This is a genomic window from Oceanicola granulosus HTCC2516, assembly GCF_000153305.1.
In the GTDB taxonomy this organism is placed as follows: Bacteria; Pseudomonadota; Alphaproteobacteria; order Rhodobacterales; family Rhodobacteraceae; genus Oceanicola; species Oceanicola granulosus.
This window is the reverse complement of record NZ_CH724108.1, coordinates 372,352-430,022: the sequence shown is the minus strand read 5'-3', so window position 1 is coordinate 430,022 and position 57,671 is coordinate 372,352. Positions and strand designations below refer to the sequence as shown.

Below are 57,671 nucleotides of genomic sequence, written 5' to 3'. Positions count from 1 at the left end.
GTTGGGAGAGCGCGTCGTTCGCAATGACGAGGTCAGGGGTTCGATTCCCCTCGGCTCCACCAAATCCCAAAGCACGCGCGCCGGCGCCTACCCGTCACTCCCGCTGGCCGGCGAAGGCCATCGAGCTTTCGAGCTGCTTGTCGAGCCGCACCTGTTCGCGACGTGTGATGGCGTGTTCGCGCTCCGCGCGGGACTGGGCGGTGCGGCGCATGAGAGTGTCGAGCAGCGGCATCCGGGCGGCGCGGGCGAGCCGCAGCAGGCGGGGCGTGTAGCGGGTGAAGAGTTCGTCTTCGCGGCTGACGATCGCTTCGGTGGTGCCGGGATCGCCCTGCCGGCCGGCGCGGCCGTAGAGCTGGCGGTCGATGCGGCTGCTCTCGTGGTACTCGGTGAGGATCACGTGCAGCCCGCCAAGCTCGCGCACCCCCTCGCCGAGGGCGATGTCGGTGCCGCGCCCGGCGACGTTGGTCGCCACCGTGACCGCGCCGCGCTGTCCGGCGGCGGCGACGATATCGGCCTCCGCCTCGTCGGAGCGCGCGTTGAGCACGCGGTGCGCCAGCCCGGCCTCGTCCAGCACCCGCGAGAGATGTTCCGACGCCTCGACCGAGCGGGTGCCGATCAGCACCGGCCGCCCCTGCGCCGCGAGCTGGCCCACCCGCGCGGCGACGGCGCGCCAGCGGCCCGCCGCGGTCTGGAAGAAGCGGCTGCCGACGTGCCGGCGGCGCAGCGGGCGGTGGCGCGGGATGCGGACGGTGACGAGACCGTAGGTCTCGCGGAACTCGCCGGCGAGCTCCATGCCGGTGCCGGTCATGCCGGCGAGGCGGACGTAGCGGCGGAAAAAGCGCTGGTAGGTGATCGAGGCCAGCGTCACCTTGCGGCCGGTCACCTCGACGCCCTCCTTGGCCTCGATCATCTGGTGCAGACCGCCCTGCCAGGTGCGGTCGGGCATGACCCGGCCGGAATATTCGTCGACGATCTGCACCCCGCCGTCGTCGACGATGTAGTCACGGCCGAGCTCGAACAGGTGCAGCGCCGAGAGCGCCTGCACCACCAGTTCCTCGCGCGCGAGCCGCACCCGCCATTGCCCGTCGAGCCCCGCCGCCTCGGCGGCGAGCCGCTCCTTGCCCGCCTCGGTGAGAGTGACGGAGCGGCGCATCTCGTCGAGCTCGAAGTCCGCCCCGGCGCGGAGCGCGCGGGCGAGGCGCAGGCCAGTGTTGTAGAGCCGCGCGGCGTCGGCCTCGTCGCCCGAGGACGACAGGATCAGCGGCGTGCGCGCCTCGTCGATGAAGACGCTGTCGGCCTCGTCGACGATGGCGAATCCGAGCCCGCGCAAGGTCAGCCCCGCCCCCGCGCGCCCGCCGATCAGCGACGCGAGCCGGGCGCGGGCCGGGCCGCGCGCCTGCCCCAGCGCGACGCGGTCGCGCAGGTAGTCGAAGGTCACGTTGGCGTTGCTGACATAGGTCAGGTCGCAGGCGTAGGCGGCGGCGCGGGCGGCGGGGTCCATCTCCGTCTCGACGATGCCGACGCTGAGGCCGAGGCGCTCGGCGAGCGGCGCGATCTCGGCGCCGTCGCGCCCGGCGAGGTAGTCGTTGACCGTCACCACGTGGACCGGCTCGCCGCGCAGCGCGGCGGCGAGGGCGGCGGGCATGCCGGTGATCGTCTTGCCCTCCCCCGTCGCCATCTCGACGAGCCGCCCCTCGAGCAGCGCCATCGCACCCATCAGCTGGACCGGGTAGGGCCGCTTGCCGAGGGTGCGGAACAGCAGCTCCGCCAGCACCGCGAGCAGGTGGGCGAGCGGATCGCGGCCCGGCGTGTGGCGCAGGGTCTGGCGGGCGAGCGTGTGGGCGAGCGCGACGAGCTGGTGGCTGCGCAGGGCGGCGTAGCGGGGCTCGAGCGCGGCGATGCGGGCGGCGCGGCGTGCGAGGCGACGGCGGTGCAGCGGCCAGCGCGCCTCGGCCCAGCCGAGCCAGCGCTCGGCGATCCGGTCGACGGCGTTGTCGATCGGATCGGCCCGCTCGGCGTAGGGCGAGACGGCGCGCCGGGGCGCGCCGAAGCCGAGGCGGCCGCCGTCAGGCATTGAACCGCTCGAGGAACAGCTGGCGCACCCGCCGCCATGCCTGAAACGCCGCCGGCTCGAGGCCGTGGTCGAAGCGCACCAGCACCCGCATCCCGTAGGGCTGGACCGGCGCGTCGGGCGGCATGGCGAGGTCGTAGACGAAGACCGGGTCGAGGCTCGCCGTGCCCTCCTCGTCGCCGGGCGCGGTAAGGAACCGGCCGCCGCCCCGGCTGCCGAGCACCGGGCTCGGCAGGCTCGCCTGCGCCTGCGGCACGGCGCGGATCAGAAGGACGCGGTGGCGCTGCTCGAGCGCGCCGGCGAAGCGGACCTCGACGCCCTCCAGCCGCTCGCGCACCAGCGCCGCGTCGGCCTGGGCCACGGCGATGCGCAGCACCTCCGGGCGCGGCGGCAGGACATAGCCGACGAGATCGCCCTCGTTGAAGAAGCGCCCCGTCAGGTCGTCGGGCGGCACGACCGGCTCGAAGCGGCCCGCGAGCGGGGCGGTCAGGAGCATGTCGCCCTGCCGTGCCATCTCGCGCGCCAGTTCGCCCGTCGCCTCGGCGAGCTCCAGCCGGGCCGCCTCGGCGCGGGGGCGGTCGCTGACGCTGAGCACGGCGAGGCGGCGGCGGTATTCCTCCTCGCGCCAGCGCAGCCCCTCGATGCGCGCCGCGAGCGTCGGCGCGGCGAGTTCGACGAGCGCCTCGCCCTCGGCCACCGCCGCGCCGCGCCCGGCGGCGACGCGGGCGACGAAGCCGGGCGCGCCGGCGCGCAGGTGCGCCGCCTCGGGCAGCCAGACGACGCCCTCGGTGTCGGTGCGCAGCGGCAGCGGGATCAGCAGCAGCGCCGCCGCGAGGGTGGCGATGCTGCCGAAGGTCCAGCGCTTGGCGCGGCCGCGCACTTTGCGCAGGCCCGGCGAGATCAGCACGTGGCGGATGTGCTTGAACAGCGGCTTGATCACCGCGTTGAACACGCTCCAGAGCGCCAGCACGACGCCGGCGAAATAGTACTTCCCGGCGACGAACAGCGCGATGCCGACCATCACCGACAGCCGGTAGACGAGCGCCGCCGGTGCGTAGACGAGAAACCAGCGCCGCTCTCCGGGCGTGGCGACGGGCTCCTTCAGCTGTTTCGCGCCGAACAGGCGGCGCTGGATCAGCCAGCCCCAGTAGAGGTTGGCGCGGGTGCCGAAATTGGGGCTCTCGATCAGGTCGGCCAGGACATAGTAGCCGTCGAACTTCAACAACGGGTTACCGTTCACGAACAGCGTCGACAGCCCGCCGATCATCACGATGTTGAACGCCACCGCCCGCAGGAAGCCCGCCTCCGCCTCGGCCCACAGGATCAGCGCGAGCGCGGCGGCGAAGGTCTCGACGAAGATGCCCCCCGCGCTCACCGCCGCGCGGTGCCACTTGTTGCGCAGGGCGGCCGCGGCGGAGGCGTCGACGTAGGGCACGGGGAAGAAGACGAGGAACATGATCCCCATCTCCCGCACTTCCTGCCCGCGCATCTTCGTCAGATACCCATGCGCCAGCTCGTGGAGCGCCTTGAGCAGCGGGTAGCTGATCAGCGTGATCGCGATGTTCCGCGCGCCGAGCAGCCGGTCGGTCAGGTTCTCCGTCAGCGCGCCGTAATTCTGCGCCGCGACCAGCCCGCCCCAGCAGACCACCACCAGCCACAGCGCCAGCCCCCACCAGCCGAGCAGCGGGCGCACGACGGGCAGCGTGCGCGACAGGAAGCGGTCGGGATCCCAGAGCGGCACGCGGATCGAGACCGGGTTCATTAGGTTCTGCTTGACGAGCTCCGTCGACTTCTTGCGGTAGCGCTCGAGCAGGTCGGCGACATCGGGGGTACCGGCGTAGCGGATCAGGTCGTTCTGGTGCAGCGTGGCGAGGAGCTGGATGACGTCGTCCTGGCTCGGCGCGTCGGCGTCGTAGGTCTCGGCGAGGCTCGTCCAGATCTCGCCGATGCTGGTGCGTCCGTCGAAGCGGCCGATGACCATGTAGGCCGCCGGGGTGAAGCGGTGGACGCGCCCGCCGGCATGGTCGTGGAGCACGTACCAGGGCTCGCCGCGGTAGCGGTGGCGGTGGACGGTGACGTGCACCTTGAGCCGCGGCGTCAGCCCCTCGACGCGGTACCAGAGCTGGGAGAGGAAGCGCTCCGCCATCGGCCCCTCACGGCTGCCAGGTCCAGAGGGTCGCGCGGGCCCAGTCGCGCAGCCGCCGGGTCCACGACCAGACGTAGAGCGCGCGGCCCGCCTCGATCTTGGCACTGCCCTCCATCCCCGGCCGCAGGTCGGGGCCGGGCGCGGCGAGGCGGGCCTCGGCGACGAACACGTTGCCCTCGTCGCGCGCCTCCGACACCGGGGTGATGCGGCCGATCTCGAAGCCGAGCCCGTCGGTGGGGCGGCTCTTGAGGATCAGCGTGCCGCCCATCCCCGCCTCCACCCAGCGCAGGTCGCGCTCGTCGACGAACAGCTCCACGCGGTAGCTGTCGAGCGGCGCGACCTCGAACAGCACCTCGCCCTGCTGCACCGGCGCACCGAGCTGCTGGCTGAGGTCGCCCGAGACGACGACCCCGGCGATCGGCGCGCGGATCTCGGTCTTGGCGAGCTGCGCCTCGGTGAGCGCGAGCTGGGCGCGGGCCTGGGCGATCTGGGCCTCGAGGTAGCTCACCTCGTCGCGCGACCGTTCGGCCAGCGCGGTGCGCTGCTGGGCGAGAAAGCGGTCGATCTCCGACTGCCAGCGCAGCTGTTCGAGCCGCAGGTCGCGGTCGTCGAGCCGGGCCAGCAGCGCGCCCGCCTCGACCACGTCGCCCGCCCGCAACGGCGCCTCGGCGACGAAGCCCTGGAACGGCGCGACCGCGGCGCGCTGCACCTCGCCGCGCAGCACCGCGTCGGCGGCGACGCGGAACGGGCCGCGCACCGTCGCCGCCGCGAGGGCGAGCGCGATCAGCGCCAGCGCCAGCAGCTTCCAGCTCAGCCGGCGCGGCCCGAGCAGGATGCCGAGCACGTGGCCCGCCTTGTCGACGAGCCGGCCGCCGATCCAGCGCCGGTTGCGCCGCTTCAGCTCGAGCACCGGCCCCATCAGCGCCGCGACGCTCTCGGCGATTCGCACCTCCCGCAGGTCGAACGCCCGGTCGTCGCGCCGCTCGACGGTCAGCACGCCGACGGTGCGGCCGTCGTCCTGCAACGGCAGCGACAGGATGTGGGCGGTGCGGGTGGCGCGGACGTGGTCGGCGTGGGCTATGGCGACGGAGCGCGGCAGCCCCTCGACCGGCGGGTGGGCGACGGCGACGCCCTGGTCGTAGACCTCGTCCATCGCGTTCTCGAGGCTCTCGGTGAGGGCGGAGCGGCGCTTGAACCACGCCGCGTAGGACATCGTCAGCAGCCGGACGCGCGGCGAGCGGCGGCCGCGCACGAGGCCGATGGCGGCCTGGTCGGCCTCGAGCACCCCCTGCACCTCGTTGACCAGCGCCATCGCCGCCGCCTCGGGACGGGGATGCTCGTGGACCAGCGCCAGCAGGTCGAGCGCGATGGCCGCCCGCTCGACCTTGCCCGCCTCCTCGCCCGCCGCGCCCTGCCAGTAGCGCGCGGTGAGCCAACCGGCGGCCCAGTGGATCTCGCGCACGGCCCGCTGGAGCGCCGCCGGGGCGGTGGCGCGCAGCTCCATCACCACGAGCCCCGCCATCGGCCCGTCGCGGGTGCGGGCGGGGACGGCGACGTAGCCGAGCTCGCCCTCCACCAGCGTCGCGGCGCGCCCGGAGGTGGCGCATTGCTCGGCAGCGGGGCGCAGCGCGGCGAGATCGCGGGTCGGGTCGGGGCCGGCGGCGACGGGCGTGAGCGCGCCGCTGTCGCGATCGGGCTCGAGCACCACGACGAAGGCCGCGTCGTCCACCCGCTGCATCAGCAGCGTCACCCAGGCCTGCAGCAGCGCCCGCTCGCCGCGCGCCCCCACGAACGCCGCCCAGGCCGCGCCCGACAGGGCCGCCGTCGCGGCGGGCGCCTCCGCCGATGCGCCGGGGATGCTGCGCGACAGGGTCATGGGCGGGGCCGCCCTAGCCCTCGAGCTTGCCGTAGCGGGTCTCGTGCTCGTCGATCAGCCGGTTGATCATGTCGCGCAGCCGCTTGGCGGCGAAGGGCGACATGACGATCCGGTGGTGCAGGTCGACCTCGAGCTTCTTGCCGCCCATGTCCCAGTTCTCGTTGACGCCGAAGTTGATCACCACTTCCTCGCGGGTGGAGGAGCCGTTGCAGACGTTGCAGTAGGTGCTCTTGAGCTGGTCGGTGTTGAACTTGACCTGTCCGGGCGAGACCGTCCCCTGCGGTGTGCGCGGCGCGCGGGGTTCCTCGGTCTGGTCGGTCTTGCTGTCGGTCATGGGGCAATGTCCTGTCTGTCATCGATGCGTGGCCGGCAGCGAAATGGTCAGGGCGCCGGCGTCCCGTATCTCAAGGTCGGCCAACTGCACCGGGTCTGTCGAGGGCCAATCCTCGTCGCCCCCGCCCAGCGCGAGTTCGACCCCGTCGACCGTCACCCCGAGCACCGAGAGCGCGCCGGTGCGCCGCTGGGTGCCCTGCCGCAGGAAGCCGATCGCGGCGAGCGCGAGCAGGCCTTCCACCGCGTCGGGCAGCGGGCCGATCTCGACGAGGCTCTCGCCGCCGCCGAGATCGGTCAGCGCCGCCTCGCTGCCGGCGGCGAGCGCCTGCACCCCGGCGGGGCCGAAGCCCGGCGTGTGGCTGAGCAGGTGCAGCACCACCCGCCCCGCCCCGGCGAGCCCGTCGGCGCGGATCACCAGCCGCTCGTCGGGAAGCGCGGCGGGGTCGACATGGGGCGGCAGCAGCGCCTCGGCGGTGAGGCCGTCGACGCGCAAATCGATGCTGGTCCGGGCGCTCTGGCCGCCGGTATCCTCGAGGCAGAGCGCCCCGAGCCGCGCCGGATCGACGCCCGACGTCAGCGGCTCGTCGCCCGCGTCCGGGGCCTCGCCGTTGATCGACACGGTGCGCATCTCGAAGCCGGAGAAGTCGGTGACGGCCGCCTGCCCGAAGCTGCGCGCGAGCACGCGGACCAGTTCGAGGTCGCCCTCGGGAATGTCGCCGCTCAGCACGATGCGCAGGGTGCGGACCCCGTCGATGATCCGCATCCCCGTCCTGATGCGCACCCCCTCGGGCAGGTCTGCGCCCGCCTCTGCGGAATAGATCGACACCGTTTCGCTCGGCAGCGAGACCTCGAAGACGATCTCGCTGATCCCGCCGAGCGAGGAGAAGCGGACCGGCAGGCTGTAGCGGCAGAAGCGGAAGTCGTCGTCCTCGAACGGCGTGATGACGACGCCCGGCACGCCGCGCCCGGCCTCGAGCAGGATCGCGCCGCCGCCCCCGCCGGTCAGGCTCGCCAGCCGCGGCGCCTGCGCCCCGCCGCTCGAGGTGCGCAGGCCGGCCGCCGTCGCGCCCCCGCCGCGGCTCGAGCCGCCGCCGGTGCCGAGCTCGACCGGCGCCCCCGGGCCACCCGCGCCGCTGTCGCCGTCGTTGGCGGTCACGCTGTCGCCGTCCTCCGCCGCCTCGCCGAAGTCGCTCTGGGAGGCGACGCTGAACAGCATCGTGTACTCGTCGGTCAGGCCGTCGGAATCGGTCACCATGTAGCTGACGAGGTGGTCGCCCGGGTGGCCGGTGCTGTCGCCCACGAGCTGCGGCGTGCCGTCGTCGAGGAAGGTCATGCTGATCCAGTCGGGCGCGTCGAGGATCGACCAGCTCAGTTCATCGGCCGGCGTGTCGGCGTCGGCCGCCGCGAGGGTCAGCGCGACGGGCGCGCCGTCCTCCAACTCCATCGGCGCCACCTCCTGCAGCACGGGCGCGGCGAGCACCTGCACCGAGAAGCCCTGCCGGCTGGAATGCCCCGCCTCGTCGGTGGCCGAGACGACGACGGCGAAGGTGCCGATGTTCCCGGCGCTGTCGCCGCTGATCGCCCCGGTGCGGCTGTCGATCCCGATCCAGCCGGGCGCGCTCTCGAGGCGGTAGGTGAGGGTCGGGCTGTCGGCGTCGCGCGCTGAAGCCTGCGCGCCGAGCGCGACGCCCGAGACGATGCGCACGTCGGAGATCGGCGCGAGCACCGGCGCGGCCTGCACGATGACGGAGACGGTCCGGGTGGTGCGGTGACCCTCGGGATCGGACGCGAGCAGCGTGACGCTGTGGCGGCCGACGTCGCCGTTGCTGTCGCCGGTGAGGCGGCGACCGGCGGCGTCGAGCGTGATCCAGCGCGGCGCCGAGACGATGCGCAGATCGAGCGCATCGGCCGGCGTGTCGGCGTCGGCGAGGCTGAGCGGCACGTCGAGCACCGCGCCCTCCAGCAGTACCTGCGGCGCCACCGCCCCGATCACCGGCGCGGCCTGCACCGTCACGGCGAGGCTGGCCTCGTCGCTGAGCCCGTCGCCGTCGCTCACCCGCACCCGGACCACGTGGCTGCCTACCCGCCCGGCGCTGTCGCCGCTCACGCGCCCGTCGGGCGCGACCCGGATCCAGCCGGGGCCGGAGACCTTCGCGAAGGTGAGGCCGGTGGCCGGCGTATCGTCGTCCGTGGCGGTGAAGGTGGCGGCGAGGGCGGCGCCCTCGAGCAGCGTCACCGGCGCGGGGGCGGTGATGACCGGCGCGGCGCGCACGGTGATGGTGACCCGCGTGGTGTCCTTGTTGCCGTCGAGGTCCACGACCTCCAGGTCGACGGGATGGACGCCCACCTGCCCCGCGCTGTCGCCCTCGAGGCGGCCGGTGGCCGGGTCGTAGCTGATCCAGCCGGGGCCGGAGACGATGGTGATGGTCAGGTCGTCCGTCGCCGTGTCCTCGTCCGACACCGGCACCGCGAGATCGAGCGGCGCGCCCTCGGCGAGGGCGGTATCGGCGATGGCGCCGAAGGCCGGCTCGGCGCGCACGGTGACGGTGAAGCTGGCGCGGTCGGTGTGGCCGTCGGCGTCGGTGACCTCGGCCTCGACGGTGAAGCTGCCGACCTGCCCGCTGCTGTCGCCGCTCACGGTGCCGTCGGCGGCGACGCTCACCCAGGCGGGGCCGGAGACCTTGGCGAAGGTCAGGCTGGTCGCGGGGCCGTCGGCGTCGGTGGCGGTGAAGGCGGCGGCGAGGGTGGCGCCCTCGACGAGCTCCACGGCGGCGGGGGCGGTGATCACGGGCACGGCCTGGACCTCGACCGTCACCTGCCGCTCGTGGCTGTTGCCCTCGGGATCGCTGACCCGCAGCGTCACGTCGTGGCTGCCGACCTGACCGGTGCTGTCGCCGGTGAGGCGGCCGCTGGCCGCGTCGTAGCTGATCCACGAGGGGCCGGAGACGATCTCGACCGTGAGGTCGGCGCCATCGGTGTCGGCGTCGCTGACGGGGACGCCGGTGGCGAGCGGGGTGCCCTCGCGCAGGATCACCGGGTCGATGGCGGCGATGACCGGGGCGGCGAGGACGGTGAGGCGGAAGGTGGTCGTGTCGGTGTTGCCGTCCGGGTCCCTGACGCGGACGACGGTGTCGAAGATGCCGAGCCGGCCGGTGGTGTCGGCGGTGAGGGTGCCGTCGGGGGCGACGGTGATCCAGTTCTCGCCGCTGACCTTGGAGAAGGTGAGGTCGGCGAGCTCGTGGTCCGCGTCGGCGGCGGTGAGCTGCAGGCTGACCGGCGCGCCGGTCAGCACCGTCTCGGGCGCGGGCGCGGCGAAGACCGGGGCGGCGATAACGGTGATCTCCACCGTCGTCAGCCCCACGTTGCCGTCCGTGTCCTCGGCGCGCAGCTCGATCACGTGCCGTCCCGGCTGCGCGGTCCCGGCGAGGCGGCCGGTGGCGTCGTCGTAGAAGACCCACGACGAGCTGGTGACCTGCGTCACGGTGACGTCCGCCGGGTCTGTGTCTGCGTCGGAGACGACGACCGGCACGTCGAGCGCCTCGCCGGCGCTCATGTTGATCGGCGCGATGGCGTCGAAGACCGGCACCGCGAGGATGGTGATCGAGATCGTCGCGCGGTCGGAGAGGCCGGTGGGATCGGTGACGGCGACGGTGAGGCTGTGGGTCCCGACATGGCCGTTGGTGCTGGCGGTGACGCGGCCGGTGGCGGGATCGACGTCGATCCAGTCCGGGCCGTCGAACCGGGAGAAGGCGAGGTCGGCGGCGGGGGTGTCGGCGTCGGTGACGGTGGGCTGCAGGGCCAGCGGCGTGCGCTCGACGAGGATGACGTCGGTCAGCCCCGCCAGCACCGGCGCGGCGGCGACGGTGAGGGTGAAGCGGCCGGTGTCGGAGCCGCCGGGGCCGGTGGCGCTGTAGAAGATCGTGTGCGTGCCGCCCTGCCCGGTGCTGTCGCCGGTGATCTCGCCGGTGGCGGGGTCGATCGACACCCATCCGGGGGTGCCGGGGCGCAGGCTGAAGGTCGCCTGCGCCGGCCCGTCGTCGAGCGTGGCCGAGAGCGTCACCGAGAGCGCGTCGCCCTCGCTGATGGCCTGCGGCCCCGGGTCGGCGATGCGGAAGGCGCCGTTGACGTCGACGAGAAAGCTGACGCGCGCGGTGCCGCCGGACTGGTCGTCGACCTCGATCGTCACCGGCGCCTCGCCGGAGAAGCCGGTGGTGTCCCAGCTCAGGGCGCCGGTGGTCTGGTGGACCGTCAGCCCCGTCGGCCCCTCGACGACCGAGAAGCGCAGGTCGCTCGCGGCGGTGTCCTCGTCGGTGGCGCGCAGGTTGAGCGTGAGCACCTGCCCGGAGGTGACGACCTGGTCGGCGACGTCGTCGAGCACTGGCGGGTCGTTCACCGCCGCGATGTCGAGCGTCACCGCGGCCTCGCCGCTGACCGCCTGGCCGTCGGAGATCGTGTAGACGAAGCTCACCGACCCCGACACGCCCGGCGCGGGGGTGTAGCGCCAGGTGCCGTCGGCCAGCGCTTCGAGGGTGCCGCTGGCGGGGTCGGAGATGGTGGCGACGAACAGGCCGTCGCCGTCTGAGTCGGTGTCGTTGCCGAGCAGGTCGAGGATCAGCGGCGTGTCCTCGAACAGGTTGAAGTGGTCGTCGACGGCCACCGGCGGGGCGTTGTCGGCAAGGCCGAGCAGGCGGACGTTATCGACGGTGACGGAGCTGTCGACGTCGCCCATGCCGATCAGGTCGTAGGACAGGTAGAGCGCGTCGGGCCGCGTGCTCAGGGCGGTGAAGTCGATGGTCACGAGCAGCGTGCCGTCGGCCTGCACCTCGACGGTGACGCCCTCGGCGGCGAAGCGGCTGCCGTCGGCCTGCAGGTTGAGCACCGCGTCCGAGCCCGGCAGCCCGACCGGCCCGCCGAGCACCTGCGCGCCGGTGCGCGCGTCGAACAGCGCCACCTCGAAGGCGTCGGGCACCTGCCCCTCGAGCGCCTTCAGATCGATGGCGGAGAGGGTGAATTGCAGCCCCGTCGCCTCGGCGGGCAGGCCGAAGATCTGGCTCAGGCCGCTCATCGTGCTGGTCGTCTCGGCGATGACCGCCGCGCCGAGGCCGTTGTCGACCGCGCCGGTCGTCTCCCAGCGCCCGCCGGCGTCGCCGAAGGGGATGTCGAAGCGGCCGTTGCCGAAGTCGGGCGCGTCGCCGGTGAGCAGCGCGAAGGGCGCGGAGGGGCCGCTCGAGAAGGCGGTGAAGCCCGGCTCGGTGCCGCTCCTCGCGCCCAGCCCGAAGGGCGCGGGCGCATCCTCGGGCGCGGCGCTCCAGTCGCCGACGTCGGGGCGCGACGGCAGGCGGCGTTCGCCGGGCTCGAGCAGCGTCGTCATCAGGTAGTCGCCCGAGGTCGAGACCGGGTGATCGACCAGCCCCACCGCGTTGCCCATCTCGTGCAGCAGCACCGTCAGCAGGTCGTACCGCCCCGCCGCCGCGCCGCCCGTCGCGGCGAACAGGTGCGGCTCGCCGGTGGCGGTGAACTCCGCCTGGTCGCGGGGCGTGGCGTCGACGAACCAGCCGAGCCCGGCGGCGTCGGCATCGACCGTGATGACGCCGTTCTCGTGCGTCGCGAGGACACCCTCGCCGAGATCGCCCACCTGGATGGTGATGCGCTCGAACTCCGGATCGGCCAGCAGCCCGCTGTCGGCCCAGATCCCCGCCGCCGTCTCGCCCATCGCCCGCGCCTCGGCGAGGCTGATCGCCTCCGCGCCCGCGCCGGTCTCGGCGGCGGTCTGGTTGGAGGGACCAACGAGCTTGATGTTGTCGAGGAACATGAACGAGCTGAGCGCGCCGAAGATGTCGTCGCCGAGCTCGGCGAGCACGTAGCCGGTCCGCTCGAGCAGGCCGATGGCGGGATCGTTGGCGAGATCGGAGAAGGGCTCCGGGTCGACCTGCTCGATGGTGAGGCTGACAACCTGTCCCTTGAAGGTCGGCGGCACGGTGAACCGCAGCTTCTGCTTCGAGAAGGCCTGCCGGCCGATCATCACGAGCTCGCTCTTGGCTGCGCCGCCGTCGAGCGGGGTGAAGGTGACCTGGAGGGCGTTGCTGTCGGCGAACGACAGCGGGATGATCGCCTCGACCTCCAGGTGGCTCATGTTCGGCGGGATGAAGAGGCGGTTGTGGGTCAGCCTGTCGAGCTGGGCGAACTCGTCGAACGCATCCTGGAACAGGTCCTCGAGCGAGCGGGGCGAGCCGTCCTCGTCCTGTCCGAAGTAGGAGCTCTCGAAGTCGGGGAACATCAGGCCGATCAGGTTCTTGATAAACGTGCCGCCGCCCATGAACATCGCGTAGTCTTTGCCGCCGATGGCATCGTTGACCGGCGTGCCGGTGACGGCCTTGTCGATGAGGTGCGCGAGCCCCTTGGTCAGCGTGTCGAACATCCAGTCCGCCACATCGTTGAGCGCCTTGTTCCGCTCGGGACTGCCTTTCTTGGTCTCCTCGCCGATCTTCTTGAGGTTGGGCGGCTCCTTCACCGGGTCGAGGAACTTCGCCTCGACGATCGTCTTGACCATGAAATCCCAGAGCGTGTTGTAGATCGACAGAGAGTTCAGGCTCTTGATGATGTAGTTGGCGACCGTGTCGAGCTCCGCCACCTCCATCTTCTTGTTGCCATCCTTGTCGACGACGACCTTCTTGCCGTCGATCGTCTTCTCGCTCAGGCCGTTGAGATCCATGAAGGCCTGGCGCTCCTCGGCGACGAATTCCGGGTTCTCCTGCTGGGCCAGCCGGACGCGGCGCTCCTTGACGAAGGCCTCGATGGCCTTGTCGGCGAGGTTCTTCAGCATCGGCCGAAGGACGAGCTTCAGGACGTCGACGATCTCCTTGACGATGTTCTTGTTGAAGACGAACCAGCCGGTGATGTCGATCGGGCCCTCGAAGATCGGCAGGATGTTGTCGAACAGGCGCAGCGTGTAGGAGGTGCCCTCGTCGTCACCGGGCACGCCCGCGGCGCTGCCGGTGCCGCCGTGCATGGACCAGCCGGGCAGGTCGTAGTGCAGCGGGAAGCGGCCGAGCTCGGGCGACAGGTTGGGGATGGAGAGGTTCTTGAGCAGCGCCTTGATGCCGTATTCCGGCTTGCCGTCCTTGCCCTCGTACTGGCCGTCCTGGACCATCTTCCCGGTGTCGGCGACGTTGTAGAGGACGCTGAGCAGCCACTTGAGGTATTCGAGGCCCGACATCTTGGTGCCGTGCTCGAAGTCGCCGTTGAAGACCGTCGGATAGGGCGCGGTAACCTTCGGCGTCTCGTTCTTCTCGGGCTTGCGGTAGCCGACGGCGGTGTTGTCGAAGCTGACGGGCGTGCGCGCCGGGCTGAGCGGCTTGGGGCGGATATCGGCACCGCCGCCGGTGGCGGAGAAGTAGTAGCCCGACCCGACCGCCTCGGTGATCGTGTAGCCGTCGCTGCCGCGCCACTTGATGCGATCCTCGTTGGGGCGCTTGAAGTAGCCCTTGAAGTAGTCCGCCCGCACCGCGCCGGCGCTGAGGATGTCGGAGCTGGTGCCGTACCAGGGCTGCTCGGTATACAATTCGGCGAAGATGCGGGTGATGTAGTGGTAGGACTTCACCCCGCTCGAGGCGCCGACGACGGTGCGGGCGTCGCCCTCGCTGCGCCAGACGATCTCGCCGTTGAGGTCGAGGCTGTTGAGGTCGGCGGTGCCGAGGTACCAGGTCACGACCCGGTCGTGCGGCGAGGCCAGGAGGTCGGAATCCACGAAGCCGGGGATCTTGGCGCCGGTGAAGTCGAGCTCGATGTTGGGCTGGCCGATCACCTTCGGGACCGGCTCGGCGCTGTCCTTCATGTCGATCAGCGAGCGGCCGTTTTGGGTGAACTCCTGGCTGTACTTGGCGATGATCTTGCTGACGCGGTTGGAAATCGCATCACCGGCGGCATCCAGCAGCCCCGTGGACTTCTTGATGTCCTTGGCGTCGGCGACGCTGTTCTGGAAGTAGTTGTCGGCGAAGTCGACGTTGTCCCAGACGAACACGTTGGGGTCCTTGAAGTCGCCCCAAGCGATCGGCGTCAGGTTCAGCCCGAGGAACTTCACCAGGTCGCCCATCTTGCCGATCGCCTTCTCGGCCTTGTCGAGCGGCTGCACCACCGCGAGCGCGGGCGGGTAGAAGAGGCCCGTCACCGTCGCCGTGTTCTTGGCGAGCTGGATGTAGGCGGTAATGATGTCCACGACCGGGAAATCGAGCGAGCTCTGCCCGAAATCGTGCGGGTCGAGGGTGGTCATCTGGATGTCCATGTCGGCCGTGAAGTTCAGGCCGAGGCGCTGGATGATCTCCGAGTTGACGACCGCGCCGCGGCCGTGGCCGATGAAGTGCAGCGGGCTCTTGAACAGGTCGTTGCCGCTGCTGCGGTTGAGGTGGACGAGTGCGGCGAAGAGCGTATCCGCCGCCGCCTCGGCGAAACCGGTATCGGTGATGTCGCTCTCGCGGGCCCAGTCGCTGACGATGGTGACGGCGCTGCCGGGGTCGAGCGACGTGATGTCGAACGCGCTCGTGCTGATCCGCTTGCCGCGCGACAACTGCGGATCGTAGTCGTGGAACAGGCCGGTCTGGCGGTTGTAGACGAGGATGACGCCCTTGTCCTTCGCTGCCGCGATGGTCTCGGCGTAGGCGAGCCAGTCCGACAGCGCCTCCTCGTCGAGCGCGGTGTTTCCGTAGTCGGGCATCGGGTTGATGAGCATCCCGTGCGTCAGCACCGTCACCGAGCTGAACGGCGTCGTCGTCGGCGCGGCTAGGGTCTGGAACGAGGTCGAGCCCTTCGCGCTGAAGCCCGACATCGCGGTGGTCTCGACACCCCAGAAGAACGTCTGCCCGCCGGTGAGCAGGCCGGCGATCTTGGGATCGATGCGCAGCCGCAGAAGGTCTTGCGGCTTGTCCTCGGGGTCTTCGGGCGTGATCGCCGCGCCCCGCTTGATCGTGCCGTCCGACTGGAGCAGGTACTCGTAGCCCGAGATCAGCTTCACCTTCTCCGAAGCCTTGCGGGTATCGACGATCCGGTGCGGGTTGGCGTCGGGCGCCTGGTATTCCTCGCCCTTGATGGCCGCGCCTGCCTTCTCCACCAGCGTCGCCAGCGAGCCGATCAGGTCGGCGCGGGGGCGCTTGGGATCGGTCGGGAACAGCCCCTGCCCCGGCAGCAGTCCGGAAACGTAGAAGTCGCCGCGCCACCGCTTCAGGCCCGACTTCTCGGTGTCGAGCCATGCCTCGAGCACCAGCTCCTCGGGTTCGTCGCCGTGCACCTGGATTGGGCCGGTCGGGCTGCGCAGCTCCAGCCCCGTGACAACCTGCACCGCGAGGCCGAGCGAGTGGCGGCGCACGTCGATCGGGTCGCCGTAGAGCTCGAGGCTGTTGTCGATCTCACGGGACTTGAGGCGGTCGATCGGCGTGGTGCGGTTGTCGGGGCGGTTGAACGACTTCACCGCCCAGTTGTTGACGTCGAAGTTGACGATGACGCCGGCGCCCCGGTAGCCGGCATAGAGCCTGTCGCCGGACGGAGACATCTCGAGCTCGCGGATGAACTGCATCGGCACCGGGCTCGAGACGCTCTCGAGCCGCGCCCGCTCGAAATGGTTGCCCGAGATCTCGGACTCGCGCCAGGTCTCGAGGCTGAACTCGAACGGATTGCGGATCAGGCCGACCTTGGAGCCGAGCGCATGGCGCAGCTCGATCTCGTAGGCGAGCTCGGCGGGCATCGTGAGGTAGCGCGACAGGTGGTAGTCGGCGACGAAGGCGTAGCCGCCGTCGGGCGTCACCGCCACAGCGCTGGGGTGGTTGATGTCGAGGTCGTAGTACTGCGACGAGATCTTCTCGTAGTAGGACAGGTCCACCACCGCCCCCGTGGGCCAGGGCAGCACCCAGGGCACGTAGCGCACGCCGATGCCGCCCTCGTTGAGCTGGAGCGCCCTGCGCCCGTCGCCGGGGCTGCGCATCGGCTCGGCCTCGGCCTCGAAGTCGTCCGGGGTCGACCCGCTGGCCACGATCCTGTAGAAGCCCTGCCGGCGCTCGCCGCGCGCGACGGAAACGAGGCGGTTGGCGTCGTCGGTTGCGGCGATGTCGTAGGGATCGACGCCGGCCTTGAACTGGTAGAAGTCCTGGTAGTACGCGTGCTTGCCGCCAGCCTGGCCGCCCTCGGGCCGGTGCTCCTGGTTGACGTTGATGACGTGGATCTTGCCCTCGATCCCAGGCCCGCGCGCGAAGCCGTCGCGGCCGAACATGCCGCCATAGGGGACTGCCACGTACAGCAGCGTGCCGTCGGCGTTCAGCTCGATGTCGTTGATCTGCCCGCCCATCCGCTCGCGCGCCTCTTCGGGGATATCGAGCGTCACCGCGGGCATCTGCTTGAGGTAGGTCGACGAGCCGGGGCGCAGGTCGATGGTGAAGATCTTGCCCAGCCCGGCCACGTAGAGGAAGCGCCCCTTCGGATCGAGCTTGATGTGCTGGATACGTCCAGCATCGGGGATCTTGATGAGCTGTTTGCCGTCGGTGGCGGCATCGGTGTCGAACTGCTCGAGCCGCAGCATGTCGATGATCGCGATGCCGTACTGCGTCGCCACGAAGGCGGCGGAGAGGTCCTGCGCCATCTCGGCGTCGATGACCCAGCCCCGCAGCGGCGTGTTGCCGTCCATCAGCGGGATCGAGCGGGTGATGTTCTGCTCGCCCGAGGTGACGCCGGCGGGCAGGATGTTGAACAGCTCGACGATCGGGTTGTAGTCGTCGTCCTGCCCGCCGATCACCCCGTAACCGGCGGTGTTGGCGACGGTGAAGGACTGCGAGCGCAGATGCTGCGGGCTCAGCCATTCGCCGGCGGAGGTGTAGCTGTTGGTGGCGTAGGGGCGGTCGACGAAGATCAGCGCCTTGCTGACCAGGATGTCCTCGGGCAGCTCGATGGTGAATTCGGCGGTGGTGCCCTGCTTGGCCGTGGCGAGGAAGTCCGTGCCGTAGATCACCCGCTCGTAATTGCCCATCTGGAAGACCACGCGCAGGTGTTCCACCTCCGAGCCGAAGCCCTCCGGGTTGAGCGCGTTGTCGACCCGGATCAGCAGGCTCGGCACCTCGCCGGTCGAGCCCGCGGCGGCGGCGGCCTTGGTGACGAGCGGCTGGGTGCTCGGCGTGTCCGGGGTCGGGTCGGTGATCCGGCTGGTGATGTCGATGGGCTTGCCGACGTCCTCGCGCTTGATGGCGATGGTGTCCTTGGAATACTTCCCGGCCCACTCGGCGTAGACGTCGATCTCGTTGAGGCGGATATCGGAGAGGTAGAGGTAGGCGCTGTAGCCGATCGCGGCGGCGGCGATGCCGGCGCCGACGGCAACGCCGACCGGCGACGGGAACGCCGTGGCGACGGCGACGCCGAAACCGACCCCGGCGACCGCGATGAGCCCCGACTTGATCGCCCGGTCGAGGCGGATGCCGGTCAGGTCGAGCTTCTGGTTCGCCCGCGCCACGATGATGCTGCCGCGCTCGCTGAGCCCCGGGAACGGCGGCGACGCGGTGCGCGCCATGCCGTCGGCCCCGACGACGCCGCTGTCGACCAGCGTCCAGAGCAGGCCGATCTCGCCCTGCGTCACCTCGCTGTGGTCCATGAGCGCGAAGAACACCACCTCGTCGCCCGCCTCGGCGCCCGCCACCGGCGCGGCGAGCTGGATCGGCCCGTCGATGGGGCTGGAGACGTCGAGCTGCACCCCGGCGAGGAAGTCGAACTGCTCGGGCACCGGCTCGGCGAGGTCGGCCTCGTCGAGCTGCGTGACGCTGACCGTCGCCCCGTCGGGGAGCTGGCCCGGGCCGAAGGCGGCGGTGATGCCATCACTGTTGCGGATCGCGCCGCCCTCGCTGCCGATGCTGCCGCTGTCGCCCTCGATCGGCGCGGCGACCCGCACGTCGAGCGTCTCCTCGCCGTAGCCGTAGATCGCGGTGACGGTGGTGCGCCCCTCGCCCACCGCGCGGATCAGCCCGTCGTCGGTGACGGTGACGACGCTCTCGTCGGCCGCGACGTAGATCGTGCCGTTCGACGCGGCCTGCAGGTGGAACGGCTCGGTGCGGTCCTCCCCCACGGTGACGACGATCTGCCGCTCGCCGCCCTCGGCCAGCAGCGTCACCTCGTCGGGATAGGCGTCGATGCCGTAGATCAGCGACGAGACCTTCTGGCCCTCGTAGACCAGCCCCACCCCCAGCACCGTCGCCGCCGCGATGCCGTCGCGGCGCACCACCAGCGCGGTCGTGCCATCGGACTTAGCCGTCAGGATGCCGCTGCGCGACAGGCTCGCGACGTCGCCGTCGAGCACCTCGGCGTTGACGTAGTCGAGCGGCAGCACCACGTCGGCCTGGTCCGCGAACTGGCCGATCACGTGGACCCGCGCCACCTCGCCGCCCTCGGTGAAGTAGAGATCGCGGCTGGCGAAATCGAGCGACAGCAGCGGCGCGTCGGAGACCTCCACCTCGAGGGTGATCGGCGCGGTCGACGTGAAGCCGTCGTCGGCGATCAGCGTGATCTCGGCGATGCCGGCGAAGTCGTCGGCCGGCGTCAGCCGCAGCCGTTCGCCGTCGGCGGTGAAGCTCGCGGTGACGTTCTCGCTCGAGACGACGCGGAAGAAGACGCGGTCGCCCTCGGCGTCGGAGACGATATCGTCGAGCGCCACGTAGACCGGCAGCTCCTCGTGGGTGAACACCTCCGGCAGGCTCGTCGCCACCACCGGCGCGGCGTTGCGGGTGATGCCGAAGTTGACGTTGAGCACGCCCCGGTCGTCGCTGTCGACGAGGCCGTCGCCGGTGATGTCGCCGCCCGCCGCAGCGGCGGTGAGGGCGGCGCTGTCGGTGCCGTCGACATCGCCGTCGAGGTCGAGATCGCCCGCGACGGAGACGGTGAAGTCGGTGCCTGCGCCGGCCGCCGCGTCGGTCTCGATCTCGATCAGCTTCAGCCCCGGCACCCTCACCGAAAAGAGCGCCACCGCGCCCGCGTCGGTCCGCTCGAGCGACAGCAGCTCGGCGCCGGAGAGGGCGATGCGCGCGTCGCGCTCGGCGGTGGCGATGCGCAGGATCAGCCGCCCGCCCGCCGCGCCGGCGATCTCGCTGGCGCGCACGACGGTGGTGTAGCCCGCCAAGCCCGCCGGGCTGGCGACGGTGCGGCCGGTGACCTGCGCGAGCCCGCCGAGATCTTCCGCAACCGGCATCACCGGCAGGTTGCCGCCGCTGTAGTCGATGGCCCGCCCGCCGCCGCCGATGTCGCTCGCCAGCGTCAGCAGGGTGCCATCGTAGCCGTAGCGCTGGCCGCTGCCGTCCTCGAGGGCGCGCATCGAGGTGAGCCGGCCGAGCGGGTCGTAGCTGTAGACGAAGGCGCGCCCGTCGGGGGTTGTGGCGCGGGTAACGTGGCCCGCCGCGTCGCGCAGGAAGGCGAGGGTGTCGCCGTTGGTCGCGGTGACGCCGCTGTCGCCGACGAACAGCCGCTGGCCGCCCGCGCGGATCTCCGTCACGCGGCCCGCGGACGACAGGATGAAGTCGCGCCCGTCCGGCCCCGACAGCACGAACGGCTGCGCGCCGCCGATCAGCGGGTCACGCACGTTGTAGGGCAGCGCGCCGTCGACGGTGAAGTACTTGCCCCCGGCCCGGCGCAGGAAGGTCTCGGCGGAGCGCAGGCTCCAGTCGCCCTGCCCCGCGTCGGGCACCCAGCGCGGCACGAAGAAGGTCAGCTCGCCCACGCTCTCGCGCACCGGCGTGAAGGTGAAGCCGAGCCGGCTGCCGTCGGGCGCGGTCAGGTAGAGCCGCGCGCCCTGCTCCAGCGCCGCGTAGCTGCCCAGCCCCTCGCGGCCGGTCTGCGCGGCCTGCACGACCATGTCGGTCTCGAACCCGGCCGACCAGAGCCCGAAGGCCCCGCCGGGCGCGAGGTTGTCGTAGCGCCGGGTCAGCGCGAACTCGACGCCGCCGAGCGTCACGGTCACGTCGGTCTCGGCCTCGACGTGGCGGAGGGTCTTGGAGGGTCCGTTGATCTCGATGTCCACCGTTTCGCGGACGTTGCGCCCGCCGATGTCGGTGGCGATGACGCGCAGCGCGTAGAGGCCGTTCTGCAGCAGGCGGGTGTCGAGCTCGCCGAGCGTGCCCGAGGTCGCGCTCTCCCCCTCGCCCAGCACGCCGAGCACGGTCTGGCGGTCGGCGGCGAGCAGCTCGAGGCGCCAGCTGTCGAGGTTGCTGTCGGAGATCACCCCTTCGATCCCGCGCACGCCGCTCAGCGCGCCGAGGCCGAGCAGCGGGTCGAGCAGCACCACGGGCGCGCTGCGGTCGGCCGGGTCGCGCACCTTGAGCGGCAGCTCCGCCTCGCCCGTCACCCCGTCGGCGTCGAGCGCCACGGCGCGCAGGGCCATCTTGCCCGGATCGTCGGGCGTGATCGTCGCCCGCCCCCGCGCGTCGAGCGTCACCTCCGCGCCGTCGACGTAGAGCGCGACGCTGTCGATGTCGGCGAGGCTGTCGGCGACGACCTGCACCAGCACCGGCTGACCGGGCACCGCCGGGAAGCTCGGCGTCAGCTCGATGCGCACGCTCGGCGGCTGCGGCTCGAGCGAGGCGCGCATGACGATGGTCTGCCGGTCGGTGGTCTTGCCGTCGGAGGCGATGAAGGTGACGTAGTGATCTCCCTCCTGCCCCGGCCCCGGCGTCCAGGTGACGAGGCCCGTCGCGGCATCGACCGTCGCGCCGGGCGGCAGGTTGACCGCCTCGAAGCTCAGCGCGTCGCCGTCGGGATCGGACGCGGCGATTTGGAAGCTCTTCTCCTGCCCGATGAGGAAGGTCCGGTCGGACACCTCCAGCTCGGGGGCGCGGTTGACGTCGGCGATGTCGACGATGACCTCGATGATGTCCTGCAGGCCTTGCGGATCCTGCGCCGCGAAGCGCAGCACGTACTGGCCGGACTGGTCGTATTGCGGGATCCACGCGAATTCGCCGCGCTCCGTCGAGAAGGCCGCGCCCTCGGGCAGCGCCGAGAGCACCGAGAGCACCACCGGGTCGCCGTCCGGATCGGCGACGGCGAGGGTGAAGCGCAGCTCGGCCCGGTCGCGGCCGAGCTGGGTGATCATCGGCACGAAGACCGGCGCGCGGTTGACCTGGCCGACCTCGATCTCCACCGCCTCGCTCGACGTCGCCTGCCCGTCGCTGGCCGAAATCGTGACCACGTAGCTCCCCGCCTGCGCCGCCGTCGGCCGCCATGACAGGGTGCCGGTGCGGCGGTCGAAGGCCGCGCCGGTGGGCAGGCCCTCGGCGCGGAAGGTGAGCGGGTCGCCGTCGGCGTCGGTGGCGGCGAAGGTGTGGCTGAAGGCCTCGTCCTCCGTCGCCTCGAGCGTGCCGAGCGGCGCGAGCACCGGCGCGGTGTTGGCCGCGCGCACCGCGACCGTGAACTCGATCTGGCTCGTCGCCGGTGCCGTCACCCCGTCGTTGCCGGTGTCGGTGACGCTGATCTGCGCGGTGTAGCTTCCGATGTCGGCCGCCGTCGGCGTCCAGCGCAGCAGGGCCCGGCCGTAGATCAGCGGATCGGCGGTCAGCGTCGCGCCCGCGCCGAGGCCCGCGACGGGGCCGAAGGTCAGGTCGTCCTGGTCGAGATCGCCCACGTCGATGGCCACCTCCAGCGGGTCGCCCACCATCGCCACGACCGGCCCCTGGTAGAGGAAGGCCGGCGGCTCGTTGTCGCTCTCGACCTTGACCACGAAGGTGCGCGCATCCCCCCGCACCTGCCCCTCGTCGCCGCCGTCGTCGAAGGCGACCAGCGTCACCGCGTGCTCGCCCCGGTCGCCGACGCCGGGCGCGAGGCGGATGGTGCCGGTGCCGTCGCCGTTGTCGGTGAAGCCGATGAAGGCCGGTAGCGGCAGGCCCGGCTGCTCGTTGATGAGCTGCAGCGTCACCGGGTCGCCGTCGGGGTCGGTGGTGGCGACGGCGATCTCGCGCACCTCGTCGCGCGCCAGCGTGACGTTGCCGTACTCCGCGAGCCGCGGGCCGAGATTGAGGTCGAGCACCTCGAGGACCATCTCCGTCTCGGCGCTGAGCGGCACGCCGGTCTCGGCGCCGTCGTCGGTGGCGCGGAAGCGGAAGCTGTAGCTCCCCGCCTGCCCCGCACCCGGGATCCAGGTCAGCGCCCACGTCTCGGCGTCCCACTCCGCGCCCTCGGGCAGTTCGGAGAGCAGCTCGATCTCGACGGTCTTCGGCACGTCCGTCGCCTGCTCCACGGTGCCGTCGCCGAGCCGCACGCCCGGCTCGAAGAGCGGGTTGTCGGGGTCGCTGGCGAAGGGGCGGATGGCGAAGCGCTGGCCCTCGTAGACGCGGAAGCCGTCGAGTTGGTCGAAGACCGGCGCGCCGTTGCCGGCGGCGACGGTGATTTCCATCGCCTCGAGCGCCACCCCCTCCCCGTCCGACAGAGCGAACAGGATCTCGTAGGTGCCCTCCTGCGTATAGCCCGGCGTCCACTCGAACTCGCCGGTCAGCGCGTTGAGCGTCGCACCGAAGGGCAGCGTCGCGTTGAAGGTGCCGAAGGTCAGCGGCGTGCCGGGGTCGGCCTCGGCCAGCAGGTTGAAGCGGATGCGGTCGCCCTCGGTGGCGTTCAGCGTGCGGAACGGCAGGCCGAGCCGGATCGGCCGCGCCGCCTCGGCGACGCGGATTTCGATGGCAGCGGCGCTCTCGCGGCTGCCGTCGCTGGCGCGCAGGGTGACGGTGTAGGTGCCGGCCGACTCGTAGTCGGGCACCCACGAGAAGCGCCGCAGCGCCGGGTCGTAGACGGCGCCGGGCGGCAGGTCGTCGAGCCAGGTCACCACGTCGTCGGCGTCCGGGTCGCTCACCAGCACGTCGAACTCGACGAGCTCGCCCTCGCGAAGCTCGAGGCTGTCGGGCAGCGCGGCGAAGACGGGCGCGGCGTTGCCGCCCTCGACGCGCAGCACGAAGCGCTGCAGCGCCGCTGCGCCGCGGCTGTCGAAGGCCTGCACGGTGACCGGCACCGTGTCGGCGACGCCGGCGGGCGGGGTCCAGCTCAGCACGCCGCTCACCGCGTCGATCGACATGCCGGCCGGGGCGGTGAGCAGGTCGTAGAGGATTGGCTGCCCGTCCGGGTCCTCGGCGACCATCGTGGCGATCAGCGGCGTGCCGATCTCGGCGGTCGTCGGCGGCTCGGAGGTGAACTCGGGCGCGGCGTTGGGCGTCGCGGAGGCGATGACGCCGGTGGAGAACTGGATGCGCTGCCGGTCGGGCGTGGCGATGCCCACGGTCAGGCCGGTGGTCGACTCCCCCGCCCCGAGCCGCCCGTCGGCGGGCAGCGCGGCGGACAGGTCGACCAGCCAGACGCCGTCGTCGGTCTGCCCGTCGCTCGCCAGCGGCACGCCGCTGTAGCCGTGGCGGGGATCGAGCGTCAGCAGCGCGGGCAGGACGATGTCGGTGGGCGACGTGTTGGTGAGCTGCACCTCGTAGGAGACCGTGCCCGTGGCGCGGTCGAAGCGGGTGCGGGTGAAGGAGACCTCGATGGAGGTGGACAGGTCTTCCAGCCCGGTGAAGGCGGTGACGTGGTCGGTCCCCATCCGGATGCCGTGGATCGAGGCGACGGAGCCCGCGACGGTGAGCGTGTAGTCGCCGCCCTGCAGGTTGCCCACCCGCAGCAGCACGGTGCGCGTCGTCGGATCGTAGAGCACCGTCTCGGGCACCACGAGCGTGCCGTCGGCGCGCTCGAGCGTGTAGTTCGCCGCGTTGCGCACCGAGGCGGCGGAGCTGGCGTCGCCGGCGAACATGTCCTGGTCGAAGCGCACCGTCAGCACCGGGTGCGGCAGCGGAATGCGGCTGCCGGGGGCGGGATTGGTGGCGATGATCGCGGGCGCATAGGCGGGAGCGATCATGTCGACCTGGCTCGACTGGCTGACCAGCACCCGGCCGTCGGAGAGCGTCAGCACCTCGTCGCCCCGGCTGCCGCCGCGCGCGATGTCGATGCGCCGCAGCGTGGCCTGGTCGACCATCGTCAGCGCCGCCCCCTCCGCCACTTCGCCGGTGTCGGAGACGGCACCGCTGTTGTGGCTGATGAAGATCAGGTCCTCGAGGTCGGTCCCGTCCTTGCCGAAGGCGAGGCTGTCGACGGGCGCGGCAAACTCCAGCATCAGCTCGCCGCGCATCCGGTCGGTGAATCGGATCACCTGCCCCCGGTCCGGCCAGGTGGCGGCCCAGAGGTCGCCGTAATTGTCGAAGGCGAGCGAGGAGACGCGCAGGTTCTCGTCGCGGCTCCATTGAGTGAAGCTGCCGGTCTCCGGGTCGAACACCAGGACGCCGCTGTTGGCGCCCACGTAGATCAGCCCCGTCGCCGCCTCGATGGCGAGGCCCATCGTGATGCCCTCGCCGAAGCTGTCGCGGATCGCGCCCGTCGTCGGGTCGAGCTGCACCAGCGCGCCGCCGCCCGTGGTGGCCCAGATGCGGCCCTGCGCGTCTTCCTCGAGGTTGAAGACCGGCACGTCGAGCGCCGTGAGCTGCGTCTGCGCCGAGGCCGCGCCGCCGTTGGCGTCGAAGACGAAGATCGCGCCCCGGTTGGCCCCGCCCGAGACCCAGATGTCGCCGTCGGCGCGCTCCATCAGCGCCATCGGGGCGATGCCGCCGTTCGACGCGCCGACGCCGGTGACGAAGGACTGGCCGATGAACGGGCTGAGCACGGAGGTGAACTCGGGCAGCGCGGTGAGCGGGTCGGCCGACGGCACCAGCGCCTCGGCCATCTCGAAGAGCGGGTTCTCCGAGGGCGTGTCGATCTCTGGCGGCGGCTCGCCGAAGTTGGGCGGTGTGCTCGAGGTGACGCTCGCGGGCGCGCCGAGGTTGACCGCGTCGCCGTCGCCCGTGACCGCGCCGCCGTCCGCCGGGGCCTCGACGTTGCCCGCGACGTCCGTGGCGAGGGCGAGGAACTCGTAGCTCCTGCCCGCCTCGCCCTCGAAGACCAGCGTGCCGCCCGCCTCGGTCAGCCGGCGCTGCCAGATCCGGAAGTCGCCGCCGTCCGTCGCGACGTAGAGCGTGACGTGCTTGACGCCCGAGCCGCCGAGATCGTCGCGCGCCTCCCAGGTCAGCTCGTAATTGTCGGTGCCCTCCACGCGGGACACCGCGAGATCGGTGTCGGGGGCGGCGCCGTCGACGACCTGCTCGAGCTCCTGCGTCTGCTCGGGCGCGGCGGTGTCGAACAGCACCCGCGCCTCGGCGCTGATCCGGGTGCCGGTGGCGACGTCCTCGCGCGGGCGCACCGTGTAGGAGACGAAGCCCGCGCCGCGCCCGAGGTCGGTGTTGGGCGGCAGCAGCCCCTCGGTCGTGCTCTGGAGCTGCTCGCCGGTGAGCGGGTCGATCGCCTGCAGCACCCAGCGCACCGAGGCCGGGTCCTGGTAGAGGTCGACCCCGGCGCTGACCCGCAGCAGGAAGCCGGCGGTGTCGGTGAAGTCGATCTCGTCCTGGTAGAACCAGCGCCCCTCGGGGACGTCGATGCTGATGTCGCCGATCTTGATGTCGCCGAGCTCGAACGAGCGCGGGTCGAGGTCGGGATCGAGCTGGGTGACGATCTCGATGCGGTTGGCCCAGGTCTGGCTCTCGCCGTCGTTCTCGAAGCGCACCGTGTAGGGCAGGTCCGCCGTCGCCGGCAGCCAGCCGGCGGTGTCGAAGGTCTGCGGCCCGGCGATGGAGGCGAGGCGCTGGCTGTTGGCGGGGCTGGCGAAGTAGCTCGAGAAGTCGAGCGTCTCGAAGCCCTCGCCGTCGACCGGCCCGACCGAGTTCTGGAAGTCCGCCGGCAGCGCCGCGCCGCGTTTGTCGAACGGCACCCACGGGTGGTAGAGCCGCACCGCCTGGAAGTGGGTCTCGTTGCCGAGGCCGAGGTCGTAATCCTCGAACACCGGCAGCTCGGGAATCGGGACCTCGCCGGCGTAGCAGTCGCTCTCGCGCGGGTCCCAGTACTCGATGTCGGCCATCAGCGTCGCGTCGTGACCGTAGAGCGCGCGCAGCTCCTCGAAGAAGCCGAGCACGTCGGCGTCGGAGCGGATCTCCGCCCCCGCCGGGCCGAACAGGACGCCGGAGGCCAGCACCGCCATCAGCGAGACGATCTCCTGGCGCTCCCGGATCGGCGGGATGTCGTCCTCGTCGCGCAGCAGCCCGGCCTGCTCGAGGCCGGCGAGGTAGAGGTCGACCCAGACCTGCGGATCGCCGGTCAGCGCCACCAGCGCGGGCGGCGGAGTCTCGCTGGCGAGGATCGCGTCGCGCAACTCCAGCGCCTCGCGGGTCTGGAAGGCGACGAACTCGGCGCGCGACATCGACGTGGCGGCCGCGAAGACGTGGCTGCGGAACGGGATGAACGGGATCTCGCAGTCGCCCGGCTTGGCGGAGTTCTTGTTGTAGAGCTCCTCGAACGGAAACTCCGCGAGCGCCGCGCCGAGGCCGGGGGAGATCTCGCTCGCCTTCTCGACGACCGCATCGAACCACTCGCCGACCGCCCCCTCGCCGCCTTCCTCGAGGATGTCGTCGAGGTCGGGCAGCACCCGCGCCATCCGGGTGCGGAATTCCTCGAACGCCTGCGCGTTGAGCTCGGCGAGGCCGGGGTAGATCTCGACGTTGAAGCTGAAGCCCGCGAAGCCGTCGGCGGGCACGTCGTAGGCGAAGCCCCTGGTGGTCAGCTGGCCGTCGCGGTTGACGATGCTCTCGAGCCCGGCCCAGAAGATGTCCTCGTTGGGCGTGCCGGCGGCGCCGTCGGGGGTGCCGCGCACGTTGGTGTAGAAGTTCAGGAACGGCAGGCCGTAGACGTAGGGGTTGAGGTGCAGTTCGGGCACGCCGACCTCGAAGTAGGTGTAGGGCGCGTCGAGGTTCTGCTGGTTCTCGAGCGCCACCGAGAAGGTCTCGGTCTCGCCCGGCAGCACGATCCGGTTGCCGCCGATGCCGATGGTGACGTCGCCCTCGACCGCACGCTCGACGAGGAAGCGGTAGGGCAGGATCGCCGCCTCGCCGCTCGGGTTGGTCACGACGAGGTCGTAGAGCCCGCGCGGCGCGCCGGTGAAGTCGAAGGTGGCGATGATCTCGGTCGAGTCGACCACCCGCCAGTCGACCGGCGCGAACTCGGCGATGCCCGGCCGCACCAGCTTGACCGTGGCGCCGTCGGCGAACTGCGCGCCCGAGATCGTCGTGGTGACGAAGCTGCTGTCGCCGCCCCGGTCGGTGGCCACGTCGATCACCGCGAGCGGCAGCAGCTCGGCGAGGATCGTGATGTCGGTGCCCTCGGCGGGGCCGGAGAAGTTACGCACCGAGATGTAGTAGGTGCCGGGCTCGGTGGAGGGGACGAAGGCGACGAGGTCCGACTCCAGCGGCCCCTCGTAGGTGGCGTCGAAGTTGTTGGGGCTGGGCAGCGCGTCGTGGCGGATGAAGATTTCGTTCGACGCGGTGGGATCGGACGACAGCACCGTCACCCGCATCGTCTCGTCGGGCGGCACGGTGATGCGGTAGAGCCGCTCGCCGCCGGGGCCGAGCCGCACCGTGGTGGGGGTGTTGAACACCAGCTCCGGCACCGTCACGTCGAGCGCGTCGGCGGAGGCGGTGGTGTTGTTGGCCTCGCCCGTGGCCTCGTGCACCTGGTTGAAGATGTCGGTGCGCACGATCACCCGGTAGCCGCCGGGCGTCGCCGCCGGCATCGTGGTGGTGAGCTCGAGCGAGTAGCTCTCGCCCGGATCGAGCGTGCCCGCGAAGCTCTGCCGGCCGATCGGGCGGTCGGTGATGTCCCAGCCGCCGTCGGCGGAGAGGAACACGCTGTCCGACCAGCGCCCCGCCGCGACCACGTCGGCCGAGTTGTTGGTGACGGTCCAGCGGATCGTGACCTCGTCGCCGGCATTGGCGTTGGCGGGCAGCTCGATCGAGGTGACCTCGAGGTCGGTCGGCGGCGGCAGGTCGATCAGAAGCGGCACCGACGAGGCGCGGGAATTGTCGCTCTCGTTGTCGCCCTCGTAGACCGCGCCCTTCGGGTCGTGGCGCGCCGGGTCGGTGACGACGAAGACGTAGTAGGCCTCGGTCGGCAGGTCGGTCGGCATCGAGAAGGTGCGGGCGATGTCGTAGCTCTCGCCCGCGCCGAGTCCGCCGTCGTGGCGGATCGTGCCGAGGAATCGGTCGGAGCGCAGGTCGAGGTAGGCGTCGCGGCTGAGATAGACCAGGTCGTCCCAGCGGCCCTGCTGGAACGGCACCTCGCCGCCGCTGTTGGTGACGGTGTAGGCCACCTCGAACTGCTGGCCGCGCACCACCCGCTCGGGGGCGGTGAGCGCGGTCACCTGCAGGTTCGGCGGCACGTAGGCGCCGACGGTGACGGCGGCGGCGGTCGAGTTGTTGCCCTCGCCCTGGAATTCGCGCACGCCGCCCCCCGCCCGCCCGGCGATGCCGCGGAAGCGGTCGGAGATGGTCGAGCGCGACAGACCGCTGTCGCCGAAGGAGCTGTCGGCGGTGGCGATGACGTAGAAGTCGCCCTCGATCTCGAACGGGACGGTGACGGTGACGGTGGCCGTGTAGCTGCCGCCCGCCTCGAGCACCCCGGTGCGGGCGTGGGTGGCGACGATCTCCTTGCCGCCGCTCACCGTGCGCATCAGGTAGTCGCCGACGTCGAGCGAGGGATCGAGCGACAGGTAGACCCGGTCGACCCAGTTGTCCTCGCGTGTGGCGCGGTTGCCGACGTTGGTGACCTCGAAGGTGATGTCGACCGTCTCGCCCGCCACCTGGTCGCGCTCGACGTCGAGCACGCTGACCTGGAGGTCGGGCTCGGCGTAGGTCACCGGGAATTCGCTCCGCAGCACCGAGCCCTCGGGCGCCTCGTAGACATTGCGCAGATAGCTCGACGAGCCGTCGGCCCATCCGGAGGTGGTCTGCCAGCCTCGGTCGTTGCCGGCATCGCGGGCGGTGTTGGTGAAGACATAGACGTAGTAGCGCCCCTCGATCCCCGGCGGCAGCGTGCCGGTGACCTCGCGGGTGTAGCTCTCGCCCGCCCCAAGCGGCGTCGCGTTGGAGATGGTGAGCGTCTTCAGCTGCGTCGCGCGCTGGCGGATGAAGGTCGGGTCGGGCGAGATCCAGACCGTGTCGTGCCAGTACTCCGTCCCGTTCCAGACCGGCGCGTCGCCGTTGTTGGTGACGGTGTAGCTGAAGGCCACCTCCTCGCCCGAGAAGCTCTCGGCCGGGGTCTGGATGTCCGTCACCTGTAAATCGGGCGCGAGGCTGCGGATCGTGGTGGCGGCGATGGCGCGGTTGTCGTCGAGGTTCGGGTCGCCGCCCACCTTCACTTCGCCGCGGAGGTAATTGGCGTCCACCCCCGGGTTCAGCCTCATGGTCACGGTGCGGGTGACGCTGCCGCCCACGGCGATGGTCTCGCCGCCGTCGACGATGAAAGACCAGACGTCGCCGCCCGCCCCCTCGCCCGGGAACTCGGCGAGCTCGAAGTTGACACTGTACTTCGTCGCCGGACCGGAGCCGCTGTTGGAGAGCGTGTAGGTGACGCTGAAAGTGTCGTCGTCGTGGCTGCCCGCGGTGGCGGTCGGCGTGACGCTGTCGATGACGAGCTTCAGGTCGGGCACGACGACCGGGGGCGGCTTGCCGATCACCCCGATGCCCGGCTCGCCGAGGATGTCGCCGCCGCCGGCGCGGTAGTTGTTGGAATTGTACTCGCTCGGGTCGTCGGTGTTGTTGTTCACCGCGAGCGGATCCTCGAGCAGGGTCGCGAACGGATCGACCCATGGCGTGATGTAGTAGGTGCCCGAGATCACGCTGTCGGGCAGGCTGACCGTCACCGTCCGGTCGTAGCCTTCGTCCACCCCGAGCGGCCCGTCGGCGTAGCTCAGCGTCTCGAGCAGCACGTCGCCCTGCCCGGCATGGGGGCGGTTCTTGTCGCGGGTGAGCCAGATCTGCTCGGCCCACTGCCCCTTGTCGGTCACCCCCGCGCCGCGGTTGGTGACGGTGTACTTCACCGTCACGTCGTTGCCCTCGAACGATTGGCGGGGCGAGGTGACGCTGTCGACGACGAGGTCGGCGAAGGGGATCGGCTCGACGTAGAGCTCGTGGACGCCGACGTTGTTCTGCTCGTTGGGGAATTCGTTGACCGCGCCGCCGCGGTCGGTCTGCACCAGCAGGTAGACCGTCCCGCGGAAGCGCTTGGGCACCACGAAACCGAACTCCTGGCTGAGGTAGCTCTCGCCCGAGCCGAGCGCCGCCTCGTTGCCGATCGAGCCGATGTGGATGTCGTCGGACGTGATCTTCTGGTCGAGCGACAGGTAGGCGCTGTCGGTCCAGTTCGGGACAGTGGTGGCGACCGGGCCCTGGTTGATGACCGTCCAGCGCAGGGTGCCGCTGGCCCCGGCGGTCAGTTCGTCGGGCGCGATGAAGCTCGACACCTGCAGGTCGGGCCGGGGCAGCAGCGAGACGCTGATCGCGGTGGCGCTCTGGTCCTCGTTGTCGTCCTCGCCAATGTGCTCGTAGACGTCGTCGCCGAAGTCGGTGATGACCACCAGCCGGAAGTGATCGTTGAGCTGCTCGGGCAGCCGGATCTGCTCGCGGCGGCTGTAGCTGGTGTTGGCGTCGAGGGGGCCGGTGTAGGTGTAGCTGCCGATGGCGATGTCGTTGCCGCCGCTCGTCGGGCGCAGCACGAGCCGGTCGGTCCAGTTGCCGTTGGCGGGGCCGGCGCCGATGTTGCGCACGCTCCAGCTGACGTCGATGGCCGAGCCCTCGGGCGCGGTGGCCGGAGCGGTGACGGCGGTGACGACGAGGTTGGGCGCGGGCGAGAGGCTGACGTCGACCGCCTCGGAGACCGCCGAATTGCCCGCTTCGTCGTAGATGAACTCGAACGGCCCGCCCGTCTCGAGGAAGAAGTAGGCCGGCCCCTCCCAGCCCTCGGGGATCCGCACCACCGCGTCGCGCACGTAGCTGCCGCCCGGCGCGAGGAAGCCGAGCCGGCGGAAGCTCTCGAGGTGGATGCGCCCCTGCCCGTCGGCGTTGTCGGCGATGTAGACGTGGTCCGACCACGTCGAGGTGCTGGTCTGGCCGATGCCGCGGTTCTCGATCTCCCAGCTCAGCGCCATCGCCTGCCCAGACAGCGCCGTCGCCGGGACGGTGAAGCCGGTGATCGCGAGGTCGGCGTAGGGGATCGGCATCACGTCGAACGCGCCCTCGGCGACGCGGCGGTTGTTGGCCTCGAGCCCGTTCTCGAAGACGGCCCCGCCCGCGTCCGTGCGCACGTAGAGCGCGAAGCGCCCGGTGAGGCTGGTCGGCAGGTGGAATGTTTCCTCGCGGCTGTAGCTCGCCCCCGCCGCCAGTCCGCCGGCGCGATCGAAGCTCGCCAGCAGCCGGTCTTCCTTGTCGCCGAGCACGCCGTTGCCGTCGATGTAGATCGCGTCGCTCCAGCTGTCGGTGATCCCCGCGCCCGTTCCGGCGTTCTCGACGGTCCAGCCGACGGTGATCTCGGCCGGATCGTCGACGGTCAGCGTCGGCGCGGTGAGCGCGGTGACCTGCAGGTCGGCGTAGGGAGCGAGCGCGACGGTGAGCGCGATGGCGGCGACGTTGTCGTCCTCGGCGCCCGGCTCGAGCACCTGGTGGTCGCCGTCGGCCTGCACCAGCACGTACCAGTCGCCGCTCGCGGAGATCGGCAGCGTCACGCTCAGCGCCCCCGCCTGCGTCGCGCCCGCCCCGAACGGCAGCGCCGGATCCTGCGCCAGGCGGCCGAGCTCGACGTCGTCGCCACTCAGCACCGCGTCGCGGCTCAGCCAGACGACGTCGCTCCAGCCCCGCGCCGCCGCGCCCTCGCCGCGGTTGGCGATGGTCCAGCCGACGTCGATGCTGTCGCCCGACTGCGCGCTGGCGCTGGACAGCGTCAGGCCCTCGGGCTCGAGGTCCGGGTTCTTCAGGCCGCTGGCGGTGCTCTCGGCGGAGTTGTTGTCCTCGCGCCCGCCCTCGTAGATGCGGCCGCGCCGGTCGGTCTCGACGCGGAAGCTGTAGTCGCCGACGCCGAGCTCGGGGATGGTGACGGTGACGGTCCGGGTGTAGCTGTCGCCCACCGCCAGATCGAGCGTCCGGTCCACCTCCGCCAGGATGCGGGTGCTCGGCCCGACGAGGCTGATGCGGTCCTGCCAGGTGGCGAAGGCCGTGGCCTCGCCGTCGTTGCGCACCACGTAGGTGACCTCGACCTGCTGGCCGGGCGACAGCGCGTCCGGTCCGTCGACCGAGACCACCGTCAGGTCGGGCGAGGCCGCCTCGGCGAGGGTCAGGATCGGCGTCGCGGCCCGCATGTTGTTGGCCGCCGCGCCGGCCTCGTAGACCGCGCCGTCGGTGTTCGTCGCCACCACCACGCGCCACTCGCCCGACGCGCCCGGCGGCAGCGTCACCGTCTCCGAGCGCGAGTAGCTGGCGTTGACCGCGAGCCCGCCGGTGCGGGTGAAGCTGGCCAGCTCGATGGCCCCGGCGAGGGTGCCATCGCGCGACAGGAACACGGTGTCGGTCCAGCCGCCTGCCGGCGCGGCGAGCGGGTCGGGGCCGATGTTGGCGACGCGCCACGAGACGGTGATCTGGTCGCCGCCGAAGAAGTCGCCGCCCGGCGCGACAACGGCCTGCACGTCGAGGTCCGAGTACGGCGAGCTCAGCGTCACCCGCGACAGCCCGACGTTGTCGGCGCGGGTGTCGGGCTCCACCACGTCGCCGTCGTCGTCGCTCGAGACCAGCAGGTAGACCTCGCCCTCGATGCCGATCGGCAGGGTGATGTCGGTGGCGACGCTGTACTCCGCCCCGGCCGCGAGCGCCTCGCCGCGGCGCAGCTCGCCGAGCAGCCGGTCGTCGCCGTCGAGGGTGGCGTCGGTGCTCAGGTAAACCCGGTCGACCCAGCCCGACGCCCCGCCCAGCGCCGCCGCGGCGCCAGCGTTGCGCACGGTCCACGAGATGCTCCCGGTCTCGCCGCCGCGCGGCACGGCGGGGGTGCCGGTGATGGTGGCGACGAGGTCGGCGTAGGGGCGGCTGACGGAGGTGACTTCGGTGCTGCGGGCGTTGTTGCCCTCGGCCTCGCCGATGGTGAGCCCGGCGCGGGCCTCGTTGAGGCTGTCGCGCCCGCTGGTGGAGAAGTCGGTGCGCACCTCGATGCGCAGCGTGCCGACGCCCGCCGCGCCCTCGGGCAGACGCAGCGCCAGCTCCCGCTCCGCCGTCTCCCCGGCTGCGAGCGGCGCGTCGGTGACCACGTGGTCGAGCAGGTGCAGGGTCTTCCCGGTCGTGAGGTTGCGCACGTAGATGCGCTCGTTCCAGTCGGGCGGCGTGGCGGCGTTGCCGTCGTTGCGGGTGGTCCAGCGCAGGGTGAGCAGGCCGCCCGCGGCGGGCTCGGCCTCGGCCACGGCGAGCGCGGCGACGGTGAGATCGGGTGCGGAGACGACGGTGCCGGCGAGGTCGTTGTTGGCCTCGCCCGTGCCCGCGTCGTTGCTCTCGTCGATCTCGCCGCGGTGGTCTACCCGGATGCGGACCTCGAACTGCCCGCGCCCGCCCTCACCCGCGGGCCAGCCGAACGACAGGCTGCGCGCGCGGCTCTCGCCCGCGCCGAGCGGACCTTCGGCGTCGGTGAGGCTCTGGGTGTGGACGATGCGGTTGTCGTTGACGTTGACGAGCTCGAGCCGCTCGCCCCAGCCGCCGTCGGCGACGGCGGTGCCGTTGTTCGTCGTGCTCCAGCCGACGGTGACGGTGGCGCCCGGCCCGTAGCCCGGCGCGGGCGTGAAGGTGATGTCGCCGGCCACGAGATCGACGGACGGCGCGAGCGCGACCTCGATGTCGAGGTCAGCGGCGTTGTTGGCCTCGGCGGTGCCGGTGTCGTTGATCTCGTCGATGGCGTTGGTGACGTCGGCGCGCACGCTGACCGTCAGTTCGCCGACCGCCGCGTTGCCGGCCGGCAGCTGCAGCGACACCGACCGCGCCAGCGTCGCGCCCGGCGCGAGGTTGCCGTGGGCAGCCGGGTCGAACGGCACGACCGCGTCGGCGATGATCGCGCCGGTGTCCTTGCGGCGGATGGTGACGCGGGTGTCGAAGCCGGTCTCCACCGCCAGGTCGCCGGCGTTGCGCAACGTCCATGCCAGGGGCACGCTGCCGCCGCTGAACAGCGCCTCGGCCGTGTCGAGCGCGAGCGCATCGACGGCGAGGTCGGGCGCCGGTTCGTCCTCGAGCCCCAGCCGCACCGGGTCGGTCAGCGGGTTGGCGTAGACGTTGAACTGGTAGGACTGGTCGGCTGGATCGTAGATGCGCCCTTCGATCAGCACCAGGTACCGGCCGCTCTCGGCGAGGGTGATGGTGTCGACGTCGGCGTCGAAGCGCTCGTTGAAGACCTGCCGGCCGAACGGGTTGATGAGCCGCCAGCGGCTGTTGCCGCTGCCCTGCGTGCGGTCGAAGAACAGCCGCTGTCCCTCGGTGCCGTCGAAGGCGTAGATCCGCGTCTCGGTGCCGGGCGCGAGCTGGCCGCTGACCTGGGTGCCGAGCGTCAGCGCCTCGGCGGCGGCGACGTCGTGGACGACGAAGCCGAAGGTGCCGGTCTGGCCGTTGGCGGGGCGGATAGTCAGGCTGTAGTCGCCCGGCGGCAGCCTGTAGAGCGGCGCCAGCCCGCTCTGGGCGCTGTCGCTCTGGTCGAAGCGGCGCGCGGCGACCTGGCCGGCCGGGCCGCGCAGCTCCCACGTCCAGTTCGAGATGCTGCCGCTGTAGGCCTGCAGGTCGACATAGACCTGCGTCTCGTCAGCGACGCTGAAGCGGTAGCTGGTGGACTGGCCCGGATAGTCGATCTGGCCCGACACGGTCTCGCCGAGCGTCAGCGCCAGATCGTCGCTGGCGAGCGGCACGAGGCGGAACTGCTGCGTGCCGTTGGCGGAGGTGTGCTCGGTGTCGGGCTCGATCAGCAGGTAATGCTGGCCCTCGGAGGCCAGCGTCAGCGACGCCATGTCGGAGCGGTTGTAGCTCTCGGCCACGAGGCCGCCGAAGCGGTTGAACACCTTCCAGCGGCCGTAGAGATCGCCGCCGAGGAAATCGAGGTAGAAGCGGTCGCCCGCCGCGCCGGTGAAGCTGTAGAGCGCGGTCTCGTTGCGCGTGGCGACGGTCGCCGTCGTCGTCTCGAGCAGCGTCAGCGGCGTGGCGTCGGCGAGGTCGCGCAGGGTGAAGGCGTAGCTGCCGGTGTGGGCGTCCCGACCCGAGACGACGAGCCGGTAGCTGCCGGCCGCAAGGTCCATCACCGAGTCGCTGCCACGGCTGCCGTCGGCATGGTAGAAGGTGGTGGACCGCACCAGCCCGTTCGGCCCGTAGAGCTCCCAAAGCATGTATGTGTCGTGCGTGCGGCTGTCGAAGTGGACGAGCGCGTCTCCGGCGAAATCGAACGTCAGCACGTGCCGGTCGCGCGGGCCGGCGAGGCTGCCGCTCACGGCGTCGCCGACGGCGATGGCGCTGCTCGTCTCGCTGCCCCTCTCGACGCCGAACACGTACTGCGAGGCGGAGGTGTCGTAGTAGCGGCCTTCCATCAGCACGTGGTAGACGCCCGGCGCAAGATTGACCGCGAGATCCCAATTGTTGTCGCGCGGACTGACGTGCTGCGCGCCGTCGGGGCCGATCAGCCGCCAGTAGGCCGGCGCGCCGCCCGTGCGGTCGGCGCGGAACCACGCCTCGCCGCCGGGCCAGTCGAGGCTGTAGACCTGCAGCCCCGGCCCCTCGTCGAGCGCCTCGGTGACGAGCGTGCCGATCTCCAGCGGCACCGCCCCCGCGAAGTCGCGCCACGCCATGCGGTAGCTCGCGGTGCTCGCGTTGTTGGTGTAGATCGACAGCTCGTAGGTCCCCGGCGTCAGCAGGCGCATCGGGGGCGAAGCGGCGCCGTTGCTGTCGGTCTGGTTGAAGGTCCTGGTCTCGGAGATGCCGGGGCCGATCAGGGTCCAGGTCAGGCTGGAGTTGTTGGTGCGCACGTCCGGGAAGACCAGCACCGGCTCGGTGATCTCGAAGTAATAGCGGTGCGCCGCGTCGCCCTCGGTGAGGTCGCCCGCGAGCATCGCGTTGACGTTCCCCTGCAGCACGGTGGTGGCCGAACTTGTGGCGATGGCGACGTTGTCGACGTAGGCGCCCATGGTCTGCGACGCGGTGCTCGACGCCTCGATGGCGAGGCGGGCGCTGTCGAGGCGATAGCCGCCGAGCCAGGCGTCGGCGAGCAGCGTGTGGGTGGTGCCGTCGACGGTCAGCGTCAGGGTCAGCCGCGCCCCGCCGTCGGCCCGCGCGAGGCCGATGGCGAAGCTGACGGGCGCGCCGATGAGGTCCGCCGCGGTGAGGCCGAAATCGGCCAGCGCGATCTCCCCGGCCTTGCCACCGACGCCCCACGAGACGTGCGGCACCACGCCGTCGCCGCTGGTCTGGACGAGGTCGAGCGACACGCCCAGCACGCCCGACAGCGCCGGCTCGGGCCCGGTAAAGGGCACCTCGCCGCCGGGGCCGTAGCGCGGGACGGGCAGCACCAGCAGCGTCACCGCGTGCCCCGCGCTGCCGGTCGCGGGGCCGGTGAGCAGGATCTCGACGCTCGCGTCGAAGCTCTCGAGCAGGCCGGTGCTGGTGGTCGAGAAGGCGACGGAGCGGGTGGTGCCGGCGTCCAGCGGGTCGAGCAGGCGGAGCCGGTGACTGCCTTCGATCTCGACCACCTGCGCCGCGCCGCCGCCGCTGCTGGCGAGGACGTGGCCGATGTGGCTGCCGGCGGGGTCGAAGGTCTCCACCGTCGCGCCCAGCGCGTCGGGCACCGCCGGCGAGACCAGCCCGAAGCGGATCGGACCGGCGGGCGCGGAATCGTCGAGGCCGCCCTCGATCAGCAGGAAGTGCTCGCCCGCCGCCGGCAGCATGTAGGGCCCGCCATCCGCCATCCGCCGCGCCGCGAGGATTTCGCGTCCGTGCGCGTCGACGACGCGCCAGTAGGTGGCGTTGCCGGGGGCGTCGGTGACGTCCAGGCTGAAGCGCTGGTGTGCCGTCGCGTTCAGCCGGTAGACCAGCGTGCCCCGGCCCGCCGAGGGCATCGCGACGATCTCCTCGTCGTTGAAGGCCAGGTCTTCGGCGGCGGCGGCGAGGTCGAGCAGGCGGAAGGTGAAGTCGCCGCTCAGATCGTCGCTGGCGTAGATGGTGAGCGTGTAGCTGCCGGGCCCGGCGCGGTGGACGTTGTCGGGGCTGCGCCGGTCGATGGCGTCGGTCAGATCGAAGCGGCGCCCCGAGACCAGCGTCCCGTCGGGCCCGGCGAGCGTCCAGTAGAGGGTGGTGCGGTTCTCGAAGCTGTCCATCGACAGCAGCCGCGGCTCGGCGAGGTCGAAGCTGAAGACGTGCGACGCGCCCGCGCTGGGCAGGTTGACGGGCGTGACCGCGTTGAGCGCGAGCGGCGTCGGACCTCCGACGGCGTGCGGCACGATGTTGACGCGGTAGCTGCTCTCGCCCGCGCCGCTGTTGCTGCCCTCGACGAGGTAGAGGTACTCGCCGTCGTAGGGCAGCGTGAGCCAGATCCGGTCGCGCAGGGATTCGCGGTGGACGAGCTGGCGGCCGTCCGGCCCGATCAGCCGGTGGTGGATGTCGCCCGCCACGGACAGCAGATCGACGAAGACCATCTGCCCGGCGCTGCCCTGGAAGCGGTGCACGGCGGAAGTGTTGCCCGGCGCCAGCGCGCCCTCGAAGGGCACGCCGGGCGTGATCTCGTCGGCCGCCCCCACGTCGAGGAGGTTGACCGCGAAGGCGCCGGTGGCGCCGCTCTCGCCCTCGAAACGCAGCGTGTAGTCGCCGGCGGGCAGGTCGAGCACGGGCGAGACGTTGTAGGTGCCGTAGTTGCCGTCGCCCGCCCTCAGGTCGCGCAGGAAGACCTGCCCCTGCGGCCCGGTCAGGCGCAGGTTGATGTCGGAGCGCTGGCTGAGCGCGTCGACGTAGACGCGCCGGTCGCTGTCGAGGGTGAAGCTGTAGGTTTGATAGCGGCCGGCACGGTCGATCTCGCCGGTGATGCCCGTCGGGATCATGCTGACCCGTTCCGCCGCGAGCCCGCCCGCCGCGTCGGTCAGGGCGCTGCCGCTGATCCCGGCGGCGTCGAGCGGCAGGTAGAGCGCGAGCCCCGGCTCGTCGCCCGCCAGCGCCGACTGGTAGGTCGCCGCGATCTCGGCGCCGCTGCGCGCGACGGACCAGACCCGCACCTCGTCGATGCGGCCCTCGAACATGCCGTGCTGGTTGTGGGCCTCGGGCGTGTGGCCGATCAGCAGCGGCGCGGTCGACGACACGCCGGGGCTCGTGCTGAGATGGACGTTCTTCGTGACCTCCGCGCCGTCGACGTAGAGGCGCAATTCGCCGCCGCTCCGGTCCCAGACGGCGGCGACGTGTATCCAGCGCCCGGTGCCGATGACCCCACCCGCCGAGGAGGCGGTGTCGTGGCCGCCGGCGGGTCGCGCGCTCGATGCATAGAGCTGGCCGTTGCTCTGGGCCCAGAGGGTGAACTGCCGGTCGTTGTAGTCGCCGCCCTTGTGGAAGATCGGCGTCCAGGTGTCCTGGAACTGGTCGAGGTAGATCCAGCCCTCGAGCGTCACGTTGCCGGTCAGGTCGATCGCCGGCGCGTCCGCCACCTCGATCAGGTCCGGCCCGCGCAGCCGCAGCCCCTCGCCGATCGCGCCCTCGGTCACCGGCGCGAGGCCGCCGGGGTTGGCGCCCTGGTAGGTCATGGCGATCGGGTCGGCGTTGACCTTGTAGATCGAGAACTCGTAGGGCCGCGCGGCGAGGCGGCTGTTGTGACGGTCGCTCTCGAGGATCACCGTGATCCGCCCGTCGACGCCGAGCGCGATGGGGCCGAGGTCGCTGGCGACGACGGGCCCGTAGATCAGGTTGCCCGCCGGTCCCTGGATGCGGATCGTGCCCTCGTGCTGGCTGTTCACGAAGCGCACGAGGTCGAGATAGAGGATATCGTCGGCGGCGACGTCGAGGCTGAAGGCGGCCGCGCCGGTGCCCGGTGCGAGCGAGCCGGCGACGGGGCTGCCGTCGGCGGCGATGGGCGCGGCGGCGTCGAGGTCGAGCAGCTGCAGCCCGTAGCTGCCGAACACCGTGTTGGTGCCGGTGAAGGTCAGCTCGTAGGTGCCCGGCAGCGCGGTGAAGGCGTGATCGCCGCTGTTGGGCGCGTCGCCGGTCTGGTCGAGGTTGTAGGCGATGTCGATCCCGCCGGGGCCGGTGAGCCGCGCCCGCACGTCGCCGGCTTCGCTGTCGCCCCGGTCGGTGAGCGAGTGCCAGTAGAGCCGCGTTTCGGCACCCAGCGTGAAGCGGTAGGTGTGGACCGCGCCGGGCTGGTCGAGCCGCCCGTGGAACACCCCCGCCAGCCCCTCGGTGCGGTCGAGCACCCGCACCACCGCCCCCGCGCTGCCCTGGTCGGCTAGCGTGGCGAGGCCGGGGGCGTCGTCGAGCGGCAGGTGCAGCACCGCCGCCGCCGCGGGCGGCGTGCCGGCGTGGAGCGCGGCCACCGTCGCGGCGTCGAGCGCGCCCCCGTCGAGGCGCAGGTCCGACAGCCCGCCCTCGAAGGCGCTGCCGCCGCTGCTGGCGATCAGCAGGCGCTGGTCGGTCGCCGCGCTCAGGTCGGTGTTGACGTCCTCCGCCGCGAGCACCCCGTTGACGTAGAGCTTCAGCCCCTCCGCCCGGTCGAAGACGGCGGCGAAATGGTTCCACGCCCCGAAGGTGACGCCGTAGCCGTTGATCGCCCGCTGATAGTTCGCGCTGCTGCCGGCCGCGTGGGTCATGTGGAGGTAGCCGGAGCGGTTCACCCACAGCGAGAACTCGCGGCCGTACAGGGCACCCGCGCGTTCCTTGAACACCAGCGGCGCCCATTCCTCGCGCTGGAGGTCGGGGCGGAACCAGCCGGAGACGGTGAACGAGCCGGCGACGGTCAGCGCCGGGTCGTCGACGACGATCTCCTCGAACCCCGTCGTCGCCAGCGCCGCGCCGCCGGCGGGTCCGGTGGTGCGGACGAGGCCGAAGCTCGCGTCGTCGCTGTCGTAGCTGCGCTCGAAGATCGTCTGGGTGACGGGGCGCAGCGCGAAGCGGTAGTCGGTCGCCGGGTGGCCGTCGGTGACGTCGCCCTCGATCAGCAGCGTGTAGGTGCCGCTGCGCTGGAGCGTGTGGACGCCCCCGTCGGTCAGCTGCCGGACGCCGAGTTCCTGCCGCCCGGACGGGTCGATTAGCCGCCAGTGGACGTTGTACCTGTTGCCCGACAGCGCGAGGAGGTCCATCAGGACGCCCTGCCCCGCGACGCCCTCGAAATGGTGGATGGCGGTGGTGTTGCTCGGGTTCAGCTGCCCGCTCACCTCGCTGTCGAGCGCGATCTCGCCCCCAGCGCCCGCATCGCGCAGGAAGAAGGCGAAAGTGCCGACATGCGCCCCGCTGCCGCGCACCACGATCCGGTAGTCGCCCGCGGGCGCGAGGAAGACGGAGTTGCCGCCGTGCTGGGCGCCGTCGGCATAGCGCAGGCGGATGGTGCGGTCGAAGCCGCCGGGGCCGGTGATGTCGACGTAGAGCTCGGTATGGGTGGTGCGGCTGTCGAGGGTGAGCCAGGTGTCGCCGGCGAGGCTCATGGTGAAGCCGTGCCGCTGGCCGGGTCGCGAGATGGTGCCCTCGATCGGCTCGTCGGGCAGCACCGGCACGTCGGCCGGATCCTGTGGGTCGAGCAGCGTGAAGGAAACGACGTTCTCGCCGGAATCCGGCGCGTGCGGGTGGCCCTCGACGAGCAGCAGGTAGCTGCCGGCGATGCCGAGGGTGCGCGGCGCCTGGTTGTCGACCCAGTCGCGGAACACCTCCTGCCCGTAGGGATCGATGAGCCGGAACGACGCGTTCGCGCTCGTCGACTTGCCGACGTCGGCGATCGACAGCACCTGACCCGCCGCCACGTCGAAGCGCACCATCGCCGTCGCGGTCTGCGGCGCCAGCGTCACGCTCGCCGGCACCTCGAGCGCCACCGCCTCGGCCGCGGCCGCGTCGAGCAGGCGGAAGGCGTAGTCGATCAACCCGTAGCCATGGGCCCGCACCGTCGCGGTGTACTCGCCCGGCGGCAGGACCGTCAGCGGCGCGCCGGAATAGCCGTCGCCGTTGGAGAGCTGGAAGGTCCGGGAAAAGCGGTTGGGGCCGGTGAGGGTGAGGTAGCCGTTGTCGTTGTCGAGCGAGTCGAAGACGACCCACGTCTCCTCGGCGACGGTGAAGGTGTAGCTCGCCGAGGAGCGCGGCTTGTCGAGGCTCCCGGCCACCGTCGTGCCGAGCGCCATCGCAACGCGCGTGTGCTCGGGCTGGGTCAGGGCGAAGGTGAGCGCGGTCGCCACCCCGGGGCTGGAATTGCCGCTCCAGTCGCCCTCGAGCAGCAGCCTGTAGGTCCCGTCGAGCGGCAACGTGTCGATCGCCGCCGACTGGGTGCTGCGCCGGTACGCGATCTCGCGGCCGTAGGGGTCGATCAGCCGGTAGGCCGGCGCCCAGCCCGAGGCGCGCGACCTGGTCTGGAACACGAAGCTCTGCCCGGCGCTGCCGTCGAAGCGGAAGACCTTTGTCGCCGTCGAGGGCGTCAGCGTCGTGGTGACGTCCGTGTCGAGCGCGATGGTCTCGGCCACGCCGAGGTCGAGCAGCCGGAAGGCGAAGGTGCCGGTGCGGTCGCCGGCCATGGTGAGGCGCAGGCGGTAGGTCCCGGCGGGCAGGTCGTGGGCCGCGTTGGCGTTGTAGTGATCGGAATAGTAGATCCCCTCGGTCGCCATCGCCCCGTCGGGGCCGTCGATGCGCCAGTAGGTGTGGAAATCCTGGTAGTGCAGCGCGTCCAGGTAGACCGTGGTGGGCGCGTCGAGGGTGAACAGGTAGTCGCGCGCCTCGCCCGCGACGGCGACGCTGCCGTCGACGCGCGCGCCGAGCGCGATGGCGGTGCCGGTCAGCGCCTCGGGCGGCTCGTTGCGCAGCTGGTCGAGCTGGAACGAGTAGCCGTGCTCGCCGGTGGGGCTGAAACTGGCGGCCCCCTCCACCAGCACCAGGTAGCGGCCGGTGGAGTCCAGCCGGATCTCCGCGTCGGTGTGCCAGTAGCGGCTCTCCAGGACCCGCCCGAGCGGGTCGACGATGCGGATGTTGAACTGCGCGTCCGACTTGCTCAGCGTCAGGATGTCTCCGGCGGTGCCGTTGAAGCTGTAGGCGTCGCTCGAGGTGGCCGGAGCGAGGGTGCCGGAGACGCCGGTGCCATAGACGACCGCCGTCGCGGCGGACAGGTCGAACAGGCGGAAGGCGTAGTCGCCGAGCGCGCCGACGCTGCCCTCGACCATCAGCGTGTAGTCGCCCGGCGGCAGCCGCAGGACCGGGTCGCCGATCGGGTTGTACGCGTCGGTGCGGTCGAAGGTCCGGTTGCTCACCTCGACGCCGCGCGGGCCGATCAGCGTCCAGTTCGCCCAGTTCTGCGTCGTCAGCGCATCCATGTAGAGCGTCTGCGGCGCGGTCAGGGTGAAGTCGTAGGCATCGATCTGGCCGACCCGGCTCAGGGTGCCGTCGACGCGCCCGCCGAGGGTGAGCGGCAGGGTCGAGGTGCTCTCGGGAACGAGCGTGAACCCCACCGACCGCGGGCCGGCGTTCCAGGTGCCCTCGAGCAGCAGCGTGTGCGGCCCGTCGTCCGTCAGCACGAGGCTGCGCACGTCGCGCAGCTGCTCGGGCCCGTAGGCGCGTTCGCCGGCGGGGCCGAGCAGGCGGACATAGACGTGGCCGGTGCTGGGCGCGTCGAACACCAGCCGGTCGCCCGCCGCGCCGGTGAAGCGGTAGGCGCGCGTCTCGGTGCCCGCGAGCAGCGTGAGGTCGGCGTCGCGCCCGTTGCCCGAGCGGTCAGTGGCCGTGTCGCCGGTGCTCTCGTCGAAGCCGTAGGCCGCCTCGAGACCGGCGATCGGTCCGGTCAGCACCGACTGGTAATGCGCCGCGATCTCCTCGGCGCTGCGCGCGACGCTCCAGATCCGCGCCTCGTCGATCCGCCCGGCCCACTGGTAGCTGCCGTTGGCGGCCCGGCCGATGTTGATCTGCCGCCCGCTCGGCGCGTAGCCGCCGCTCCAGTCCGACTCGTCGACGAGCGCGCCGTCGAGGTAGAGCTTCAGGCTCGCGCCGTCGTAGGTGGCGGCGACGTGCGTCCAGTCGGCGGTCGGGTCGAGCGTGGCCGACACGCTCGAGGCGCCGCGGGTGTAGCTGTCGACGAAGAAATGCAGCGCGCCGCTGTGGTGGTAGACGCCGAAGCCGTCCTGCCAGCTGGCGCTGGAGGCGTTGAAGACCGAATCCCAGGTGTCGAGCGTCTCGGGCGAGATCCACGCCTCCAGGGTCAGCGTCTGGCTGTCGAAGACCGGGTCGGCCGGCACGACGGCCGCGCTGTGGCCGGAGCGCGTCAGCAGCGCCTGCCCCGGCGCCGTGCCGACGAGCGGCGCCTCCGACGGCACCCGCGCCCGCAGCCCCGTGACCCCGCCGTCGCCGAGCACCGTCTCCACCCGCTCGCCCAGCGTCAGCGCCTGCGCCGCGTCGAGCCGCAGCAGGCGCAGCGCATACTCGTCGCGGTCGTCGGTGTCGGTGTAGACCCGCAGCGTGTAGTCGCCCGCCACGAGGTCGAGCACCGGGTCGGCGTGGTTGGCGTCGGCGTAGCGCAGCTGGCGGGCGGCGAACTCGGTGCCGCGCGGCCCGAACAGCGACACCCGCGCGTTGCCGTTGGTGCGCAGCACGTCGAGCACCAGCGTGGCGTCGGTGGCGAGGGTGAAGGTGTGGTCGTGGCGCTGGCCGGGCTGGTCGAAGTTCTCGAGGACCGTCTCGCCGAGGGTCAGCGGGATCGTCCGGTCCTCGAGCCGCTCGATGCGGAACGAATAGTCCGCGTCCGAGCCGTTATGGCTCTCGCCCTCCAGCAGCAGCGTGTAGCTCCCCGTCTTGGGCATCGCGAGCCGTGTGACGTCCTGCGTCGGCGAGAACGCCCGGGGGCCGAAGACCGCGACGCCGTCCGGATCGTAGAGCGTCCACGACACGGTGCCCTGCGAGCCGAGCGAGTCGAAGAACAGCTCCTGCCCCGCCGTGGCGTCGAAGCGGAAGATGTCGGTCTCGCGCCCACTCTCGGCGAGGGTGCCGGTGATGGTGGCGTCGGTGGCGATGCCGCCGGCGTTGTCGAGGTTGAGCATCCGGAAGCCGTAGGCCCCCGTCGCGTCGCCCTCGCCGTCGATGCGCAGCGTGTAGGTGCCGGCGTCGAGCGCCAGGAGGCCGCCGCCGCTGCTGCCGTCGGCGGCGCTCAGATCGGTGGGCGAGACGAGCTGCCCGGCGGGGCCCTCGAGCGACCACGTGATTCGGCTGTCGTGGGTGAGCGAATCGAAGACGACGAGCCGCTCTTCGGCGAGCTCGAAGGTGAAGAGGTCGGTTTCGCCGGGAAACTCCAGCAGTCCCGCGATCGGCAGGATGTCCGCGGCGAGAAGCACCCGCGGCTCGAACGTGTCGGAATGCAATCCCCGGGAAAGCGCTGTCGTTCCAACCAGCTTAGCGGGCGTTATCGCCCCGCTGGGCCGCAGGCCCCGCAGCCCCTGAACTGCGGTGGAAATGACGTCGACCTTGGCGACAGGGCCGACGGTGAAATCCGTCTCTCGTCCCATACGATCCCCGAAAATGCGGGTGAAAGTTTGTCTTATTGGTGCTCGAAAAATGCCTTAATGATGTATTAACGGCCTGATCCCGCAAAAAATCAAGGACGCTGAATTGTCTTCTGCCCACCTCCTCGCCCCCGGCCTCGCCGTCGCGCTCGCCGGATCGGCGCTCGCCGAGGAGGTGGCGCCGGTGACATGTCTGATCGAGCCGGCGGAGACGGCGGAGCTCTCCTTCGCGGTCGAGGGGCTGGTCTCGGCGGTGCACGTGGCGCGGGGCGACGTGGTGGCGGCGGGCGACGTGCTCGCCGAGCTCGAGGCGTCGGTCGAGGCGGTGCAGCTGGAGCTTGCGCAGGCGCGCGCCGAGGACACACACCGCGTCGAGGCCGCCCGCGCGCGCTTCGCCTACCTCGACGACCAGGCCGAGCGTGCCGAGCGCCTGGCGCGCAACCGCTCGGTGCCGGAGAGCCAGGCGCGCGAGGCGCGGATGGAGGCGGAGGTGGCCCGCCAGGATCTCGCCACGGCCATGACCGACCGCGACCTCGCCGCCATCGAGGCCCGCTCCGCGGCGGCGCGGCTGGCGCAGAAGCGGCTGCGCGCGCCGATGCCGGGGATCGTGACGGAGCGGGCGCTCGCGGTGGGCGAGCTGCACCAGGCCCAGCGCCCGGTGCTGACGCTCGCCCGGATCGACCGTCTCAAGGTCGAGGCGTTCCCGCCGATCGACTACATCGGCGCCGTCGCGCCCGGCGACGTGCTGACGGTGCGCCCCGAAGCGCCGGTGGGCGGCGAGTACGCCGCCACCGTCAGCGTCGTCGACCGCGTGTTCGACGCCGCCACGGGGACGTTCGGGCTGGAGCTGACGCTCGACAACGCCGACCTCGCCCTGCCCGCCGGCCTGCGCTGCGAGCTGGTCTTCGCGCCGCCGGCCTAGTTGTCGGTGCCGTCCGGGTCTTCCGGGTCGTAGGTCACGAACAGGCGGTAGCCGGCATAGAGGCCGACCCCGAGGAACAGCATCGCGAAGCCCACGGCGCCGGCGGCGAGTTCGAACAGGCCCCAGCCGATGCAGAGGCCGACGATGACGACGCGCCGCCAGAGCGGGCGGTAGAACGGGTCGTCAAACTGGAAGAAGCCCCGGCGGCGGCTCATGCGGGTGCCACCCGTCCGGCCCCGCCCCCGGCGGCCACCTTTCCGATCGACGGTCTGCGCCCCACCCCTGTCGCCTCTCCGGGAAATCCACATCCGCGCCGAGCATGACAGGCCGCGCGCGGAGTTCAAGCCGCCCCTCCCGGCCGGCACGGGCGGCGGGCTGCCGAGCGGGCGGATCACGTTTGCAAAAGGGGGGCGTGAGGCTAGTTGTCCCGGTGGATTTCATTGCAATAGGGTCCGCGCATGGCAGGACATCTCTCTCGCAGGGCGTTCCTCGGAACGCTCGCCGCCGCCGCGGGCCAGGCCGCGCTCGCCGACGCGCCGCTGCGCTCGCTCCATCCCCGGCTGCGCCCCGACGGCGCGGGCGGCGCGGTGGCGTTCGATCCTGGCGCGACGGCCCCCGCAGTGCGCCCGTCGCTCGAGCAGATCGTCGAGAATTCGCGGGTGCTCGGCTCGGTCAGCGCCGCGGTCGCCGACATCGAGACGGGCGAGCTGATCGAGGGCTACGCCGCCGACGAGGGCCTGCCCCCCGCGAGCGTCACCAAGGCGATGACCGCGCTCTACGCGCTCGAGACCCTCGGCCCCGATTACCGCTTCACCACCCGGCTCGTCGCCCTCGGCGAGGTGCGCGAGGGCGTGCTGGAGGGCGATCTCGCGCTGGTCGGCGGCGGCGATCCGACGCTCGGCAGCAACAACCTCGGCGATCTCGCCAAGGCGCTCAAGGCCGCCGGCATCACCGAGGTCGCGGGCCGCTTCCTCGTCTGGGGCGGCGCGCTGCCCCACGAGCACGAGATCGACACCGACCAGCTCGACCACCTCGGCTACAACCCCGCGATCTCCGGGCTCAACCTCAACTACAACCGCGTCCACTTCGCCTGGGCGCGGTCGGGCTCGGGCTACGACGTGACGATGGAGGCGGTGAGCGAAGGCTACGCCCCCGCCGTCGCCACCTCGCGGATGACGGTCGAAGACCGGACCCTGCCCGTCTACACCTACGCCAGCCGCGACGACATCGACGAGTGGACCGTCGCCCGCCGCCAGCTGGGCGACGGCGGCGCGCGCTGGCTGCCGGTGCGCGAGCCGGCGCTCTATGCCGGCGACGTGTTCCGCACGATCGCGCGCAGCGAGGGCATCGAGCTCGACGCCGCCGAGCTGGTGGAGGAGGCGCCCGAGGGCACCGAGATCGCCCGCCACGACAGCGCGCCGCTGGTGACGATCCTCGAGGAGATGCTGCTCTACTCGACCAACCTGACCGCCGAGGTGGTCGGCCTCAGCGCCACGCGCGAGCTGCACGGCCGCCCCGACAGCCTGCTGGCCTCGGCGCAGGCGATGAACGACTGGCTGCGCGACACCTACGGCGTCACCAGCGCCTTCGTCGACCATTCCGGCCTCGGCGACCGCTCCCGCATCGGCGCGGGCGAGATGGTGAAGATGTTCGTCGCGCCCGGCGTGATGGACAAGCTGCGCCCGATCCTGAAGCGCCACGTGCTCAAGGACGACGCCGGCGCGCCGATCGACGGCTACCCCGCCACGGTGCGCGCCAAGACCGGCACGCTCAACTTCGTCAGCGCGCTCGGCGGCTACATCACCACCGCCGAGGGCAAGACCCTCGCCTTCAGCATCATCTGCGGCGAGCTCGAGGCGCGCGAGGCCGGCGAGGCGAGCGGCGACGAGATCCCCGACGGCGCCCGCCCGTGGAACGCCCGCGCCAGGCGGCTGCAGCAGGACCTGCTGCAGCGCTGGGGGCTGGTCTACACCGAAGAGCCTATGGAAGCCGAGCCGACCACTCAGTGAGCACGCGCGCGAAGGCGTCAGGCTCCTCGAGGTGCGGCGAGTGGCCGGAGGCGGCGAAGCTGTACCGGCTGGCGTCCGGCAGCTTTTCCGCCAGCCAGTCGGCCGCGGAGGCCGGGTAGACGCGGCTCAGCGCGCCGTGGGCGACGAGGCAGGGGCAGCCGATTTGCGGGATGATCCCGCGATGGTCGGCGGCGGTCAGCTCGCGCCAGAGGCCGCGCATCTTGTCGGGATCGTTGGCGAGGATGGCGGCGCGGGCATCGGCGCGGCTGAAGCCGGGCGCGCCGGCGCTGTCGGCGAACATGGTCGCGGCGATGGCCTCGGCGGTGCCGCGCCAGTCCGCTTCCATTCGCGCCGTCGTGCGCGCCACGTCCGCCGCCCCCTGCTCGCGCAGCCCGTGCGGCCAGCCGGGCGCGTTGACCATCCGCGGGCTCATGTCGACGCACATCAACCCCGCCAGCCGCCCCGCCCCGTGCCGCTCGATCATCCGCCACGCCACCGCCGCGCCCATCGACCAGCCGACCAGCACCGCTCCCGCGGGCAGGTGCGCGTGGACGTGGTCGGCGCAGGCGTCGAGGGTCGGTGGCAGGTGCGCGGCGCTGGCGTGGCCCGGCAGGTCGGGCGCATGGCACTCGAACCCGCCGAGCCGCGCGGCCAGCCCGTCGAACACCGAACCGGACATCGTCCAGCCGTGCAGCAGGACGAGCGGGCGCGCCACTAGCGCCCGGCCCGGAGCCGCCCGACGATCCCGGCCGGGAAATAGTAGACCGACAGGATGAACAGCACGCCGAGCCAGAGCAGCCACCTGTTCGGATCGAGCAGCTCGGGCAGCAGCGGCAGGCCCGTCGCGGCGTCGGCGGCGACGCCCATGAGGTTCTGCAGATAGTTCTGCGCCAGCACGAAGATCACCGCGCCGAGCACCGCGCCGTACATCGTCCCCATGCCGCCGATCACAACCATCAGCAGGATGTCGAGCATGATCTCGAAGCTGAGCGTCGTGTCGGGCCCGACGTAGCGCAGCCAGATCGCGTAGAGCGAGCCGGCGAGCGCGGCGACGGCGGCCGACAGGCAGGTCGCGGTGATCCGGTAATAGACCACGCGGTAGCCGATCGCCTCGGCGCGGAAGTCGTTCTCGCGCACCGCCTGCAGCACGCGCCCGAACGGCGAGTTGACCACGCGCAGCAGCAGCAGGAAGAGCGCCAGGCAGCAGAAGAAGATCAGGTAGTAGTTCAGGATCTTGCCGGTGATCCGGACCCCGAAGACCTCGCCCAGCCGGAAGGCCGGGGTCAGCTCGCGCGGGATGCGGTAGGTCAGCCCGTCCTCGCCGCCGGTGAGCTGGTAGAGCTGGCTCACCAGCACCGCCACCGCCGAGGCGACCGCGAGGGTGATCATCGCGAAGAAGATCGCCCGCACCCGGAGCGAGAACAGCCCGATCACCAGCGCCAGCACCGCCGCCGCGAGCGCGCCGGCCAGCGTGCCGAGCGCCAGCGCGCCCCAGCCGCGCCCGACATGGGTCGAGGCCAGCGCCACGCCGTAGGCGCCGAGGCCGAAGAACATCGTGTGCGCGAAGCTGACGATGCCGGTATATCCCAGCAGCAGATCGTAGGAGGCGACGAGCAGGATGAAGATGCAGATCGTCGCCGCCGTCTCGAGGCTGCGCACGCCGGGGAAGAGGAAGGGCGCGAAGGCCAGCGAGATCAGCACGCCGAGCAGCAGCGCGGTGAGGACGAGCGAGCGGGGGCGGTCGCCGGAGAGCAGTGTGTTCAGCATCACTTTGCCTTCACCACGGGCATCATCCCCTGCGGGCGCCACATCAGGATCGCCGTCATCAGGCCGATGTTGCTGACCAGCGCCAGCTTGGGCTCGAGGAAGGCGACGTAGTTCTGCAGGAGCCCCACCAGCAGCGCGCCGATGAACGCGCCCTCCACCGAGCCGAGGCCGCCGATGATGACGACGATGAAGACGAGGATCATCATCCGCTCGCCCATGCCGGCGGTGATGACCTCCTGGTAGAGCGCCCACATCACCCCGCCGAGCCCCGCCAGCGCCGAGCCGGCGATGAAGACGCCGATGAAGACGAGCCGCAGCCGGTAGCCGAGCGTCTCGACCATCTCGCCGTTCTGCACCCCCGCGCGCACGATCAGCCCGATCTTGGTGCGCCGCAGCACAAGGCGCATGGCGACGAAGATGACGAGGCCGAAGCCGACGGCGAGGATGCGGTACTTCTCGAGCGCCGCGCCCGCGAAGGTCACGGCCCCCTTCAGCGCCTCGGGGCGGGTGAGGAAGATCTCGTCCGGCCCCCAGATGACGTGGATGAGCTGCTCGATCACGATCAGCCCGCCCACGGTGACGAGGATCTGCTTGAGGTGCGCGCCGTAGACCGGGCGCACGATGACCCGCTCGAAGCCCCAGCCCACCAGCCCGGTCAGCACCATCGCCACCGCGATGGCGAGCAGGACGGCGGTGAGGTTGAGCGCCAGGCTGTCGGCGGCGGTCCAGCCGGGCAGCGCCAGCAGCACCGAGATGCCGAGGAAGGCGCCGAGCGAGATGAAGGCGCCGTGGCCGAAGTTGATCACGTCCATCAGCCCGAAGACCAGCGTCAGCCCCGAGGCCATGACGAAGATCATCATCCCCATCGCCAGCCCCGACACGGTCAGCGTCAGCCACGACGAGGGCGAGCCGATGGCGAGCCAGCCGAGCAGCACCAGCACCGGCACCAGCAGGTAGGGCGCCGCCTGCCCGAGCCGCTCGGCGGGGCGCAGGCGTTCCATGCGGGGCGTGTGGTCGGGGGCGACGCTCATCGGGCAGTCTCCATGCTCAGGCCCATCAGCCGCTCCTGCAGCGCGGCGTCGGCAGCGAGCTCGGCCATCGCGCCGGTCCAGACGATGCGGCCGTCGTCCATGACCGCCGCGCTGTCGCCGAGCGCGCGGGCCACCGCGAAGTTCTGCTCGACCAGCAGGATCGAGGCGCCGGCCGCCTTCAGCTCACGCAGGGCGCGGGCCATGGTCGAGACGATGGCCGGGGCGAGGCCCTTGGTGGGCTCGTCGATCAGGTAGAGCCGGCGCTCCTCGGCCATGACGCGGGCGATGGAGAGCATCTGCTTCTGGCCCCCCGAGAGGTTGCCGGCCTCGCTCTTCCAGAAGGTCCGCAGCGGCGGGAAGGCGGCGAACACCGCCTCGAGCCGGGCCGGCTCGAGCGGGCCGGAGGCGGCGGCGAGGATCATGTTCTCCTCCACCGTCAGGTCGGTGAAGATGCCCATGTCCTCGGGCACGAAGCCGATCCCCGCCCGCGCCCGGGCCGGGGTCGGCAGCGCGGTGATGTCCTCGCCGGCAAAGCGGATCGCCCCGGCGCGGGCGCGCCAGTGGCCCATGATCGTCTTCAGCGTCGTGGTCTTGCCGACGCCGTTGCGCCCGAGCAGCATCGTCACCTGCCCGGCCGGCACGGCGAGGTCGACGCCCTGGAGGATGTGATACTGCGCGATGTCGGTCTCGACGCCGGTGAGCTGCAGGATCGGCTCAGACATCCTCGAGCTCCCGGCCCATGTAGGCCTCCTGCACAATGTCCGACGCCATCACCTCCGCCGGCGGCCCGTCGGCGGCGAGGGCGCCGTTGTGGAGCACGACGATGCGGTCGGCGAGGGTGCGGATCACGTCCATCTTGTGCTCGACGAGCAGGATCGTGGCGTCGCTGTCGCGCTTGAGCTCGGCGATCAGGTCGAGCACCACCGGCGCCTCGTCGACGCTCATTCCGGCGGTGGGCTCGTCGAACATGTAGACCTTCGGCTCGAGCGCGATCAGCATCGCCACCTCCAGCTTGCGCTGGTTGCCGTGGCTGAGCTCGGCGACCTTGTGATCGCGCAGCCGGTCGAGCCGCACCCGCTCGAGGACCACGAGCGCCGCGTCGGTCAGCTCGAACTCGGCGCTCGCCATGGAGAACAGGCTGAACCCCCGGCCCCGCCGGCCCTGGATCACGAGCCGGACGTTTTCCAGCACGGTGAGGTTGGGGAACAGGTTGGTCAGCTGGAAGGCCCGCCCCAGCCCGCGTTCGCAGCGGGCGGCGACGGAGAGGCGCGAGATGTCCTGCCCCGCGAGGGTGACGGTCCCGGAGCTCGCGGCGATCTGGCCGGAGATCAGGTTGAAGTAGGTCGTCTTGCCGGCGCCGTTGGGGCCGACGATGGCCGTCAGCTCGCCGGCGCGAAAGGCGCAGCTCACCGCGTCCACGGCCACGTGGCCGCCGAAGCGGACCGTGAGTCCGGCTGTCTCCAGAAGCGTCTGGCTCATTGCGTCATGTCCGGCTGAGGGAGAGGGGCGCGGGGCGGCGCGGGGCCGCCCCGTCTGCCGTCACTGGTTGCGGACGGGGATGTCCATGTCGTCGATGCCGAGCTCGCGCACCAGCACCGGGACGCCGTAATCCTTGCCCTCCTGCACCTCGGTGGTGAAGTGGTACATGGATTGCAGCGCCTGGTGGTCTTCGGGGCGGAAGCGCATCGTACCCTTGGGCGTCTCCCACTCCATGCCCTCCATCGCCTCGATCAGCGCCTCGGTGTCGACGGCGCCGCCCGCCTCGCGGATCGCCTCGACCACCGCGATGCCCGCCGCCATGCCGCCGGCGGTGAAGAAGTCGGGCGGGCTGTCGTAGCGGTCGAAATGCTGCTCGACGAGCCAGTCGTTCACCGGGTTCTGCGGGATCTCGTAGTAGTAGTAGGTCGCGCCCTCGAGGCCGGGCAGTTCCTTGTAGGCGGTGAGCGCGGCGAGGATGTTGCCGCCGGTGGCGATCTCGACGTCGAAGCGCGAGGGGTCCATCGCGTTGATCGCGCTCATCGGATTGCCGCCGCCGGCCCAGATGATGAACAGCTTCTTGTCCTCGGCCTCGACGCCCTCCATCGCCTGGAAGATCCGCTCGGCCGCGGCGGTGAAGTCGGTGGTGTCGGTGGGGACGTATTCCTCGTGCACGATCTCGGCGCCGGTGCCGTCGAGCGCCTCGCGGAACGCGGCGACGCCGTCGCGGCCGAAGGCGTAGTCCTGCGCCAGCGTGGCGATGGCCACGTCTTCGCCGCCCAGCGCCACGGCGTTGGAGATGGCGTCCTGACTCGAGTTGCGGCCGGTGCGGAAGATGTAGCGGTTCCAGTTCTCGCCGGTGATGCTGTCGGCGACGGCGGGCTCGACGATCAGGATCCGCTCGTATTCCTCGGCCACCGGCAGCATCGCCAGCGCGACCCCCGACGAGACCGGCCCGACCGCGATGTGGGCGTCGGCGTCGCCGTAGGCCTCGGCCAGCGCGGCGCGGCCGATGGCCGGGTCGAGCTGGGTGTCGAACTCGAGCACCTCGATCGGCTCGCCGTCGATCTCCATGGTGCCGTCGGTGGCGTATTCGAGCCCCAGCATCAGCCCGATGTGGCTCTGCTCGGCATAGGCCTCGAGCGCCCCGGTCTTGCCGTAGACATGCGCGATGCGGATGTCGGCGCTCGCGGCGGTGGTGCAGAGCATCAGCCCCGCCAGCGTTGCGAGCTTGGTCATAGGCGTCATCTTCGGATCCTCCCAATCCTCCAAATTCGCCCGATATGAAACATGAATCAGTGTTCATGTCAACGCGCTGCCTCCGCGCCCGGCGAGTGGCGCCGAGCGCGCGGCGCTGCTCGAGGTGCTGAGGGAGGTCGGCCGTGGACGAGAGGGGCGCGGCCCAGTCCAGCTCGAACTCTCGCCCCGGAGCAGCGCGAAAGCCGCGCCCTCGACGGGCCGCGATCCGGCGATCCGCCGGCCGTGGTAGGCGCTTGATGCCCGGAGCTGCCGCAAGAGCTCCGCACGGTGCGCTGACGGCAATCGTTCGCCGGCCGTGCGGGCGGCCCGGCGAGGGCGCGGCAGCCTGCGGCCTCGTCCCGCGCCCGGCACAGCTCGCCCTTCGCTCCGGAGCAAAGCGCAAGCCGCGCCCCCGACGGGCCGCGGCCCGGCGATCCGCCGGCCGTGGTAGGCGCTTGATGACCGGAGCTGCCGCAACAGCTCCGAGCGATGTGCTGACGGCTGATGTTCGCCGGGCCGTGGGGGCGGCCCGGCGAGGGCGCGGCGGCCTGCGGCCTCGTCCCGCGCCCGGCACAGCTCGCCCTTCGCTTCGGAGCAAAGCGCAAGCCGTGTCCTCGCCGGGCCGCGGACAGGCGATCCACCGGTCGTGGTAGGCGGTTTATACCCGAAGCTGCCGCACTCGCTCTGAGCGATGCGCCAACGGTCAACGATCGCCGAGCCGTGGGGGCGGCCCGGCGAGGGCGCGGCGGCCTGCGGCCTTGTCCCGCGCCCGACCGGCCCCCCAACACGCCGCAGACCGGCGCGCACCTGTCGCAAACGAGCCAGATCCCCCCCGCCGGGCGCGGATGGTGGCGCGAGGAGGTGCTTGATGACCAAAGTCAAAGCCGCGATCTGCCGGGCGTTCGGGGCGCCGCTCACCATCGAGGATGTCGAGCTGCGCGCCCCCGTCGCCGGCGAGATCGAGGTCGCGCTCGAGGCGGTGGCGATCTGCCACTCCGACATCTCCTACGCCGACGGCGCCTGGGGCGGCCCGCTGCCGGCGGTCTACGGCCACGAGGCGGCGGGCCGCATCACGGCAATCGGCCCCGGCGTCACCGGCCTGCGCGAGGGCGACCGGGTCGTGGTGACGCTGATCCGCGCCTGCCGGACCTGCGCCCAGTGCGGCAGCGGCCGCCCGACCCTCTGCGAAGACCCGACCAGCGACGCCCCGGCGCCCATGACCCTGCCGGATGGCGACCCGCTCTGGGCCGCGATGAACTGCGGCGCCTTCGCCGAGCGGGTGGTGGTCGACCAGAGTCAGGCGGTCGTCGTCGGCGACGACCTCGCCCCGGGACCGGCGGCGCTGCTGGCCTGCGGCGTCGTCACCGGCGTCGGCGCGGTGGTCAACTCGGCGGGCCTCAGGCCCGGCGAGGACGCGCTGGTGATTGGCGCCGGCGGCGTCGGGCTCAACGCCATCCAGGGCGCCCGCATCGCCGGCGCCCGCCGCATCGTCGCCGTCGACCTCGCGCCGGAAAAGCTCGACGCCGCCCGCCAGTTCGGCGCGACCGACACCGTCCTCGCCACCGATCCGGCCCCCTGGCAGCGGGTGCGCGCGGCGATCGGGCGCGGGGTCGACGCGGTCTTCGTCTCGGTCGGCGTCGCCGCCGCCTACGACAGCGCGCCCAACTACCTGGCCCCCGGCGGCCGGGTGGTGATGGTCGGGATGCCCGCGAGCGGCAAGGTCTCGACCTACGAGGCCGGCAACATCGCCGCCGCCGGGCAGGCGATGATCGGCTCCAAGATGGGCGACACCGTGATCCGGCGCGACATCCCGTGGCTCGTCGACCTCTACGGGCAGGGCCGGCTCAAGCTCGACGAGCTGGTCTCGCGGCAATGGCGGCTCGAGGAGATCAACGAGGCCATCGCCGACACCAAGTCCGGCGGCGCCCGGCGCAACGTCATCGTCTTCTAGGGCGGCACTGGACGCTCCGGCGCCGACGTGATGTCGTCGGCGCCGCAAGGCAGGGGAGCGCGCGCATGAAACTGGCGGATCTGGAAATCTTCGTCGTGGCCCCGCCCAGCCCGGGCTGGGGCGGGCGCTACTGGATCGTGCCCCGGCTGACCACCGACGACGGCATCACCGGCTACGGCGAATGCTACGCCGCCACCGTCGGCCCCGAGGCGATGCGGGCGGTGATCGAGGACGTCTTCGCGCGCCACATGGAGGGCGAGAACCCCGAGAACATCGAGCTGATGCTGCGCCGGGTGCTCTCGGCGGGCTTCACCCAGCGCCCCGACCTGACGGTGATGGGCGCGTTCTCGGGGCTGGAGATCGCCTGCTGGGACATCCTCGGCAAGGCGCGCGGCCGGCCGGTGCACGCGCTGCTCGGCGGGCGCGTCAACGAGCGGGTGCGCTGCTATTCCTACCTCTATCCCGGCATCGACCATCCCCTGCCCGCCTTCTGGAACGACCCCGACATGGCCGCCGAGTCGGCGCTCGAGCTGGTCGGGCGCGGCTACACCGCGGTCAAGTTCGACCCGGCCGGCTCCTACACGATCCGCGGCGGCCACATGCCCGCGATGTCCGACATCTCGCGCTCCATGGCCTTCTGCGAGGCGATCCGCGACGCGGTGGAGGACCGGGCCGACCTGCTGTTCGGCACCCATGGCCAGTTCTCCGTGCCCGGCGCGATCCGCCTGGGCCGCGCGCTCGAGGCCTACGACCCGCTCTGGTACGAGGAGCCCGTCCCGCCGGGCGATCCGGACGCGATGGCCGAGGTGGCGCGCGCGGTGCGGGTGCCGGTGGCCACCGGCGAGCGGCTGACGACGGCGTCCGAGTTCGCCGCGGTGCTGCGCGCGGGCGCGGCGCGCATCCTGCAGCCCGCCCTCGGGCGCGCCGGCGGGCTCTGGGAGGCGCGCAAGATCGCGGTGCTCGCCGAGCAGCACGGCGCGCAGATGGCGCCGCACCTCTATGCCGGCCCGGTCGAGTGGGCCGCCAACCTGCAGCTCGCCGCCGCCATCCCCAACCTGCTGATGGCCGAAACCATCGAGACCGACTTCCATTCCCGCCTCGTCGGCGGCACGATCCGCGTCGAGGGCGGCTTCGTCGAGATCGGCGACGAGCCAGGCCTCGGCATCGCCTTCGACGAGGACCTCGCCCGCGCCCACCCCTACGAGGGCGATGGCCTGCACCTCGAGATGAGCCAAGCCCCGGTGAGCTATCACGAGGACAACCTCTTCGAAGGCGGCGCCCCTGTCCGCAACCCGTAGGGTGCGCATTCATTGCGCCCCCCCGCGCCGACCTCACGCCACCTCCTGTTGACCCGCCGCCCCCCAGCCGCCTACTCTCCGCCGCATGACCCGCCAGACCGTCCGCACCGTCTACTTTACCGGCTCCCACTAGAGCCGGCGGACGACGTTTGACCTGAACGAAGCCGCCGCGGGGCGGCTTTTTCGTGGACACCGCCCTTCGGCCTGCCCGGAGACGCGAGATGACCGAGACCACCCTGCCCCCGCCCCGCCAGTTGCGGGTCCGCCCCTTCGCCTATGCCGATCTGCCCGAGCTCGACCGGATGGTGCACGCGCTCGCCGCGCATCACGGCGACGCCGCCGGCCACAGCCGCGACAAGCTGTTCGCCGACGTCACCGGCGCGGAGCCGCCGCTGCGGGTGCTGATCGCCGAATTCGAGGGGCGGCCTCGCGGTTACGCGGCGCTCTCGGTGCTGCTGCGTCTCCACTGCGCGCGCCACGGGATGGAGCTGCACCACCTCTACGTCGACGCCGAGGCGCGCGGGCAAGGGGTGGGCCGGGCGTTGCTGCAGGCCTCCGTCGTGCTGGCGCGGGACGCGGGGGCGAGCCAGCTGGTCGTCGCGACTCACCCGGACAACCCGGAGGCGCAGGCCTACTACCCGGCCGCGGGATTCGAGCTGTGGCCGTCGCGTGCGCCCCGGTTCCGGCTCGCGCTGTAGGCCGGCACCTCGCCGCGCTCGACGGCGCGCCGGACCTCGCCGGCCTGCGCCGCGTGCTCGCCGACGCCCGCGACGCCGCCGCGAGGCGCGACGAGGTGCGCGATCGCATCGCCACCTTCCGCAGCGCGCTGGAGTCGGTGCGCAGGGCGGCCGCCGACTGGGAGCTGGCCGAGGTGGGGTGGGAGGCCGTCGCGCCGGGCTTGCACAAATCGTACAAGAAGGGGCGTA

Annotated in this window: 18 protein-coding genes and 1 tRNA gene (1 of these 19 running past the window's edge); 7 read left to right on the top strand and 12 right to left on the bottom strand. The window is 71.7% G+C overall.

What is annotated here, in order from left to right:
* Positions 1 to 62, top strand: a tRNA-Ala gene (locus tag OG2516_RS14260) (it extends 14 nt beyond the left edge of the window).
* 32 nt (positions 63 to 94) lie between these two features.
* Here the strand turns inward: OG2516_RS14260 and OG2516_RS14255 are convergent.
* Genes OG2516_RS14255 through OG2516_RS20020 form a run of 5 tightly spaced genes read right to left on the bottom strand, consistent with a single transcriptional unit; the run spans position 95 to position 45,055 of the window.
* A complete protein-coding gene (locus OG2516_RS14255) occupies positions 95 to 2,074 on the bottom strand; it encodes a preprotein translocase subunit SecA (RefSeq protein ID WP_007256411.1) in 1,980 nt (659 codons plus the stop codon).
* Positions 2,067 to 4,217 (bottom strand): PqqD family protein, encoded by a 2,151-nt coding sequence (locus OG2516_RS14250; RefSeq protein WP_007256410.1) that lies wholly within the window; start codon positions 4,215 to 4,217, stop codon positions 2,067 to 2,069. The genes OG2516_RS14255 and OG2516_RS14250 overlap by 8 nt, the downstream gene beginning before the upstream one ends.
* A 7-nt stretch (positions 4,218 to 4,224) precedes the next feature.
* A complete protein-coding gene (locus tag OG2516_RS14245; RefSeq protein WP_007256409.1) occupies positions 4,225 to 6,093 on the bottom strand; it encodes a GAF domain-containing protein in 1,869 nt (622 codons plus the stop codon).
* Between the two features lie 13 nt (positions 6,094 to 6,106).
* Positions 6,107 to 6,427, bottom strand: a complete 321-nt coding sequence (locus tag OG2516_RS14240; RefSeq protein WP_007256408.1) for a DUF3467 domain-containing protein — start codon at positions 6,425 to 6,427, stop codon at positions 6,107 to 6,109.
* An 18-nt stretch (positions 6,428 to 6,445) separates the two neighbouring features.
* The gene (locus tag OG2516_RS20020) at positions 6,446 to 45,055 is read right to left on the bottom strand and encodes a putative Ig domain-containing protein (protein WP_007256407.1); all 38,610 of its coding nucleotides are present in this window, start codon (positions 45,053 to 45,055) and stop codon (positions 6,446 to 6,448) included.
* A 103-nt stretch (positions 45,056 to 45,158) separates the two neighbouring features.
* On the opposite strand from OG2516_RS20020, the gene OG2516_RS14230 reads away from it, so the two are divergent.
* Positions 45,159 to 45,974, top strand: coding sequence for an efflux RND transporter periplasmic adaptor subunit (locus OG2516_RS14230; protein ID WP_007256406.1), 816 nt, complete (start codon positions 45,159 to 45,161; stop codon positions 45,972 to 45,974).
* Here OG2516_RS14230 and OG2516_RS14225 read toward each other — a convergent pair.
* Complete coding sequence (locus OG2516_RS14225; RefSeq protein ID WP_007256405.1) at positions 45,971 to 46,189, bottom strand: hypothetical protein; 219 nt, start codon at positions 46,187 to 46,189, stop codon at positions 45,971 to 45,973. The two genes, OG2516_RS14230 and OG2516_RS14225, sit on opposite strands and share 4 nt — an antisense overlap.
* Positions 46,190 to 46,432: 243 nt before the next feature.
* Between OG2516_RS14225 and dacB the strand changes: the two genes are divergently transcribed.
* Positions 46,433 to 47,983, top strand: coding sequence for a D-alanyl-D-alanine carboxypeptidase/D-alanyl-D-alanine endopeptidase (gene dacB / locus OG2516_RS14220; protein ID WP_007256404.1), 1,551 nt, complete (start codon positions 46,433 to 46,435; stop codon positions 47,981 to 47,983).
* On the opposite strand, the gene OG2516_RS14215 is transcribed toward dacB, so the two are convergent.
* Genes OG2516_RS14215 through OG2516_RS14190 form a run of 6 tightly spaced genes read right to left on the bottom strand, consistent with a single transcriptional unit; the run spans position 47,955 to position 53,496 of the window.
* Positions 47,955 to 48,698, bottom strand: coding sequence for an alpha/beta fold hydrolase (locus OG2516_RS14215; RefSeq protein WP_007256403.1), 744 nt, complete (start codon positions 48,696 to 48,698; stop codon positions 47,955 to 47,957). The genes dacB and OG2516_RS14215 overlap by 29 nt on opposite strands.
* On the bottom strand, positions 48,698 to 49,750 hold the full coding sequence (locus tag OG2516_RS14210; RefSeq protein ID WP_007256402.1) for a branched-chain amino acid ABC transporter permease: 1,053 nt from the start codon (positions 49,748 to 49,750) through the stop codon (positions 48,698 to 48,700). Before OG2516_RS14210 ends, OG2516_RS14215 begins: the two co-directional genes overlap by 1 nt.
* Complete coding sequence (locus OG2516_RS14205; protein WP_007256401.1) at positions 49,750 to 50,781, bottom strand: branched-chain amino acid ABC transporter permease; 1,032 nt, start codon at positions 50,779 to 50,781, stop codon at positions 49,750 to 49,752. Before OG2516_RS14205 ends, OG2516_RS14210 begins: the two co-directional genes overlap by 1 nt.
* The gene (locus OG2516_RS14200) at positions 50,778 to 51,503 is read right to left on the bottom strand and encodes an ABC transporter ATP-binding protein (protein ID WP_007256400.1); all 726 of its coding nucleotides are present in this window, start codon (positions 51,501 to 51,503) and stop codon (positions 50,778 to 50,780) included. Before OG2516_RS14200 ends, OG2516_RS14205 begins: the two co-directional genes overlap by 4 nt.
* Positions 51,496 to 52,260 (bottom strand): ABC transporter ATP-binding protein, encoded by a 765-nt coding sequence (locus OG2516_RS14195; RefSeq protein ID WP_007256399.1) that lies wholly within the window; start codon positions 52,258 to 52,260, stop codon positions 51,496 to 51,498. The genes OG2516_RS14200 and OG2516_RS14195 overlap by 8 nt, the downstream gene beginning before the upstream one ends.
* Positions 52,261 to 52,320: 60 nt before the next feature.
* Positions 52,321 to 53,496, bottom strand: a complete 1,176-nt coding sequence (locus tag OG2516_RS14190) for a substrate-binding domain-containing protein (RefSeq protein ID WP_007256398.1) — start codon at positions 53,494 to 53,496, stop codon at positions 52,321 to 52,323.
* An 868-nt stretch (positions 53,497 to 54,364) separates the two neighbouring features.
* On the opposite strand from OG2516_RS14190, the gene OG2516_RS14185 reads away from it, so the two are divergent.
* The 4 genes from OG2516_RS14185 to OG2516_RS20465 form a co-directional block, all read left to right on the top strand.
* Positions 54,365 to 55,447 carry a Zn-dependent alcohol dehydrogenase gene (locus tag OG2516_RS14185; RefSeq protein ID WP_007256397.1) on the top strand — a complete coding sequence of 361 codons (1,083 nt, stop codon included), beginning with the start codon at positions 54,365 to 54,367 and terminating at the stop codon, positions 55,445 to 55,447.
* Between the two features lie 65 nt (positions 55,448 to 55,512).
* On the top strand, positions 55,513 to 56,745 hold the full coding sequence (locus OG2516_RS14180; RefSeq protein WP_007256396.1) for a mandelate racemase/muconate lactonizing enzyme family protein: 1,233 nt from the start codon (positions 55,513 to 55,515) through the stop codon (positions 56,743 to 56,745).
* 221 nt (positions 56,746 to 56,966) lie between these two features.
* The gene (locus OG2516_RS14175; RefSeq protein WP_007256395.1) at positions 56,967 to 57,443 is read left to right on the top strand and encodes a GNAT family N-acetyltransferase; all 477 of its coding nucleotides are present in this window, start codon (positions 56,967 to 56,969) and stop codon (positions 57,441 to 57,443) included.
* On the top strand, positions 57,404 to 57,671 hold a 268-nt coding region (locus OG2516_RS20465), incomplete at its 3' end, for a hypothetical protein (protein WP_007256394.1). The genes OG2516_RS14175 and OG2516_RS20465, both read left to right, overlap by 40 nt.

What these genes read in the sequence shown, in the direction of transcription:
- OG2516_RS14200 (WP_007256400.1), bottom strand. Translation starts at nt 51,503, where the DNA reads ATGTCTGAGCCGATCCTGCAGCTCACCGGCGTCGAGACCGACATCGCG.
- dacB (WP_007256404.1), top strand. Translation starts at nt 46,433, where the DNA reads ATGGCAGGACATCTCTCTCGCAGGGCGTTCCTCGGAACGCTCGCCGCC.
- OG2516_RS14255 (WP_007256411.1), bottom strand. Translation starts at nt 2,074, where the DNA reads ATGCCTGACGGCGGCCGCCTCGGCTTCGGCGCGCCCCGGCGCGCCGTC.
- OG2516_RS14180 (WP_007256396.1), top strand. Translation starts at nt 55,513, where the DNA reads ATGAAACTGGCGGATCTGGAAATCTTCGTCGTGGCCCCGCCCAGCCCG.
- OG2516_RS14210 (WP_007256402.1), bottom strand. Translation starts at nt 49,750, where the DNA reads ATGCTGAACACACTGCTCTCCGGCGACCGCCCCCGCTCGCTCGTCCTC.
- OG2516_RS14175 (WP_007256395.1), top strand. Translation starts at nt 56,967, where the DNA reads ATGACCGAGACCACCCTGCCCCCGCCCCGCCAGTTGCGGGTCCGCCCC.
- OG2516_RS14250 (WP_007256410.1), bottom strand. Translation starts at nt 4,217, where the DNA reads ATGGCGGAGCGCTTCCTCTCCCAGCTCTGGTACCGCGTCGAGGGGCTG.
- OG2516_RS20020 (WP_007256407.1), bottom strand. Translation starts at nt 45,055, where the DNA reads ATGGGACGAGAGACGGATTTCACCGTCGGCCCTGTCGCCAAGGTCGAC.
- OG2516_RS14205 (WP_007256401.1), bottom strand. Translation starts at nt 50,781, where the DNA reads ATGAGCGTCGCCCCCGACCACACGCCCCGCATGGAACGCCTGCGCCCC.
- OG2516_RS14190 (WP_007256398.1), bottom strand. Translation starts at nt 53,496, where the DNA reads ATGACCAAGCTCGCAACGCTGGCGGGGCTGATGCTCTGCACCACCGCC.
- OG2516_RS14245 (WP_007256409.1), bottom strand. Translation starts at nt 6,093, where the DNA reads ATGACCCTGTCGCGCAGCATCCCCGGCGCATCGGCGGAGGCGCCCGCC.
- OG2516_RS14195 (WP_007256399.1), bottom strand. Translation starts at nt 52,260, where the DNA reads ATGAGCCAGACGCTTCTGGAGACAGCCGGACTCACGGTCCGCTTCGGC.
- OG2516_RS14240 (WP_007256408.1), bottom strand. Translation starts at nt 6,427, where the DNA reads ATGACCGACAGCAAGACCGACCAGACCGAGGAACCCCGCGCGCCGCGC.
- OG2516_RS14185 (WP_007256397.1), top strand. Translation starts at nt 54,365, where the DNA reads ATGACCAAAGTCAAAGCCGCGATCTGCCGGGCGTTCGGGGCGCCGCTC.
- OG2516_RS14225 (WP_007256405.1), bottom strand. Translation starts at nt 46,189, where the DNA reads ATGAGCCGCCGCCGGGGCTTCTTCCAGTTTGACGACCCGTTCTACCGC.